This window comes from Synechococcus sp. RS9909, from assembly GCF_014279595.1.
Lineage (GTDB): Bacteria > Cyanobacteriota > Cyanobacteriia > PCC-6307 > Cyanobiaceae > Synechococcus_C.
The window spans coordinates 1,748,974-1,801,937 of record NZ_CP047943.1; the positions used below are offsets into that span (position 1 = coordinate 1,748,974).

The window sequence follows — 52,964 nt, forward strand, 5'->3', positions numbered from 1 at the left end:
CAACCCGGGTTCGACCTCTGCGCTGCCCTCTCGGTCTGCCCCGCCGGTTCCGATGCTGTCGAACAGCTGAGCACCGGCGTGAGCCGGCGGCTGGGCGCCGCCGCCCTTGAGGCCCAGAACCAGCGGCTGGAACTGCAAGCCCTGGAAGCGGAGCTCCAGCCCGGCGATCGCCTGCGCCTCTCCCTGGCCGGAGCCGCCTGGCCGGCGATCGCCATCAACCCTGGCCACACCGAGCATCCCTGCGGCCCGCCGAGCAGCCACTGCCGGATCATCACCATCACGATCCGCAGCGACAGCGCGCGCCTGCGCTTCCTGCCCCTGATCCCTGCCCCAAGCCGCTGAACCTCCGGCAAACTGGGCGCCAGCTTCGCCTCAGTCACCCGTGAACACCGCCGCCCGTCTGCTTGCCGTTGCCCTGAGTGCCCCGCTCGGAGCGCTGCTTCCCGGCACCACAGGCGTGGCCCTGGGCACACCAGCCCTCGCCCAGGCTCCGGCGATGCCATCGACGGCCCCCAGCACCAGCCTGACGGCCGCCCAGGCCAATGAGGCTGCCCGCACGCTCCTGGAAGCCATCAAGGGGAAGAACGGCGCCACGATCTACAACGGCCTCTCCGATCCCCTGCGCAACAGCACCAGCATCGAGGCCGTGCAGCAGCGCCTGAACAGCAATCCCCGGGTGAGCTCCTATCGGATCAGCGAGATCTCCCGCGGCATGGATGACACCACCGTCGAGGCCTTCGCCGTGGTGGAGACGCGCAAAGGCGAGGTGCCGCTGCTGCTGGTGCTCGACGACAGCGGCAAGTTGGTGGCCTGGAAATGGGTGGGCACCACCCTGCCGATCGAGGAAACGGCGCTGAAGTTCGTGAACGATCTGAATGCCGGTCGCTGGATTGCCGCCCGCTACTACCTCGATCTGGAGTTCCAGCAGGAACTGACCCCCCAGGATCTGAAGCGGAAGTGGACCAAGCTGAAACGCACCCTGGGTGGCGTCAAGCGGGTGAAGAGTGCGCTGGTGGCCAGTCAGGGCGGCGAGCAGCAACTGGTGCTGGTCACGATCGAATTCGGCAAGGTGACCGACAACCTGTTCGTGATCTTCAACCGTGAGGGCCGGATCATCAACGTGGATTTCTCAGCTGATCTGGTCTGAGCCCGATCTGGGCCGCCACGGTGGTTGGCTGCCAGGTTTTTCCGCTTAAGCTCCCGGCCAATCAAGCATTGGCCGGCATGACCAGCACCGTTCTCGACTGGATGGTTCAGGACGGTCAGCGTCTGGCGGAATGCCGCCATGACCACCCCTTTGCCGTTCTGGGACCCCAGCCGTTGGAGGGTAACCGCTGGGTGGTGCGGGCCTGGATGCCCGAAGCCGATCGGGTCGAGCTCCTGCTCGACGGTCAACGCCTGCCGATGCAGACGCTCCACCACCCCTGGCTGTTCGAGGCGGAATGTGCCCACAACCCCGGCAACGCCTACCAACTGCAGGTGAGCCGGGGTGGCATCGAGCATGTGCAGCACGACCCCTGGGCCTTCCGCGACGAGTGGATGGGGGAGATGGATCGCCATCTCTTCGCCGAGGGCAACCATCACCACATCTGGCGGCGGATGGGAGCCCACCGCACCCAGATCAACGGGGTGGACGGGGTGATGTTCTGCCTCTGGGCCCCGCACGCCCGCAGCGTGAGCGTGATCGCTGACCTCAACAGCTGGGACGGGCGCCACCACCCCATGCAGCAACGTCTGGGTGGCATCTGGGAACTGTTTGTTCCCGGTCTGGCCGAAGGCCAGCTCTACAAATACGAAATCCGCACCCAGGACGGCCACTGCTATCAGAAGGCCGACCCCTACGGCTTCCAGCACGAGGTGCGCCCCGCCACCAGCTCGGTTGTGAACCACCTGGATGGGTTCGACTGGAGCGATGCGCGCTGGATGCAGGAGCGGGACAGCCGCAATCCCCTCGACCAGCCGATTGCGGTGTATGAGATGCACCTGGGCAGCTGGATCCATGCCTCAGCCGAGGAGCCCTTCATCGAGGCCGATGGCACGGCCCGACCCCCCGTGCCCGCCGCCGACCTCAAACCGGGCGCCCGTCTGCTCACCTACCCGGAGCTGGCGGATCGCCTGATCCCCTACGTGAAGGAACGGGGCTTCACCCACATCGAACTGATGCCGATCACGGAGCATCCCTTCGATGGCTCCTGGGGTTACCAAGTCACCGGCTGGTATGCGCCCACCAGCCGCTATGGCACCCCGGATGAATTCCGTGCCTTCGTGGATCGCTGCCATGCGGAAGGCATTGGCGTGATCATCGACTGGGTGCCGGGTCACTTCCCGCGCGACAGCCACGGCCTCGCCTTCTTTGACGGCTGCCATCTCTACGAACACGCTGATCCCCGTATCGGTGAGCACAAGGAGTGGGGCACCCTGATCTTCAACTACAGCCGCAACGAAGTGCGCAACTTCCTTGTGGCCAACCTGGTGTTCTGGTTTGACCAGTTCCACATCGATGGCATTCGGGTGGATGCGGTGGCCTCCATGCTTTACCGCGACTATCTGCGGCCCGATGGTGAATGGCTGCCGAACGAACATGGCGGCAGGGAAAACACCGAAGCGGTCCGCTTCCTGCAACAGGCCAATCACGTGCTGTTCCAGCACTTCCCGGGTGCCCTCTCCATCGCTGAAGAATCCACCACCTGGCCGATGGTGACCCAACCCACCGACATTGGCGGTCTGGGATTCAACCTGAAATGGAACATGGGCTGGATGCACGACATGCTCGATTACTTCGAGCTCGATCCCTGGTTCCGCCAGTTCCACCAGAACAACATCACCTTCTCGATCTGGTACAACTACACCGAGAACTTCATGCTGGCCCTCAGCCACGATGAAGTGGTGCACGGCAAGAGTCATCTTCTCCACAAGATGCCGGGGGATGACTGGCAGAAATACGCCAACACCCGTGCCCTTCTGGCCTACATGTGGACCCATCCCGGCAAGAAGACCATCTTCATGGGCATGGAATTCGGCCAGCGCGCCGAATGGAACGTGTGGGGTGATCTGCAGTGGGATCTGCTCCAGTTCGAACCCCATCAAGGCCTGCAGCGGCTGGTGGGTGACCTCAATGCGCTTTACAAAGCCGAACCCGCCCTCTGGCGGGACGACTTTGATCAATACGGTTTCCAGTGGATTGACTGCAACGACAATCGCCACTCGGTGATCAGTTTCATGCGTCGCGAAAGCGCCGGTGGCAGCTGGCTGGTGGTGGTGGCCAACTTCACGCCCCAAAGCCATTCCCACTACCGGGTGGGAGTGCCGGTTGCCGGCTTCTACGAGGAGATCTTCAACACTGATGCGGCGCAATACGGCGGCAGCAACCTCGGCAACATGGGCGGCAAACCCACCGATGAGTGGAGCATCCATGGCTATGAGCACTCGCTCGACCTCTGCCTGCCCCCCCTCAGCGTGATGGTGTTCCGTCACGACCCGAAGCGAAGTTTGCTGGCCGGCGAGAGCGATGTGACGAACCCACCGGCTTCGGCCTGACCACGCCGGGAGTGGCGGGTTCTCTCAGGTAGGTTGCCCGCTTGATCCGACCGCATTCATGAGCGACGTCCTCCCCCTGCTGCTCCGTGCCGCCCGAGGTGAAGTCGTCGAGCGGCCGCCGGTGTGGATGATGCGCCAGGCGGGCCGCTACATGAAGATCTACCGCGACCTGCGCGATCGCTATCCCAGCTTCCGCGAACGTTCGGAAAATCCCGATCTCTCCTACGAGATCTCGATGCAACCGTTCCACGCCTTCAAGCCCGACGGCGTGATCCTGTTCTCCGACATCCTCACGCCCCTGCCAGGCATGGGGATCGATTTCGACATCATCGAGAGCAAGGGTCCCCAGATCAACGCGCCGATCCGCACGATCGAGCAGGTGAAGGCGCTGCAACCGCTGGAGCCCGCAGAGTCGCTGCCCTTTGTGGGTGAGGTGCTGGGTCGCCTGCGGCAAAGCGTGGGCAATCAAGCCACCGTGCTCGGTTTCGTGGGTGCGCCCTGGACGCTGGCCGCCTACGTGGTGGAAGGCAAGAGCAGCAAGAATTATGCGGTGATCAAGGCGATGGCCTTCCGCAAACCCGAACTGCTGCATCAACTGCTCGATCACTTCGCTGAGTCGATCGCCACTTATCTCTGTTACCAGATCGATGCCGGTGCCCAGGTGGTGCAGATGTTCGATTCCTGGGCCGGCCAGCTCAGTCCAACCGATTACGACACCTTCGCCGCTCCCTATCAGAAGAAAGTGGTGGATCGGGTCAAGCAGACCCACCCCGACACCCCCTTCATCCTCTACATCTCCGGCAGTGCCGGGGTGATCGAGCGCATGGGCCGCACCGGTGTGGACATCGTGTCGCTCGATTGGACCGTGGACATGGCCGATGGCTGTGCTCGCTTGCCCGAACACCTCGGTGTGCAAGGCAACGTGGATCCCGGCCTGCTGTTCGGAACGCCGGAAGCGATCCGCGATCGGATCGATGACTGCGTGCGCAAGGCGCACGGCCGGCGCCACATCCTCAACCTCGGCCACGGCATTCTTCCTGGCACCCCGGAGGAGAACGGGGCCGCCTTCTTTGAGGCGGGCAAATCGGTGATGGAGCGGCTCGGAGCTCTGGCTTGAGCGGCGACCCTCAACACTCCAGCGTGCCTTCGCGCATCCTGATCACCGGCGCCAGCGGCTGCGTGGGCCAATACACAGCGGCCTGGCTGCTCGAACACAGTGATGCCGAACTGCTGCTCTGGTTGCGGGATCCTGCCAAGCTCACGGCGATCGCGGCCGATCACCCCCGGGTGCGCCTGCTGGTGGGTGACCTGCGGGACACCGATCGCTTCGCCGCCGATCTCGCCGGGGTGAACCGCGTCATCCACACCGCCACCGCCTGGGGGGATCCGGAACGGGCGGAGCAGGTGAATGTGGTGGCGGTGAAACGTCTCCTGGCCCTGCTCAGTCCGGCACAGATCGAACAGATCACCTACTTCTCCACGGCCAGCATCCTCGATCGCCACCTCCAGCCGCTGCCCGAGGCGCTTGCCTACGGCACCGAATACATCCAGACCAAGGCCCGATGCCTGCGCGATCTTGAGCAGCATCCCCTGGCCGAGAAGATCGTGGCCGTGTTTCCCACCCTGGTATTCGGGGGTCGGGTGGATGGCAGCAGTCCGTTTCCCACCAGCTACCTCACCGAAGGACTGACCGAAGCGAGCAAGTGGTTGTGGCTGGCCCGCTGGCTCCGGGCTGATGCCAGCTTCCACTTCATCCACGCAGCCGACATCGCCGCGATCTGTGGCCATCTCGCCACCACACCGCACCAGCCCAATCCGGAGCCGGGGCAAGGCCCGGTGCGGCGCATCGTGATGGGGCAGGCCGCCCTCGGGGTCAACGAGGCGGTGGCCAGCCTCTGCCGCTGGCGCGGCGTGGCCCGCACCCCCGGCATTCCCCTCTGGCCCTGGCTGATCGAGACCCTGATCCGCATCCTGCCGATCGAAGTGAACGCCTGGGATCGCTTTTCGATCCGCCAACGCCATTTCATTCACGATCCGGTCAGCCAGCCGGAGCGCTTCGGTGGCCGCAGCCATGCCCCCGACCTTGACGCCGTGCTTCAGGATTCGGGCCTGCCTCGGCGTGGACGCCTCTGATCAGCGTTAAGATTGCGTCCAGTTTTGATCACGCGTTGATGTCCCGTCTCCGCTCTCTGATTTCCGCCTGCTTCGCCCTGATCCTCGTGTTCGGCCTCGGCATCGCCTCGGCCAATGCAGCCACCGTGGAAGTGAAGCTGGGCAGTGATTCCGGCATGCTCGCCTTCGAACCCAGCACCGTCACGATCAAAGCCGGTGACACCGTCAAGTTCGTGAACAACAAGATGGCTCCCCACAATGCCGTCTTCGAGGGACATGACGACCTGAGCCACTCCGATCTCGCCTTCGCCCCCGGCGAATCCTGGGAAGAAACCTTTACGACCGCCGGCACTTACGACTACTACTGCGAGCCCCATCGTGGTGCTGGCATGGTTGGCAAAGTCATCGTGGAGTGATCGGCCAGCCGATCCGTTCAAAGTTCCAGACCCGGTGGTGATGATCGAATCACCACCGGGCTTTTTTTTGGCGAGGGTCTGGATAGGGTTGGTTCAGCCGCGACGCAACGCCTTGCCCCTGCCCGGCCTGACTCTTGCTGTGCTGCTGTTCCTGTGTTGGAGCTTGCTAGGCGGCAGCCCAGCCCAGGCCCTCAGGCCGACAGACCCGGTGCCGGCCAATCTCGAGAACGGCAGTCAGGTCTTCTCAGCCCAGTGCGCCGCCTGCCACATGGGCGGCGGCAACGTGATTCGGGCCAGCCGCACCCTGTGCCAGAGCGACCTGCAAGCCCACCTTGCGGCTTACCGCAGCGATCACCTCGAAGCGATCGAAGACCAGGTCGAACACGGCAAAAATGCGATGCCGGCCTTTGCCAGCAAGCTGAGTGAGCGAGACATCGCGGACGTGGCGGCCTTCGTGGAGGAGCAAGCGGAGCGGGGCTGGGGCCGATGAGTCGTGAGTCGCTGCGAGAGTTTGTTCATGCCGTGGAGCACAGCGCCGCGCTGCGGCGCGACTGCCATCAGGTTCAGGATGCGGAGGGGTTGATCGCCCTGGCCCTGCGCTACGGCTTCGCGATCAATCACCAAGACCTTGAGGACGATGCCCGCTGCGAGGCGATCGACGCATGGTTCGCCACCAGCAGGATTCAGCGGAAGCGAGCCAACACCGCCAGGTAGAGCGCTTCATCCACCTCCCTGATGTCGTATTCCGTCGGCATGGCGCCATGGTGATGTTCGTGCACCACCATCCAGCACATGCGCTCCGGGTCCTGGGGTGAGGAGCCATAACGCTCCCTGACCTGCTCCACCAGCGCCGACACCACAGCAGGATCCACCGCATCCGTCTCAGCCATGGCTGCTCCCCTGCCTCCCTGAAGATTCGGCTGACCCTACCGAGCGAGACCGGTTAGCCGCAGGCTGTCGCAGAGACCGAACGGAATGGATTCGGTTCTCCGCTCCCCAGGGCACCTCGCCGTTCATACGGTTTGGTGAGCACAACACAGATCCATGCAACCCACGGCCGAACAGTTCACCGAAAAGGCCTGGGCCGCGATCCTGTCGGCCCAGCAGCTGGCCCAGAGCCGGCGCCATCAGCAACTGGAAACCGAACACCTACTGCTTGCGCTGCTGGAGCAGAACGGGCTGGCCTCGCGCATCCTCGAGAAGGCCGGTGTCTCACCTCCAGCGCTCACCAGCGCAGTGGACACCCACCTGAATCAACAAGCGGCGCTGCAAAGTCCACCCGAATCGGTGTATCTCGGCAAAGGCCTGAGCGATCTATTCGACCGGGCCGACGGGCTCAAGCAGACCTACGGCGACAGCTATCTCTCCATCGAGCATCTCCTGCTGGCCCTGGCCGAGGATCCACGCTGCGGCAAACGGCTCCTCAGCCAGGCCGGGGTGGATGCTCAAGGTCTGAAAACCGCCGTTGACGCTGTGCGCGGCAGCCAGAAAGTGACCGATCAGAACCCCGAAGGCACCTACGAATCTCTGGAAAAATATGGTCGGGATCTCACGGCTGCAGCCCGCGATGGCAAGCTTGATCCGGTGATCGGCCGGGATGAGGAAATCCGGCGCACGATCCAGATCCTCAGCCGCCGCACCAAGAACAATCCGGTGCTGATCGGCGAACCCGGCGTGGGGAAAACGGCGATCGTGGAAGGGCTCGCTCAGCGGATCGTCAATGGCGATGTGCCCCAGGCCCTGCAGAACCGCCAGCTCATCGCCCTCGACATGGGCGCCCTGATCGCCGGTGCCAAATATCGCGGTGAGTTCGAAGAGCGACTCAAGGCCGTGCTCAAGGAGGTGACCGCCTCTGAAGGGCGGATCGTGCTGTTCATCGACGAAATCCACACCGTGGTGGGCGCCGGTGCCACCGGTGGCGCCATGGATGCGAGCAACCTGCTCAAGCCTATGCTCGCCCGCGGTGAACTGCGCTGCATCGGTGCCACCACCCTGGATGAGCATCGCCAGCACATCGAAAAGGATCCCGCCCTCGAGCGGCGCTTCCAGCAGGTGCTGGTGGATCAACCCACGGTGGAAGACACGATCTCGATTCTGCGCGGTCTCAAGGAGCGCTATGAGGTGCACCACGGCGTGCGCATCGCCGACAGCGCCCTGGTGGCCGCCGCCGTTCTCAGCAGCCGCTACATCGCCGATCGTTTCCTCCCCGACAAGGCGATCGATCTGGTGGATGAATCCGCCGCCCGCCTGAAGATGGAGATCACCTCCAAACCGGAGGAGATCGACGAGATCGATCGCAAAATCCTGCAGTTGGAGATGGAAAAACTCTCCCTGGGCCGCGAGTCGGATGCAGCCAGCCAGGAACGGCTGGAGCGCCTGGAGCGGGAACTCGCCGAACTGGCTGAACAACAGAGCAGCCTCAATGCCCAGTGGCAGCAGGAGAAAGGGGCCATCGATGAACTCTCGGCCCTCAAGGAGGAGATCGAGAAAGTGCAGCTGCAGGTGGAGCAAGCGAAGCGGAATTACGACCTCAACAAGGCCGCCGAGCTGGAATACGGCACCCTGGCCACCCTGCAGAAGCAGTTAAGTGCCAAGGAGGCGGCCCTCGCCGGCGACGATGGCGGCAGCAACGGTGAGAAATCGCTGTTGCGGGAGGAAGTCACCGAAGACGACATCGCCGAGGTGATCGCCAAGTGGACCGGCATCCCCGTGGCGAAGCTGGTGCAGAGTGAGATGGAGAAACTGCTCGGTCTCGAAGACCAGCTGCACGAACGGGTCGTTGGCCAACAGCAGGCCGTGACGGCCGTCGCCGATGCGATCCAGCGCTCCCGCGCCGGCCTCAGCGACCCGCATCGGCCGATCGCCAGCTTCCTCTTCCTCGGCCCCACCGGCGTCGGCAAAACCGAACTCTCCAAGGCGCTGGCCGCCCAGCTGTTCGACAGCGAAGACGCCATGGTGCGCATCGACATGTCGGAGTACATGGAGAAGCACAGCGTCAGCCGCCTGATCGGGGCGCCTCCGGGTTATGTCGGCTACGAAGCCGGTGGCCAGCTCACCGAAGCCGTGCGACGACGCCCCTATGCGGTGATCCTGTTCGACGAGGTGGAGAAGGCGCACCCCGACGTGTTCAACGTGATGCTCCAGATCCTCGATGACGGGCGCGTCACCGATGGTCAGGGCCGCACCGTGGATTTCACCAACGCGGTGCTCATCCTCACCAGCAACATCGGCAGCCAGTCGATCCTTGATCTCGGCGGTGATGACAGCCAGCACAGCGAGATGGAGCGGCGCGTGAATGACGCCCTCAGGGCCCACTTCCGGCCCGAGTTCCTCAACCGGCTCGATGAAACGATCATCTTCCACAGCCTGCGCCGCGAGGAGCTGCACCGGATCGTGAACCTCCAGGTGGAGCGACTGCGGCAGCGCCTCAGCGATCGGAAACTCGGCCTCAGCATCAGCGCTGGGGCCACCGACTGGCTCGCCAATGCCGGCTACGACCCGGTGTATGGCGCTCGGCCCCTGAAGCGGGCGATCCAGCGTGAACTGGAAACACCGATCGCCAAGGCAATCCTGGCCGGACGCTTCAGCGATGGCACCACGGTGCAGGTAGAGGTGGATCAGGAGCGGCTGGTGCTGCGCTGAGCACCGCTGGCGAACCACTCCGGTTGCGCCTCATAACAGGCGGCATTGGCCCGGTTCTCCCGGGCCTCCACCTTCCAGCAGCAGGTGCGACCGCCATCCCGGTCCTGCAGCAGCTCATTCGCCCAGCCCCAGAGCAGTTCAGCGCTGGCCTCCATCCCCACATTGCGCATCACGCGCAGGTTCAGGGCTCCCTGATCGTGAAGGCGTTGCCAATCAGTCAGCAGTGGATCATCCGCATTCACCAGAAAGGTGTGATCAAACTGATCGCGCAGACGCGCTTCCAAGGAGCGAAGACTGGAGAAATCCACCACAAAGCCATAGGCATCCAGCTCGCTGGCCGCGAACCAAAACGTGAAACTTCGGCTGTAGCCGTGCACGAAATGGCAGTGGCCCGGATGACGCCACTGGCGATGGCAGCAGGGATAGCCCTCGAAATGCTTGCTGCAGGTATAACCGGCGGGAGGTAACGACATCGGAGACGGCATCACAACGGGACAGGGCGCACGCTGCGGGAGGATCGTCCTGTCTACATCTGCATCACTCTGGCCGATCCGATGCCGCCCCTGCCCCCATCCTTCATCGACCAGCTCCGCTTCAACGCAGCCGGCCTGATCCCTGCCATCGCCCAGGACTGGTTGGACGGGGCTGTGCTGATGCAGGCCTGGATGAACAGGGAGGCGCTGGAGCGCAGCCTCGCCAGCGGCGAGGTGCATTATTGGAGCCGCTCCCGCCAGGAGCTGTGGCACAAGGGCGCCACCAGCGGGCATCGTCAGACCCTGCGGGGGATCCGCTACGACTGCGACGCTGATGTGTTGCTGCTCACGATTGAGCAGGTCGGCGATGTGGCGTGCCACACGGGCGCCCGCAGTTGCTTCTACGACGACGGCCCGCTGCCCAGTGCCGGAGGCGCCGACGCCGCGCCCCCCCCCGCGGATGTGTGCACCGAGCTGATGCGGGTGATCGAAGGCCGGCGTGATCACCCCGAAGCCGGGAGCTACACCAACACATTGCTCGAGGGTGGCGACAACCGCATCCTCAAGAAAATCGGCGAAGAGAGCGCCGAATTCGTGATGGCCTGCAAAGACGACAACGGCGCCGAGATCGCTGGCGAAGCCGCCGACCTGATCTTCCATCTGCAGGTGGCCCTCGCCCACCACGGCGTCAGCTGGCGCCAGGTGCAGCAGGTGCTGGCTGATCGTCGCGGCGCCCCCCGGCGGGACGCGGCAGGCCAAAGCGAGTCGGCTGCTGATGCAACCACTGCAGGGTGAGGCGGTCTCGCTCGCTCAACTGCAACAGGGGCTCTCGCCCCTGATGAACCGCCATCACATCACCCGCATCGGAGCTGTGGCCCCAGAGCCCGAAGGCATGGCCCAGTTCATGCAGGGCCGTGGCCTGGAGCACGGGACCGCGCAACTCCGGAGACACGAGCACGGTGACCTGCGGCTCAAGGCGCCAGCGATCCAACCGTTGCACCTCCACCACCTTGAGCAGACTGCGGCCATTGCTGGCCCGCCACCCCGCCGCAAGTTGACGCAAGGGCGGCCGGCGGCGCTCGAGGCGCACCTGGGCTCGATCGGGATCATCCACACGGACAATCGGCACGACCTCTCCCCAGGTGGCCAGAGCCGCACCGACTGCCTGAAGCCAACGCGTCTCCCAGCGATCGGGCCTGACGCCGCGGGCCGGCTCCAACCAGACACACCAGCGGGGGAGGACGGGAGGTCCCTTCACCGTGCTGGCCAGGGCGTCGCCGTAGCCCGGAGCACCTCGACGCTCCGGTGGCTGAACGGCCAAAGCAAGACCTCGCACCTCCTGGGCCGGAGGGCATGGATCGGCAATCACGCCGCCGGCAGCCCCACCCCGCGGGCCATCAGCGTGGCCAGGAGGGGAACGAAGGCGAATCCCACCAGCTCCACGTTGATGATCCAGCCCAGACGCGTGGCCAGGGCGTCGCTGACCTTCGGCAGCTCCCCCTTGCGCAGGGGGATGGCCCAGAGGATGTAGGTGATGGTGGGGTAGAGCGACAGGGCACCAACCGAGAGATAGAGCCCCACCTTCCACCAGAACAGGGGATTGCTGGTGTAGAAGGCGCTTCCCTGGCCGAAGTAGAGCACCCGGAGAATGCCGCTCACGAGCAGGGCCAGGGCTGCCAGGCCGTAAATGATGTCGGTGATCACCATTGCGGTGGCGGCACGCCGATCGGGATCAGGACGGAGCAGGCGTCGCTCGACCACGAGGGCGGCGAAGCAGAGCATGAAGCTCAGGTAATGCACATACGCCACGCCGGCGCTTTTGGCGACCGCGGGGGTCAACAGGGTGGCCAGAGGCATGGGAGCAGATCAGAGGCGCTGAGGGTAGCGAGGGCGCGGGGTTGTCGCGGTCACACCACGCAGGAGCGCCAACAGGAAAACAAAAGCAAACCTGAATAATGCAGCAATCTGGAACTTCGTACAAAGTATAAATTCCGCAGTCTTTCTTACACTCGCAAAGACAAAAGGTTTTCGTTCTAGGTTCAAAAAAGACAAGCGTCAACCCGGAGTCAGCAATGGTGAGTTCCCTCAGTGCCTTTCTCGGCGAAATCGGTCGCCATCAACTGCTCACTCCGGAGCAGGAACTCACCATGGGCCGCAAGGTGCAGGCGATGGTGGCGATCACCGACCGCTGCATGCTTGCGGGAGGAGAAGGCCCGGCCTGCGACTACAGCGAGGATGAAAAACGCGTGATCAAGCGCGGCGAGAAAGCAAAAAATCAGATGATCACCGCCAATCTAAGGCTGGTGGTGAATCTGGCCAAGCGCTATCAGGGCAAGGGCCTCGATCTGCTCGATCTGATCCAGGAAGGAACGCTCGGCCTCACCCGAGCCGTCGAGAAATACGACCCCACCCGTGGCCACCGCTTTTCCACTTATGCCTACTGGTGGATCCGCCAGGGCCTGAACCGAGCCCTCTCCACCCAGAGCCGCACCATCCGCATTCCCGTGAATGTGAACGAAAAGCTCACCAAACTGCGGGCCGCCAAAGCGCGCTTGATGCAGCAGCATGGCCAGCCAGCCAACCCGGAACAACTGGCGGAGGCAATGAAAATCCCCCTCAGTGAAGTGGAAGATCTGCTCGCCTGTGAACTCCGTAGCGTCACGGTGAGTCTGCAGGGAATTGTCAAGTCCAAAGCCGATCCATCTGAGCTGGTGGATGTGCTTCCCAGTGATGAATTGCCGCCGATGGAGCGGGCGGAAATCGCCGAGCGCACCGCCTCCGCCTGGACGCTGCTGGAGAAGGCCAATCTCACTCCCAAGGAGCGCACGGTGGTGATGCTGCGCTTCGGATTGGATGGCAGTCATGAATGGCGAACCCTGGCTGAAGTCGCCCGTCACATGAGCTGCAGCCGTGAATACTGCCGCCAGGTGGTGCAACGGGCTCTGCGCAAGCTGCGCAAGACCGGCATCCAGCAGGGCCTCGTGAGCAGCGCAGTCTGACCAGAGAGCTCCAAGGGGAGGGTTCGGTTCGGGGCGGTTCCCCTCCCTCGCCGGCCACGGGCCTTCGCCTCAGAGTGAATGGGTTCCATCGCCCTTCCGCCATGGCCAAGGTCCGTTCCGGCAACGACGTCATCGAGGCGGAAGTGATCGACAGCGAGGTGATTGATCAAGGGCTGCTGCGACGCCTGCTGCGCCGGGCCGGCCGCGCCCTGGCGCGCCCGGCTCTCGAGGCGATGGAACTGGTGCTGGATCCGGGCACACCGCCCCAGGTGCGACTCACCATGGTCGCGGCCCTCACCTATGTGCTGCTGCCCACCGATCTGATCCCTGATCTGCTGCCGGTGGCTGGCTTCAGTGATGACCTGGTGGCCCTCACGGCCCTGATCGGTCTGCACCGCAATCACGTCACCGACAGCATCCGCCAGCGAGCCCAACGCAAACTGGATCAATGGTTTCCCAGGGATCGGCCATGACGGGCTGGAACACAACGTTCGAAACGGAGCTGAGCCTCCTGCTCAAAGATTGGCTGAAGCAGCAGGGACGCACCCAGGCCGATCTCCGGCGCAGCCTCCGTGCCACATCCACACGAATGCCAGCGTTGCTGGAAGTGCTTGAGCGCGACCATCGCCATGGCGGTCTTTCGCGTCTGGCCGGCCGTCTGTGCGCAATCGAGGCGGAATGGGCTGCCAACCCCCAGAACAGAGGCACTGGGGTGGAAGGCCTCGACGACCTCAACCCGGAAGCCGATCCCTTCGGCCAGCTGGATCTCCTCCTGCAGGAGATCCGCGACGATCGTGTCAGCTGAGGGGGATCAACGGCAGGATGGGCGCAATCGCTCCTTTGCCCGTGTCCGGTTCCCCGACGCTGCTGGTTTTCCGAGGTCTGATGCTCAGCCTGGTCACCGGCCTACAGCTGTTGGCCCCCACTCCCCTGATGGCCCAGACCGAGGGTTGGCTGCTCGGGCCCAACAGCCGCACGGGCAAAGAGAGCACGGTGGTGCCCACCGATTGCGTCGAAGGGCCGGATGGCTCCATCAGCTGCAACACCAAGATCGTGAATCCCCCCGGTGATACACCGGCTCGCCCGTACTACGACCCCTTCAGCAACTGAACCCTTCCGTGCCCCGTTCCAGACGGTCTCTCCCCACCTTTCTGCACAGCGTTGACACGATTGAACGGTTGGTCGCCAAGGTGCTCGCCGTGGTCACCTGTGTGGTGATCGCCGCCTCCCTGATCCAGCTGATCCAACAGGTGCTGATCTCACTGATCAACCCCGGCGGCACCTCCTGGTTGGGCGATGGCCTGATCAAGGTGCTCGGCGACCTCCTCACCGTGCTGATCGCCCTCGAGGTGCTGCAGAACGTCACCAGCTACCTGCGCCGCCATGTGGTGCAGCTGGAGCTCGTTCTGGTCACTGCCCTCACCGCAGTCGCCCGGAAAGTGATCGTGCTACCGGCAGGCTCGGAAGACAAACCCCAGTTGCTGATGGGGCTGGGGATTGCCTCGATCTCCCTTGCCGGCGCTTACTGGCTGGTCATGCGAGCCGCGATTCGGCACCTTCCGGCGACGGATCCCTCCAAAACAGCGTCAGCCACAGCGTTCCAGGCTCAGGATCCGTCCGCTCCACACGATGGCGGCGATGGGGCGGCAGAACCAGCACATCCCCCACGCTGAGATCACGCTCCTCCTCGGGCTCGCGGAAGCGGAGTCGGGCACTGCCCCGCAGCACCAGGAGCCATTCATGCTCGTCCTGGTCGTACCAGAAGCCATCGGGGCTCGCGTAGTCGCAGGAGTGAATCAACTGCAGCCGCCACCCCTCTCCCCGTTGCAGATCGAGCACGGCTTCGGCACCCGCGCAGGGAATGGGGTGCGCCAGGAGGTTGTCCGAGGGACACCCTGGGAGTTCCGCTCTCTCACCCCAGCGGCGGCCGATCTCAAATCCCCAATCGCGGGCCAACTGCACCACCTGATTGTGATCTGTGCAGGCCGCGAAGCGTTGACGCCGATCAGGCTGCGCCTCCAGGGACGCCACCAGGGCATTCAACTGAGCGACCTTGTCGAGAAATCGCTGCAGATCCGCTTCCGCCAACGCCTGAGTTGTGCACTCTCGTGATCCTGGCAACAGACGGATCGCAGGCGTTGCCCTGAAAGTCACAGGGTGCTCACAGGATCACCATGACAACCTCCAGCAGATCTCTGACCATCGGTGAACTGGAGGCTGGATTCTCAAGCTATTGCCAGGCCCTGCGCCGCCTGGTGTCGGAGGGGAGAGAGCTGGAGGCGATCCAACGCACCATCTGCTGGGACTACCTGGAGCGTTTGCACACCTGTCTGCCCCAGAGCTATCGCTCCCCCAAGGATCTCGTGCTGCGCTACCAGCGCTCCCAGCTCACCGCTGGCGCACAATGAAGGATCCCCTTGGAATGGATCGACCTTGATGGCACGCATCAACCGGATCGGCGCCCTGATTCTTGCCGTCGCCATCTGGTTGCTGAGTCCTGCTCTGCCGGCGAGCGCTGCCGATGGAGAGCAACTGTTCAACAATCACTGCGCCGGTTGCCACCCCCATGGCGGCAACATCATTCGGCGTGGGCGCACGCTGAAACTCCGCGCCCTGGAGCAACGCCAGCTGAATAATCCCGATGCGATCGCCCGCATCGCCCGGGAAGGGATCGGCCAGATGGGAGGTTATGCCGAAGTGCTGGGCCCCAATGGTGATCAACGCGTGGCCGAGTGGATCTGGGACCAGGCTCAGAAGGCCTGGGTCCAGGGATAAACCTCCAGAGCCGTCCAGATTCCTTGACGCCAATACACATCCTCTTCCAGCAGGTTGCGCACCTGCTCGGACGTCGACGCTTCAAACACTCCAAACACGTGCGTGCTGCCCTCCGTGGGGCCCAGGGTGATCAACACCCCGGCATCCTTCAATGACGCCAACCTGGCCAGGTGCTCCTCACGAAATGGCGCACGCTTCTCCAGTGCATTCTCGCAATACGTGCCCCAAAGAACAAATCGAGCCATCAGTGCAGTGCAATCCAGCATCCACAGAATAAATCAGGAGGATTGGCACAACCTCAAGAGTGAACGCTATGTTTGGTCCGTTGATCTCTTCACACACGATCATGCTCACTGGGAGCGACCTTCTCAACAAAGTCAAAGAGCTCGGCGATGTCAGCAAGTCCGACCTTGTGCGCGCCTGTGGCTACGTCTCGGACAAGAAGGATGGTGGCGAGCGTCTCAACTTCACGGCGTTCTATGAAGCCCTGCTCGAAGCCAAGGGCGTCAACCTGGGCATCGGTGCTGGTGCCGGCGTGGGCAAAGGTGGCCGCAAGCTTTCTTACATCGCCACGGTTCAAGGCAATGGCAATCTCTTGATCGGCAAGGCCTACACCCAGCTGCTCGACTTGAAGCCGGGCGATGAGTTTGAGATCAAACTGGGTCGCAAACAGATCCGCCTCGTGCCCGTCGGTGGCAGCGACGAAGACGAGGAGTGATCCTCAACCGGCAGCGGTTCGCAACTGCCGGCAGAACGCACCCGCTTCAGCGGCGGCGGAGCTTCGCTCCACCGCCGCCATTCTTTTCACCAACGCGCTGCCAACAATCGCTCCGTCGGCACCCCATTCACGCACCTGCCTCACCTGCTCAGGGCCGGAAATCCCAAACCCCACCGCCACGGGAATCGGACAACATCCCCGCAGGGTCGTCACCAACGACGCCACCCGCTGTTCAAGATTGCTGCGTTCACCGGTCACACCAGTGACGCTCACCAGATAGGTGAAGCCGCGACTGGCTTCGGCGATGCGGCGCATGCGCTCAGCCGGCGTGGTGGGTGCCACCAGCAACACCAGATCCAGTTGGTGCTGGGCCGCCAGAGGCGAAAGTCGCTCCGCTTCCTCCAAGGGCAGATCGGGAATCACCAAGCCAGCCGCGCCGGCGGCAGCGGCATCAGCAAAGAAGCGTTCAGGGCCGCGATTGAGCAACGGATTGCTGTAGGTGAAAAGGATCACCGGAAGGGTCAGCCGCCCCCTCAGGCGCTGCAACATGTCCAGGACCCGATCGGGCGTGGTGCCGGCCGCCAGGGCCCGATGGGCCGAGGCCTGGATGACGGGGCCATCCGCCAGGGGATCGCTGTAGGGAATGCCGAGCTCCACCATGTCGGCACCGCTCTCCTGAAGACTGAGCAGCACCTCGGCGGTGACCTCCAGATCCGGGTCTCCGGCCATCAGAAATGGCATCAGGGCCATGCGCCCCTCGTGCTTCAGCGCCTGGAAGCGGGATGCGATCGCAGATGGGGTCATGGTGGGGTGGATGGCGGGACGCCACGCCTGAAGCTCTGCGGGAGCCTACGGTTCAATGAGCATCCTCAGAACCTGACGCGGATTCCGCCTCAAGCTGCGCCAACAACGCCTGCTGCTCCGCTTCACTAAGGGCATCGAAACGCGCTTGCAGCTCTGCGTCGGTCACCTGGTCATAGGCTTGGCGGTAGCGACGACGCTGCTCCATGAAGGTCATGCGGCCGGTGACCACGCGCAACAAATAAGAGCCAGTCCAGACGACCACCACCACGATCAGAACAGCCTCAGCGGCAATGCCTGCCGAGGCTCCTTCGAAACCCGCAGCGCTGAATGCGCCATAGCCGAGGGCGCCCAGGCCGAGAACAAGGCCACCCAGCAACAGAACCTTGAAACGTGTCAACCGTTCAGACCTCGCCCTGACCCTGCAGACGGAAATTCAGGAAGGGTGCAAACAGGATCATCCCCGGGAAGAACAGGAACACCAGTCCATACACCACCAGGCGCTCGATCTTGCCCATGCGGGTCCAGCGCCGCTGCATCCAGAACAACAGCCCCAGAGGCACCACGACGAGATAAGCACCGGCCAATGCGCCGTAGAGCACAAGCACGGCCAGCCATTGGAGGTCGATCAGACTGGTGATTGCGTCCACCACGGCACGGTCCTTCGCTTCAGTCGAAATCTAGGATGCCGATCAGGGCGCCGGCATGGGCACCTGCGGGGGCGTGGCGGAATCGGTAGACGCACGCGACTTAAAATCGCTCGGGATGTAAATCCTGTGGGGGTTCAAGTCCCCCCGCCCCCATGTCGCCCCCCTGATCCCCAGCGGAAGGTCTGGGCAATCCAGACTCCTCTCCCTAGGTTGTGGGCAACGAGAATTCGATGCTCCATGGAGCCCGCTGAACTGCTGCGCTGTCGACAGCGAGATGCGGGAGAGGAGGCCTGGGATCGCTGGGGGACCTACCTGAGCGACCGGCAATGGGGAACGGTGCGGGAGGACTACTCGGCCGACGGCAACGCCTGGGCCTCCTTCCCCTTTGACCACAGCCATCTGCGCACCTACCGCTGGGGGGAGGACGGACTGCTCGGCCTCTGCGACGAGCGAGGCCTGCTCTGCCTGGCACCCGTGCTCTGGAACGGCGAGGATCCGATCCTCAAGGAGCGTCTGTTCGGCCTCGGCAATCCGGAGGGCAATCACGGCGAAGACATCAAGGAGGCGATGTATCACCTCGCCGGCACTCCCACAGGCAGTTACGCCAAAGCGCTGTATCGCTACCCCCAGACGCGCTTCCCCTACGAGCAACTGCGCGATGAGAATCGACGCCGCGGCAGAGATCAGCCCGAATTCGAACTGGTGGACACCGGCGTCTTTGACGCCGGACGCTTTTTCGATCTGGAGGTGGAAATCGCCAAAGCCACTCCGGAGGATCTGCTGATCCGTTACACGGTCACCAATCAGGGGCCCGACGCGGCGACCCTGCACCTGCTGCCCAGCCTGTGGTTCCGCAACACCTGGGGATGGGGTGATGGCAATGCCGTCCGCAGCTGCATCGAACGCACAGACGGCGGAGTGAAAACCTCTGGTCAGCCGGGCCTGCCGGCGATGGAGCTGCGCTGCAACGCGCCGGGCACCTGGTTGTTCACCGAAAACGAAACCAACACCGAAAGCCTCTACGGACAGCCCCTAACGCAGCCCTATGTCAAGGATGCGTTCCATCGCTATCTGATCCATCAGGAATCAACGGCGGTCAATCCGGCCCAGAAGGGCAGCCGCTGCGCCCTGCTGCTGCAGCGCCAGCTGGCGGCAGGTGAGGTGTGGTGCGTTGACCTGCGGCTCTGCCGGCACGACCGCAACCATGCCAGCGAGAACGATTGGCTCCAGCCCGATCAGGCCTCCAGCCTGTTGCAACAACGCCGGTCCGAATGGGACGACCATCTGACGAGCGTCACTGGGGCGATGGCTGCGGATGACCGCGCCATCCATGCGGCCGCCGCCGCGGGCCTGTTCTGGTGCCGCAAGTTCTACAACTGGAATGTCTCCCGCTGGCTGCGGGGCGACCGAACCGGACCGACGCCACCGGAAGCGCGCTGGCACACCGAGAACGCCTACTGGAAAACGTTGCGCTCCCGCGATGTGATCTCCATGCCCGATTGCTGGGAGTACCCCTATTTCTGCCAGTGGGATCTGATGTTCCATGCCGTGGCTTTCGCTGAACTCGATCCAGGTGAGGCGAAACGCCAATGCCGCATGCTGCGCCAGGCCTCCTACACCGCCAACAACGGCCAGTCACCGGCCTACGAGTGGGCCCTCTCCGATGCCAACCCGCCGATCGGCGCCTGGGCGGCGCTGCGCATCGCCCAGATTGAAAAACGCTCCGGTCACCCGCTCGACTACGCCTTTCTGCGCAGTGCCCTGCGCCAATTGATGCTCGAATACGGCTGGTGGGCCAATCGCACCGATCGCAACGGCGACAGCCTGTTTGAGGGTGGCTTTCTCGGCCTCGACAACATCGCCATCTTCGATCGGCGCTACCCCCTCAAGGACGGCAGTCGCATCGAGCAATCCGACGGCACCGCCTGGATGGGCATGCTCAGCCTCAACATGCTCGAGATCGCCGTCACCTTGCATCAAGACCGGCCGGAGTATGCCGAACTCACCGAGCGTTTCATCGATGACTTCAGCGTCCTCTGCTTTGCGCTCAACAGCCCGGGCGTGCGCGGCTTCGTGAACTGGGATGAACAGGACGGGTTCTATTACGACGTGCTCAAGCGCCCCGATGGTTCCACTGACTATCTGCGCACCCGCTCCCTCTCCGGCCTCATCCCCTTGCTCGGCATCGCCAGCTTCGACGCCGACGAAGTGAAAGCCATTCCCAACCTGGATGTGCGCCGCACCCTCTCGGAGGTGGCCAAGGAACGGGGCGCACCGTTTGAACACATCAGCCATCTGGGTAGCTGGCACCGCAACCGCGTGCTCTACTCCCTCGTGCCGCCATCCCGACTGCGTCGCATCCTGACGCGGGTCTTCGATGAGAACGAATTCCTCTCGCCCTATGGCATTCGAAGCCTATCCAAGGTGTACGCAACGTCTCCCTACACCTACGTGGAGGGCAGCGATGTGGCCAGCATCAGCTACAGCCCCGCCGACAGTCCGGTGGCCATGTTCGGCGGCAACTCCAACTGGCGCGGACCAATCTGGATGCCGATCAACTTCCTGCTGATCGAAGCGCTGCAGAAGTACGGCTTCTTCTTCGGGGATGACTTCCTGATCGAATTCCCCACCGGTTCAGGCCAGCAGATGAACCTGTGGCAGATCTCTCTGGAGCTGCAGAAACGCCTGGTCGGCATCTTCCGTCGCGATGCCTCCGGCAGGCGCGCCTTCAATGGCGAGGTGAACCTGTTCCAGCAGGATCCGCTCTGGCGCGATCTGTTCCTGTTCAACGAATACTTCCACGGCTGCAATGGCAGCGGTGTGGGGGCCAGCCATCAAACGGGCTGGACCGCTGTGGTGGCCAAGATGATCACCCAACTGAATCGATGGCAACGGTCTGATTCACCGAGCCATCCTTCATGACGGCTCGGTGCGGGCTCCCTAGCGTTGGGCCACATTGCCAAGCCCGTGATTGCCATGGACTGCTCCACCCGTGCGGCTCATCGCAACAACCCGATCGAACCGCAGAGCGAACAGTTCGATGTGGTGATCATCGGCAGCGGCGCCGGTGGCGGCAGCCTGGCCCGTGCCCTCGCCGGCCGCGGCCATTCGATCCTGATCCTGGAGCGGGGCGGCTGGCTGCCCCGGGAACCCCAGAACTGGGACCCGGTGGAGGTGTTCCAGAACAACCGCTATGTGAGCACCGACCTCTGGGAGGACAAGCACGGCACAGCCTTCCAACCCGGTAGCCATTACTTCGTGGGAGGTGCCTCGAAGATGTATGGCGCCGCCCACTTCCGCCTGCGGGAGCGCGATTTCGAATCGGTGCTGCACGTGGATGGCGAATCACCGGAATGGCCTCTGAAATACGACGTGTTCGAGCCCTACTACCGCCAGGCGGAGGAGTGGTACCACGTGCACGGAGCACGGGGTGAAGACCCCACCGAACCACCGGCTTCCTCGCCCTACCCCTACGCGCCGATCAGCCACGAACCGCGCATGCAGAAGCTGGTTGACGATCTGCGTTCCGCCGGTCTCCATCCCTTCCATGCCCCCACGGGCGTGGCGCTCAATGAGGCCGATCCCGCCTTCAGCGCCTGCGTGCGCTGCAATCGCTGTGATGGCTTCCCCTGTCTGGTGCACGCCAAGGGAGACGCCGAGGTGATGGGTGTGCGCCCAGCCCTGGATCACGACAATGTGTTTCTGCTCACCGAAGCGGAGGTCCTGAAGCTCCACACCGATGACAAAGGGCGCCAGGTCACCGATGTGGTGGTGAACCATCGGGGCGTGGAACGGCGCTTCAGGGGCCACGTGGTGGTGGTGTCGGCCGGTGCGGCCAACAGCGCCCGCCTGCTGCTGATGTCAGCCAACGATGCCCACCCCCGCGGCCTCGCCAACAGCTCCGACCAGGTTGGCCGCCATTACATGTATCACAACTGCAAAGCCGTGGTGGCCCTGGCCCATGAACCCAACACCACGGTGTTCCAGAAAACGGTGGCCGTGAACGATTGGTATTTCGGTGATGACGCCTTCGACTATCCGATGGGCAATGTGCAGATGACCGGAAAAACCAATGGGGCGATGATGAAGGGCTACAAACCCCGCCTCACGGCCTTAGCTCCCACCTGGACGATGGATCGGATCGCCCAGCACTCGCTCGATTTCTGGTTGCAGACGGAAGATCTACCGCTGGCGGACAATCGGGTCACCGTGAATCGAGACGGACGCATCCGACTCAGCTACACCCCCACCAACAACCGGGCATCACAGGAGCTGACCAACCGGCTGGAACAGCTGCTCGACAAGCTCTACCTGCAGAACCATCTGGCGGAACGCCAGATCTACTTCGCCTCAGCGATGGAGATTGCTGCGGTGGGCCACCAGGCCGGCACCTGCCGGTTTGGAACCGATCCGACCCAGTCGGTGCTGGATCTCAACTGCAAGGCGCATGATCTCGACAATCTCTACGTCGTCGACACCAGCTTCATGCCCAGCATCGCCGCCGTGAATCCCTCCCTGACGGCGATTGCCAATGCCATCCGCGTGGCCGAACACCTGGCGGAGCGGCTGGGTTGAGATCAACCCAGCCAGAGCTGGAGACGCGGCGCCAACACAAGCAGATCGACGCTGATCGGACCGCCACCTGATCCGATCAGCACGGCGCACATCACCACATACATCGCCGCTTTCTCCCAGCTGGGGGGTTCACCCACCCCCATCGGGCCGGCGTAATCGCCTTCAGGAATCTGAAACGGATCCGGTGCAATGAAGGGGAAGCCACTGCGGATTTCCAGCACCACGGCATAGAGCATCGACACCGCGATTGCGGCAGCCGCCAGAGGCGTCAACACGCCCAGGATCAGGGCAATCCCCCCGGCCCACATCGAAAAAGCGGAGAGAAAACAGAGCCAGGCGGGTGTCTTCATCGCCGTGGCCCAGGTGTTGAGATGGCGCAGCTTCGGCCAGCCATGTCGGATGAACACCAGGCCCGTGAACAGACGCAGAATCAACACAGTGGCTCCGGCCAGGCCAGAGGGAGCGGCGGGCACCAACAGAGCGACGGGATCCATACCTCGAGGCCGACGGATGCGACGACATTAAGGACTATCGCCTGACGCGTCGTTAAGGCTGCAGCCAGAGGCGATGGCCATCGGGGTCGTGCAGAAGACAACTCTGCGCCAGCCCGGGATCTCGCACCAGGATCTGGGCATAGAGCGCATCCTCAGGCTGCAGATCCGTGGCCATCGGCCCCGGGGACGCAGGCTGGATGTAGCGAAGGAATTCCACACCGCAACCCTGGGCCGGACCGATGCCGTGAATGGCCACCTGGGCCTGATTCAGAGCGTCGAGCCGATCCTGCTCCAGCCCCATGTTGTAGGTGGCATAGCGGAGCTGGAAGCGCAGCTCACCCACATAGAAGGCCAGGCTGCGATCACTGTCTGACACAGCGATCGCCGTATGGTCGAATCCCATGAACAACGGCCTCTGCGGCCCATGCCAGCGGCGGTCTCCCTGCCCCTCGGGGAAGCAGAGCAACTCCATCGCATGGCCGCAGGCATTGCGGAATTTCCAGGCGCCCACGCCATTCGGCAACCACTGGGGCGCCAAGGAGATCGGGGTGACCAGGGGCCTGAGGCGGGCCGCAGCCTGCTCCAGATCGCTCACAACGATCGCCACATGCTGGAACCAGAGGGCGTTGGACGGCCCAGGCTCCAGGGGCGGCCGGGGCGGCCGATCCGGGAAGGCGACCAACTCCAGCCGCTCCTGCCCCAGCTGATAGGGGTGCAGCACGGCATGGCCATCACGCAGGCCGAAACGACGTTGCAACCTCTCCCCTGCCAAGGCCTCGCATGGCAGGGGTCGGGCCTCCAGCGCCGCCATCAGGGGCGCCAGGCGCTGGGGATCGGGTGTGGACACAGCCAGACCCTCGATCCGGCACTCGGATCGATCAACAGACACGGCCATGGCAGGACAAACGCACGTCTGGCAGACAGGGTGACAGGAACACAGCAGAATCGGCGAATCCCGGCTATCCATAAGGAGCTTTCCTTTCCCTCCATGACTCAGGTCCCCCAGGCGATGACCTCCCTGTGCCTGCAGGACAAGGTGATCGTCGTGACCGGTGGCAATTCCGGCATCGGCAAAGCGATCGTGGAAACGGTCGGCGGCCTGGGCGCCAAAGTGGTGATCGACTACCGCTCCCATCCCGAGCGCACCGAGGAACTGATCGAGGAGGTCGGTGAACTCGGCGGCCAGGCGATCGGTGTGCAGGCCGACGTGAGCAAGCTGGAGGATCTGCAACGCCTGATCGACACCGCCGTATCAACCTTCGGCCGGGTTGATGTGATGGTGAACAACGCTGGCATCGAGACGCGCACCTCGATTCTCGACACCACACCTGAGGACTTCGACAAGGTGATGAACGTGAACCTTCGGGGCGTGTTTTTCGCCACTCAGTATGCCGCCAAGCAGATGATCAAGCAGGGCACGGGTGGGCGCATCATCAACATCTCCTCGGTGCATGAAGACTGGCCGATGCCCAACAACACCCCTTACTGCGTGGCCAAAGGTGGGGTGCGCATGCTGACCCGCACCGCCGGTGTGGAGCTGGCTGGCAAGGGCGTGACGATCGTCAACGTTGGCCCTGGTGCCGTTGCCACGCCCATCAACGACTCCACCATGAACAATCCGGAGCTCCTCGCCAAGCTCAATGCCGCCATTCCGATGGGGCGCATGGCCCAGCCGGAGGAGATCGCGTCGGTGGTGGCCTTCCTCGCCAGCAACGGTGCCAGCTACATGACCGCCACCAGCCTCTTCGCCGACGGCGGCATCATGATGAGCAGCCCCGGGCTCTGAGCGCGAACGCCTCCACACCGGCACGAGCGACCGCTGCATCCACATCCGGCGTCATGCCGGACACTCCGATCGCCCCCACCAGCGCTTGATCGCAGCGCAGCACCAGCCCACCGGCCATCAGGGCACAGGGCTGGTGCATCACCCCCTGCAAGGAGAGCAGCGCCACCCGCCCGCCGGCGATCGCCTGCTCGGCTGCAGCGCTGTCAGCACCCGTCAGGGCGGCGGTGCGCGCCTTGGCCATGGCCGTTTCCACACTGGCAGGCGAGGCGCCATCGCGACGGCGGAAACAGACCAACTGGCCCGCCCCATCCACCACCGCAATCGAGACCCGAGCCGCAGCCTGCTCGGCGGCGGCAAAGGCTGACGCCAGCACAGCGTCCGCATCGGCGAGATCCATCCAGAGGCGCTGATGCATCAGCTCAGCTCCACTGAATCGCCATTGTCCAGAGGTGACCCTCCAGCTCCACGCCGGCGGCCAGAGCCTCGAGGGATTCCGCCGGCAAGCGGAGGGTGGCTTCAGCCTGATGCACGAGGATGTCGACACCCGTGAAATGGAAGCCCATCGCCTCACCCTGGGCGGCGATGTCATTGAGACAGGTGGCGGTGTGAAAGCGCTCCAGAAGCGCCGGATCGGCTTTCACGGTGCGGAGGAAGGCCTCCAGTTGGGGATTGCTGGTCATGGCAAAGGATGGCGATTCAGTCTTTGATGGCGATGCAGGAGATTTCGATCCGGGCTCCCACCACCAGCTTGCTGATGCCGATCACGGCACGGGAGCAGTAGTTGTCGGCATTGGGGAAGAACTCCTGCCACACCGCATCCATCTCTTCAATTTCATCGATGTTGGTCATGTACACCACCGCCTGCCCCACATCGCGATAGGTGCATCCGGCCGCTTCCAGCACACCGAACACATTCTTCAAGCATTGGCGCGTGTGCTCGGCCGTGCCTCCCGCCACGGTCTGATTCGTGACCGGATCCACAGGCATCTGGCCGGACACAAACACAAACTGACCGATGCGATACCCCTGGCTGTAGCTGGCAACCGGTTGGTTGGCATGCTCTGTGCGAATCGGATGGCGCTCAAGCGGCATGACGCTGATGCGTGCTGGCGATCCCTTGATAGCGGCGGTCAGGGCATGGCGGGGTGTTGAACGCCACGGGTGTTGAGGTGAATGGCGTACACCGCATCCCAGCTGCAAAGGAACAAACGGTTGCCGAACTCACCACCGAAACAGAGATTGCCCACCAGTTTCGGGGTGAGAATCTTGCCGAGCAGGCTGCCATCGGCGGCGATGCAGTGCACGCCATCCCCGGCGCTGCTCCAGAGATGGCCCTGCTCATCCACCCGAATGCCGTCGGCATTGCCCGGGGCGACGCGATGAAAACTGCGACCGTTGGCCAGGGTCCGGCCGCCATCGCGCAGATCGAACACCCGGATCTGTCGATCGGGGTCGGGGTCATCGGGGGCACCGGTGTCAGCGACATACAGCAGCGACTCATCCGGCGAGAACGCCAGACCATTGGGGCCTTGCACCTCCTCCAGCGTGGTCATCGCCTGCAGGGAGCCATCGGCGGGATCAAAGCGATACACGGATGGAGCCTGCCAGGAGGCACGGCGCCCACCCTCGTAGTCGTTCACCAGACCGTAGAGGGGATCGCTGAACCAGATCGTGCCATCACTCTTCACCACCACATCGTTGGGCGTGTTGAGGGGTTGGCCGGCATGGGAATCCACCAGAGTCACCACGCGCCCGTTGTGCTCCGTGCGCAACAGGGCGCGATGGCCATGGCTGCAGGTGAGCAAGCGCCCTTGCCGATCCCGGGTCTGACCGTTGGGGAAACCGGCACGGTGGCGGTACACCGTGAGGCCCAGCGCGTCATCCCAAGCGAGGATCCGATCGTTGGGGATGTCGGACACCAGCAGCCGCTGCTGATCACCGAACCACACCGGGCCCTCCAGCCAACGACAGCCATCGAACAGGCGCTCCAGCTGGGCGTTGAACAACACCAGCTGCTGAAAGCGGGGATCGACAATTTCGAACCGTGTCTCCACGAACTGACTGCAAGGCACGCTCATGGCCACCGCCTCAGTGAAAGGAGCCGGGTGGGAGGTTGCGCCAGGCCTGGTCATGGCGCTGGATGATCAGCTGCACGCAGGGCTCGTCCCCCACCTGGGCGGAGAGATGGCCCTGCTTGCCGTCGGCAGTGGCCACGCAGCCCTGATCGCCGCCATAGGAATACTCCCCAGCGTGCATCACCACCCTGGTGCCATCCATGCTCTCCACCGACCAGGCCCCTCGCAATACGTAGATCCATTTCGGGACGTGGTTTTCATGCCAGTCGGCGGTCCAGCCCACCGGCAGATAGGTGACGAAGGCATGCCCGTTGTCGAACAACTCACGGGAGAACTGGGGCGAATCCCCCGGCCCGAGTTGGCCGAGCTGAAAGTCACTGATCGTGCACTGCTCCTGGCGACTGACCCCTTGCGCATCGGTCCAGAGATGCCAGTAACGCTCGGGCTGGGGAGCCTGGCTGAAGGGATCGCTCATGCCATTGCAGATGCCTGCGCGCACCCTATTCAGAACGTTCCCCTCTGCCCAGCCTTCTCCACACTCCAATCCAACACCTCGCCGGCATGGAACAGCCGTGGCGCTTCAGCAACGTCGAGAGGTTGCCTCATCGCCGCATCCAGCTCCAACCGCTTGGGCACGATTTGGGGCTGGCGCACCAGGGTGACCGTTTCGCTGTTCAGAGGCAGGCGGTAGAAGCGCGGTCCATGCTCACTGGCAAAGCCTTCCAGTCGATCCAACGCCCCTTCCCGATCAAAAATCGCGGCGTAGCTCTCCAGGGCGTGGGCCGCATTGAAGATGCCCGCGCAGCCACAGCTGGTTTCCTTGCCGGAGCGGGCGTGGGGAGCGGAATCGGTGCCGAGGAAAAAGCAGGGTTCACCACCAGTGGCTGCCGCCACCAGCGCCCGGCGATGCCGCTCCCGCTTCAACACCGGCAGGCAGTAGGCATCGCTGCGCAAGCCACCGGCAAACATCGCATTGCGATTGAGATGGAGGTGGTGGGGGGTGATCGTCGCCGCCAGGGTGGTCTCACCGGCGCGGTGGCAGGCACGCACGTAGTGGGCGGCCTGCTCGGTGGTGATGTGCTCCAGCACCACGCGCAGGGCGGGGAAGCGTTGGCGCAACGGCACCAGATGCCGTTCGATGAACACCGCCTCCCGATCAAACACATCCACCTCGGGATCGGTGACCTCGCCATGGATCAGCAGGGGCCGATCAATCGCCTGCAGCATCTCCAGCACGGGCGTGATCGCCTCCAGATCACTGACCCCCGCAGCGGAGTTGGTGGTGGCATTGGCGGGATAGAGCTTGACCGCCGTGAACACCCCGGTCTCAAATCCCTGCTTCAGATCCTGCGGATCGGTGGAATCGGTGAGATAGGCCGTCATCAGCGGCGTGAACGACAGGCCGGGCGGCAAGGCCGCCAGGATCCGTTCGCGGTAGGCGACGGCAGCGGCCGCGGTCGTGACCGGAGGCCTGAGGTTGGGCATCACGATGGCCCTGGCGAAAAGGCGCGCTGTTGACGGCAGCACCGCCGCCAACATGGCCCCATCCCTCAGATGCAGATGCCAGTCGTCGGGGCGACGCAGGACGAGGCGAGAGGGAGAGGCCATGGGCTGCAGACGATCAGGCGGGAAGGCCTGCCACGGCGGAGCGCAGGGCCTCCAACCGATCTTCGCTGATCTGCTCCTGGGGGATCCGCTCAAGCAGCTTCAGCTTCTCCAGCCGGTTGCGGGCACCACCGGGCAGAAGCACAAGGTGCACCCGACGGCCCACCTCAAGCGCTTCCTTGATGGCATTCTCCAGGGCCAGGGAGGCTGTGACGCCGAGATGGGTGACCTCACTGAGGTCAAACACCACGGCATTGCAGTTGCTGATCGCGTTGTGCTCCCGGGCGATGGTCTTGGCCACGCCGAAGATCATCGGGCCGGCCAACTGGAACAGCAGCACCTTGCCGCCAGCCTGGTCAAGCAGTTGCTGCTCCTCGCCAGACAGCTCCACGTCATCGTCAGCGGTGCTGATCGTTTTCACCCGTTTCGACTGCAGCGCGCTCATGCGATCGATGGTGAGCACGTTGGCCACGAACACGCCGATGCCCACGGCCGCGATCAGATCCACCAGCACGGTGAGGGCGATGACGCCATAGGTGATCAAGGCGGCCTTCAACGACAGGTGATGGGCCCGGCGCAGGAAGTCCCAGTCGATGATGTCAATACCGACCTTGAGCGCGATCCCGGCCAGCACCGCCAGAGGAATGGTGGAGACCAGGGGCGCCGCCAGCAGGATCACGAGCATCAGAATCACGGCCCGCACCACGCCGGACAGGGCGGAGCGTCCACCGGCCTGAATGTTCACCACCGTTCCCATGGTGGCGCCGGCACCGGGCAGTCCTCCGAACAAGCCGGAGGCGATGTTGGCCAGGCCCTGCCCCACCAGCTCCTTGTTGGAGTTGTGTTCTGTACGAGTGAGGCTGTCGGCCACCACCGATGTGAGCAGGGCATCGATGCAGCCGAGCATGCCGAGCACGGCACCATCGATCACCATCAGCCGCCACTGATCGGCGGCGAAGATAGGCATGCGCAGGCTGGGAAATTCCGCCTGAAAGTCGGGAATCGTGCGCAGACCTGCGGCACTGAAGAGGGTGAGGGAGAGAAGCGTGCCGATCACCAGCGCCAGCAGCTGGGGCGGGCAGACTTTTTTCAGCCTGGCGGGGGTGAACCAGAGGATGGCCACGGTGATCAGGGCCAGGATCAATTCATAGGGCCGCACGCCCGAGAGCAACTGGGGCAGCTGCGACAGGGTGCCGATCACACCGCCTTTGGGGCTGGCCTGCCCCAGAAAGGGAGCCAGCTGCAGGATCACCAGGATGATGCCGATCCCCGACATGAAGCCGGAAATCACCGTGTAGGGCATCTGGGTCACATACCGGCCCAGGCGGAACACCCCAAAGAGGATCTGGAACAGTCCGGCCAGGATCACCACGGTGAAAGCCATCGCCAGGGCCGTTTCCCTGTCGGGGGCCGTGGCGGTGAAACTGAGGATCACCGAGGTGAACACCACGGTCATGGGACCGGTGGGCTCGGAGATCAGGGTGGGGGTTCCACCGAACAAGGCAGCCACCAGGCCGATGATCACGGCAGCCCAGAGACCAGCGGCAGCACCGGCTCCGGAAGCCACACCGAAGGCCAGGGCCATCGGCAGGGCGATCACGGCGGCGGTGACGCCACCGAAGGCATCACCACGCAGGTTTCTAGTTCTGATGTGGTTAAAGAGCACCGAAGACGAAGAATCAAGAGCGGCGAAATGCTAGGTGGCTCCTGAGAATGGAAGCCCCGGTTCCGATCAGCGTTCGTGATCAGACTGGACAGGACAATGAATCCCCTGGCCCTGCGGAGCGATGTCGCCGTTCCTGATCTCCGTTCTTGACGTTGTGGTGGGGATCGGCCTGCTCTTCGGTGGTGGCGAGCTGTTTGTGCAGGGGGCCGTGAGTCTGGCCCTGATCCTGGGCATTCCCCAGCTGGTGATCGGCCTCACCGTGGTGGCCCTCGGCACCAGCGCCCCGGAACTGTTCGTGAGCGTGGGCTCGGCGCTGGCTGGCTCCGCCGATCTGGCCGTGAGCAACGTGGTGGGCAGCAACATCTTCAATGTGATGGTGGTGCTGGGCAGCAGCGCCCTGGTCATGCCACTGCACGTGGAAAGTCGATTGGTGCGCCGCGATGTGCCCCTGTTGCTGGCGGTCTCGGCGGCCGTGTGGGGGATGGCATCGGCGGGTCGGGTCACCTGGCAGGCGGGCGTCGCCTTGCTGATCGCTCTGGTGATCAACACCCTCTGGGAGATCCAAACCGCCAAGCAGGAACCGGAGGGGATCGAGGAGGCCGAGCCGGAGGTGGATGCGACAAGCGCCAACCGCGGCTGGGCTGGCTCCCTGATCCGCCTGGCGATCGGCATCGTGCTGCTTGGCTTCGGTTCCAATGTTCTGGTGAGGGGAGCGAGCGCAGCAGCGGCCATGCTCGGCGTGAGTGAAGCGGTGATCGGCCTCACGATCGTGTCGGCGGGAACCTCGATGCCGGAACTGATCACCTCCCTGATGGCGGCGATGCGGGGGCGCACCGATCTGGCGATCGGCAACGTGGTGGGCAGCAATCTGCTCAACCAGTTGCTGGTGCTCAGCGGCTCCGCCCTCGCTTCAGGCGCCTATGGCCTGCACGTGGATCCGATCCTGATTCAGCGGGACCTGCCGGTGATGCTGCTCACCACCCTGGCCTGCATGCCCATTTTCTGGAGTGATGGCCGGATCACCAGGGTCGAGGGCGGCGTCCTGCTTGGTCTTTACGTATTTTATGTCATCGATCAGGTGCTGCCCCGCACCCTGCCCAGCTGGCAGGACGAGTTCCGCCTGGCCCTGCTCTGCCTGGTGCTGCCGGTCGTATTGGTGTTGATCAGCGTGCAGGTGATCAGCCACTGGCGCCAACTTCGCTACAGCCGCCGGCGGGGCGACGACGACCTGGCGTGATCGACAGCCTCGCGTGATCGACAGCCTGGCGTGATCGACAGCACAGGGGAGCAGTCGGCATGGGCACACCCACATTTGCAATCCGACAAGAGGGGATGACTCCTGGGGCAAAGCTGACCATCCTTGAGAGGCCAAGTGCGGCTTGCCGATGCTGGAGCTGCTGCCTCCCCTTAACGACAAGAATCTTCCCTGGCTCGATGTGATCCACCCGATCGTGGTTCATTTCGTGATCGCGATGGCTCTGATCACGGTCGTCTTCGACTTCCTGGGCGTGCTGACCAAACGGCGCAACCTGTTTGAAGTCAGCTTCTGGAATCTGGTGGTGGCCACGGTGGCCATCTTCGTGGCGATCATCTTCGGGCAGATCGAAGCCGGGCTCGCCAACCCCTATGGCGCATCCCGCGACATCCTCAATTACCACAGCACCCTCGGCTGGTCCTTGGCCGGCGTGCTCGGCCTGCTGACCGGCTGGCGCTATGTGGTGCGGCAGAAAGACCCCACCAGCCTGCCTTCAGGCTTCCTGGTGATTGATGCGGTTCTGGCGGTGCTGGTGTTCTGCCAGGTCTATCTGGGCGACAAGCTGGTGTGGGTCTATGGGCTGCACACCGTGCCTGTGGTGGAAGCGGTGCGTAGCGGGGCACTCTCATGACCACCGTTTCGATGGATCTCCTGATCGAGATTGCGTCGCCGATCAATGACATCGTCGACCAACTCGGGGCCAACGATCTCCCCTATGCCATCCCCCTGCACCCCAACCTGGTGCACTTCACGATCGGCTTGTTCGCCATCGGCATCGCCTTCGACTTCGCTGGCGCCTTCTATCCCCTCGAGAAGCGGGTGTTTCGGTTTCTGGCGCTGCCGGTGACCCGCACCGGCTTCCACGACGTGGGCTGGTACAACGTGCTCGCCTGCGCCGTGATCACCTTCTTCACGGTGGCTGCGGGGTTCTACGAAATGCTCCTGGCGGTGCCGCTGCCGGGGATCCGCAGTGTGATCGGCCAGAACGCGATCGACACCATGCTCTGGCATGCGATCGGCGGCGTTGCCCTGCTCCTGATCATCGTCGCCATGACGATCTGGCGGGGCTATCAACGCTTTGTGTGGCGCAAGGACCTCGGCCGTCAGGTTACCTGGCTGTATCTGGGCTGCGGAGCGCTGATCCTGGTGATCATGGGCGTTCACGGCAGCCTCGGCGCCTGGCTTGCCAGCGAATTCGGCGTGCACATCACAGCGGATCAACTCCTCGCAGCCGGAGCCGATCTCCAAGAGGTTCTGCCATGACATCGACAACCCCCAAAGGCAAGAGCGGTTGGCCGATCCGCCTCATCGCCGTCATCCTCCTGGCCACGGCCAGCGATGCCCTGCTGAGCTATCAGGTCTCGCAATGGGCCTATGGATGGCTGCCGGTGCCGGCTTCCACCGCAGCTCCCTATGTCGATGATCTCTTCAGCCTTGAAGTGGGAATCGGCGCCTTCATCTTCTTCGGTTGCACCGGTTTCATTCTTTGGTCGGTGCTGTTCAATCGGGCCGAGAAATACGACGAAAGCGATGGCCTGCCGATCGAAGGCAACAACAAACTGGAGGTCACCTGGACGGTGATTCCTTTCATCATCGTGATGATTCTGGCCTATCAGGCCATCCACGTGAGTGAAACCCTCTCAGCCCTCGGCCCCAAGGTGAAATACGACGTGGAAGGGGGCCTGAGCCCAGACACGGCCATTGTGACGGGAGTGCGGGATGACATTGGCCCCATCGATGTGATCGCAAGGCAGTGGAGCTGGGAGTTCATCTATCCCAACGGCGTGCACAGCTCAGAACTCCATCTCCCCCTCGATCAGCGGGCCAATTTCCGCATGAGCAGCGAGGATGTGATCCATGGTTTCTTTGTGCCCGCCTTCCGCCTGAAGCAGGACATCGTTCCCGGCAGCGTGATTTCCTACAGCATCACACCCACCCGAGAAGGGCGTTATCGCCTTCGGGATTCCCAGTTCAGCGGTGCTTATTTCTCCCAGAATCAAACCGATGTGGTGGTGGAGAGCGAAGATATGTTCAACGCCTGGTTGAAACAAAGTGCTGCCAATCCCCTGGTTCCCGGATTGAGCCCGGGAACGGCCCTCTACAACGAGCGCCTCGCCAAGGGCAATAAGGGCTGGGCCACGGTGCCACCGGCACCGCCTCCGATGGTGAATGATCCCGGCAATCCCGACGCTCCTCACGACGCCTGACCCCGATGACGACCACCAAGTACGACCCGAGAGTTCTCAAGGCGCCCCATCCGGTGCCCGGTGCGCCCGACAACTGGAAGCGGTTCTTCACCTTCAACACCGACGCCAAGGTGATCGGCATCCAGTACATGGGCCTGTCCCTGTTCTTCCTGCTGGTGGGAGGACTGCTGGCCATGGTGATGCGCGGTGAACTGATCACACCGCCATCGGATCTGGTGGATCCCACCGTTTACAACGGTCTTTACACCATGCATGGAACAGTGATGCTGTTCCTGTTTCTGTTCCCGATTCTCAACGGCTTCAACAACCTGCTGATCCCCACCATGATCGGCGCCCCCGACATGGCCTTCCCGAAAGTGAACGCCGCCGCCTTCTGGCTGGTTCCGGTGTTCTCGGTGGTGCTGCTCTCCAGCTTTTTCGTGCCAGGAGGTCCGGCCTCAGCCGGTTGGTGGTCCTATCCACCGGTGAGCATCCAGAACCCGCTCGGCCACTTCCTCAACGGTGAATTTCTTTGGATTCTCGCCGTGGCCCTCTCGGGGATCTCTTCGATCTTGGGCGCGCTGAATTTCGTGACCACAATCATTCGCATGCGGGCCCCTGGCATGGGCTTTTTCCGGATGCCCGTGTTCGTCTGGACCGCCTGGGCAGCCCAGACCCTGCAGTTGGTGGGCCTGCCCGCCCTGACCGGTGGGGCGATCATGCTGCTCTTTGACCTGAGCTTCGGCACCAGCTTTTTCCGGCCCGAAGGTGGCGGCGATCCGGTGCTCTATCAACACTTTTTCTGGTTCTATTCGCACCCGGCGGTGTATGTGATGGTGCTGCCGGTGTTCGGCATCTTCTCCGAGCTGATCACCGTGTATTCGCGCAAGCCTCTGTTTGGCTACAAGTTTGTGGCGATCGCCTCCTTCATCATCACCTTCCTGGGCTTGATCGTGTGGGTGCACCACATGTTCTATTCAGGTACGCCCCAGTGGATGCGCAACATCTTCATCGTCACCACGATGCTGATCGCCGTGCCCACCGGCGTGAAGGTGTTCGCCTGGCTCGGCACGCTTTGGGGAGGAAAGATCCGACTCACCACGCCGATGCTGTTCGTGCTTGGTGGTGTGGTGAATTTCATTCTGGGTGGTGTTACTGGAATCATGCTCGGCACCGCACCGATCGACATCCATGTGGGCAACACCTATTTTGTGGTGGCTCACTTCCACTACATCATCTTCAACACGATCGGCTTCGGAATCTTTGCCGGCATCTACCACTGGTTCCCCAAGTTCACCGGCCGCATGTATTACGAAGGCCTCGGCAAAATTCATTTTGTGCTCACCTTCATCGGTGCCACCCTCAACTGGCTGCCGATGCACTGGGCTGGCCTTTACGGCATGCCCCGTCGCGTTGCCTCCTACGACCCTGAATTCGCCATCTGGAACGTGATTGCCAGCATCGGCGCCTTCATGCTCGGCGTCGCTTCGATCCCCTTCATCCTCAACATCGTCAGCTCCTGGGCCCGCGGCGCCAAGGCCTCCGCCAACCCCTGGAACGCGATCGGCCTCGAATGGCTGCTTCCCTCACCGCCACCGGCTGAGAACTTCGAGGATGACGTTCCCACCGTGATCAGCGAGCCCTATGGCTATGGCCTGGGCAAGCCCCTCGTAAAGGACGAGGAGTATTACATCCGCCGTTCCATGGAGGCGTGAAACCAATGACTTCAGCGAGCCAAGACCTCAACCTCAATCACGAGCCAGGCCACATCAAGCACGATGGCCACAACCTCACTGGCTTCATCATCTTTCTCTGCTCAGAGAGCATCATCTTTCTGGCTTTCTTCAGCGGCTTTGCCCTGCTAAAGCTCACCAGCCCCGAATGGCTTCCGGAAGGGGTGGAAGGCTTGGAGACCAAGCTGCCCCTGATCAACACGATTGTGCTGGTGAGCTCCAGCTTTGTGGCCTACTTCGCAGAGCGTTATCTCCACAAGGAAAACCTCTGGGGATTTCGGGCTCTCTGGCTGCTCACCATGGCGATGGGCACCTATTTCGTGTATGGGCAATACGTGGAATGGTCGGAGCTTCCCTTCAGTCTCTCCAATGGTGTGTTCGGGGGCACGTTCTATCTGCTCACCGGATTTCATGGCCTGCATGTGATCACGGGCATCCTCTTGATGGCCCTGATGCTGTTCCGTTCCTTCCGTCCCAACAATTACGCCAAGGGCGACATGGGGGTCACCTCCGTGAGCCTGTTCTGGCACTTTGTGGATGTGATCTGGATCATTCTCTACATCCTGATCTACGTGTGGCAGCGCCACACCTGAGTCGTTCCCTACCTGAATCGAGCCATGATCATCGATGATTGCCACTACGACGTCATCATCATCGGCAGCGGTGCCGGTGGTGGAACCCTGGCCGGTGCCCTGAGCCGCAAGGGGCACAAGGTGCTGCTGTTGGAGCGGGGCGGCGCCATGGCTCTGGAGGATCAGAACGTGGCCGATGTGGATCTGTTCAGGAAAGATCGCTACCACCCCAAAAATGAGCGCTGGTTCGGTCCTGACGGTGATCCCTTCGCTCCCCAGACCACCTATGCCCTGGGGGGCAACACCAAAATCTGGGGAGCTGCCCTGGAACGGATGCGCGAGAAAGATTTCGGCGAAATCCCACTCCAGGACGGCGTGTCACCAAGCTGGCCTTTCGATTACGCCAGCCTGGCGCCTTACTACGACGCCGCCGAAGCGCTCTATCAGGTGCATGGCCAAGCGGGTGTGGACCCCACGGAGCCGTCACGGTCGACACCTTTTCCCCACGCCCCGAAGCCGCTGCTTCCTTTCCTGGAACCATTGCGCGATGGCCTGCAGCGTCAGGGGTGTCAGCCCTATGACCTCCCCCTGAGCTGGTCGACCGATCCCGAGGATCCTTCCGGCGACGCCCAGATTTTCGGCCTGAACCAGGCCGACCCCAACACGCTGGAGACGCGAGCCCTGGCGCGGGTGACCCGCCTGCACACCAGCCCCGATGGACGGGAGGTGAAAGGGGTGGAGGCCGAAGTGGCCGGGGACCTGTGGTTGTTCAGCGCTGATCTGGTGGTGCTGGCCGCCGGCGCGATCAACAGCGCAGCCATCCTGCTGCGCTCCAGCTCCGATCGGCATCCACGCGGCCTGAGCAACGGCTCCGACCAGGTGGGCCGCAACCTGATGAATCTGCAGCTCACCTCAATCCTGCAGCTGGCGGCAGAGCCGAATAGCGGACGTTACGCCCGCTCTCTCGGCATCAACGACTACTACTGGGGAGACAAGAACGTCAGCTTTCCGCTCGGTCATCTCCAGAGTGCCGGCGGCGTCTTGCAGGACGCCCTGTTTGCGGAGTCGCCGCCAGTGCTCTCCCTGGTGAGCAAGCTGATCCCCGATTTCGGTCTCGAACGACTCGCCTCCCGTTCGGTGGCCTGGTGGGCGATGACCGAAGTGCGACCCGATCCCCACAACAAAGTGTGGCTTCACAACGACCAGATCAGGATCAACTACCTCCACAACAATCGAGAGGCTCACGATCGCCTGGTGTATCGCTGGATCGACACCCTCAAAGCGGTGGAGGCTGATCCGGTGACCCGGGTCGTGACCTCAGCGCCCACCCACCCGCGCGGCGAAGCTCCCCTGAGCGTGGTGGGTTATGCCTGCGGAACCTGCCGGATGGGACAGGATGCGGCCGCCTCAGTGGTGGATGCCACCGGCAAGTGCCATGAACTCAACAACCTCTACCTGGCCGACGCCAGCGTGTTCCCCAGCTGCCCGAGCGTTGGCCCTGGTCTCACCGTGATTGCCCTGGCCCTCAGGCTCGCCGATCAGCTCGATCAGCGCCTTCAGGGCTGAGCCTGAGGCGCACGGCATCACAGCGGGCCTCCATCACGACCGACGCCATTCACTCACCGAGGAGGAAGGCGCGCAGAGAACCGATCGCACCAGCCTGAGACGGTTCCGATACCAGCGCTCCCAGCACCAGACCACCGGCAAGAACACCATTGGGCAGAAAACGGGAGGCCAGCCGGGCCTCCAGTTCGGCATTGATGTCGTCGTTGGGGTAGAGGCTGAGCACAGCCATCACTTCCCGATCATCCATGAACTCTCGCACCAGGGGGGTGAGGAGAACATCGGGAAGAAATCCCTGTTCACGGCCGAACTGATGCTGGAGGCCATGAAACAGTTCGTGGCGGGCCACCTCCGCCATGCTGCGTCGCTTGCGACGCGCCACCTCGGGGCAAAGGCTCACCCTCTGCTGCGCGGGATCAAAACTGCCGACAAGGTTGCTGATCGCGTAACAGCCGCTTCCTCCCTCCACCACGTGAATGCCCGCCAACGACGACACCAGAAAAAGCAGAAACAGGGGCATCGAGGGTTAACGCATTCTTAACCCTTCCATCATGAAAGGTCTCACCGGATTCCCACAGTCCGTTTGAATACCTATTCGAAGGGTCGACGTCCGATCCAGACCCCCTGATCGTCAGCCCGCACCAGAAACTGATCGGCGTCGGATGTGAGGCTCAAACGGTTCAACTGCTTCACGTTGACGCCAGGAAAGGCCGTGAGGGGCAAGCGCCGGAGCTGAATCCCCTCAGGCAGTGGGCCGAAACGCTCCGGCCAGCTCCCCGCCACCGTTCCCTCCTCCCAACGGGCCCGGATCATCTCCACCGACAGCCCTGAAGCCACAGCGACAGGCTTGCCCCTGTCGACAGCTTTGTCCTTCGCAACAGCCTTATCCTCCAAAGCACTCGGAGGACAGGCCGGGGGCTTTTCGGCACCGGGCTTGGCAGCCGCATCCTTGGCCTCGACCAGCTCCGGTGGCGGCGGCAACTTGGCACTGAGGGTGAGCAGGGAGGAGGGCACCAGCGGCTCCTGTCCGCCCAGGCGCCGGCTCAGCCTCACGAGCTGGCGCGTGTTGTCCACCACCGTGGCCGCAGCGGCGGGAGGCGCGGCTCGGCTGCGCCAGCTGGAGGCACCGATCACCACCGCATGGATCACGATGGCCACGGCAACAGGAAGGGCCAGGGGCCACGCCTCAGGGGCGCGCCGGAGGAGGGAGTTCAAGGTCCACATGGAGCGTGCTGGAGTCAAGTCGGGGGAGCAGGTCTTGAACCACACCCCAGGGAACCTGGGGTGCCACCACCAAGCGAACGCGCGTGCTGGAATCCAGGCGTTCGGCGCGCCGCAGCAGAGCGGGCAGGGCGGTGGCGGCAATCGGGCGGTTCCAGAGTCGGAGCGAGCCATCGGCGGTCAGATGGAGACTGACCAGTCCCTGCCGTGCCGGCAACTGCCGCTGCCACTGGGGCATCACCACCGCTGCGGTGGCGAGGAGCGCAACGCAGACACTGGAAGCAGCGAAGGCCAGCGCCCAGGGCGCTGAAGGCGTCTCGTTCATGGCTGCGCCAATCCCTCCGGCCGCTCCAGATGAATCGGCACGTTGCTCTGGCGCCTCAGCCAGCTGAGATCGGCCGCAACCGCAGCGCTGGTGCGTGCACTGGAGGGCAGAAGCAACACCGCAGAGGGCCTGGGCCTGGCCTGACGCAAGGAGCGAGCCAACACCGCGGACGACACGGCATCACCATTGAGATACCAGCTGCCGCTGCTGGAGCGGACCAGCAGCCATTGGCCCGCCGTCCGGGTCTTGGCTGCCGCCTCGACGACGGCAAGGTCCGGCGAACTCAGCAATGCGGGCACCAGAGCCAGAAAGCCGGTCAGGCTGACCACAACAACCGCAGTGGCAAGCACGAAAGGCATCAACCCAGGGCCGCTCGGCGGTGGAAACAAGCGTCGGCGAAGGTGCTGATCACCGCCTGGCGTTGCATCCGGCAGAGACGCTGCACCACCAAGGCGATGGTGGCAATCAACAGACCCAGCACGGTGCCCACCAGCACCTGGCCATAGCCCACCACCAGGGCAGCACTCTGCGCCGGGAGCACCAGATCAGGGCCCAGATCCCTGAGCAAACGCATGAGGCCCACCACGCTGGCGAGCAGACCGAGCAGGGGGCCGAGCACCATGGCGAGCTCCAGGCAGCCATCCCAGCGAGACAGCGATCGCTCCAGTCGGCGGCAAAGCCGCTCCTGATGCAACGCCGCCTGGGCGGCGGTTCGATCACTGACTTCACTGAGCAGGGCCTCGAGCTGGGCGGCACCGACCTGACGCCACCGCCACCAGAACCGCAGGCGATCGATGGCCACCGCAACGACAGCCACCGACAGAAGCAGCAGAGGCACGATCAGTACGCCACCGTGGCGCAGGGCCTCAGCAGTGAGCACGATTCCGCCACCACGCGATCAGGTCGACGTTAGGGACCCCTGGACGACACCCATGTGCTGCACCTGCTTGACAGGAGCACGTTGACGCCGCAATCCCTCCCATCCTGTGAGCAAGGCCGCAGACACCAGCAGGACAGAGAAGCCGATGCGGAGCTGGCGATCCTTGAAATGGGGCGCAAGGGCCTGGCCGACCAGTCCACCCACCCCACCGCCGATCAACAGGGGAAGTACCAGGGGCAACCGTTCGGCAGGCCAGTGCCCCAGGGCACCGAGGGCCACCAGGCTGTTCAGGGCAATCAGCACCAGGCTGGTGCCGCTCGCCAACTGCATCGGCAGGCCGGCCAGAAGCACGAGGGCTGGCACGAGCGCAAAGCCGCCACCGACGCCGGCAATGCCCGTCAGCAAGCCCACCAACACCCCCTGCAGCATCAGGGCCGGTGCTCGCACCGTGGCAGCGGCAACAGCGGGCTCGTCATGCGCGCGATCCGTTCGCTTCTGACGGCTGAGCATCAACCAGGCCGCCAGCAGGGCCGCGATGGCAAACACAGCCAGCTGCACCGGCTCGGCGATCCAGCCAGCCTTCACCATCGTGCCTCCGATCCAGGCCCCCATCAGGGCCGGAACCCCCAGCAGCAGGGCCGGACGGGGCGCGACGAGGCGACGGCGCAGATAGGGAATCATGTTGGCGATCGCCAGCAGGGTCACCACCACCAGCGAAAGGGGCACCGCATCGCGGGTGGAGAGGCCAGCTCCCGTCACGAGGATGGGAAGCAGCAGGATCGATCCACCGGCACCGAGCACCGCCAACAGGAAACCGATCACACCACCACCGAGAAGCAGCAACGCAATCACGGGCGCACCTGATTCCAGGGCATGGCAGCCAGCAGGCGAGCCATCCCGCAGAAACCACTGATGCCGGCGAACATCAAGCCGGCACCGACAAAGCCACTGAGCCAGATCCAGCCCGGGGCCACCAGCACCGACAGAAGCACGCCAGCGAGCACCAGGCCGCCGGCCACGATCTGCACCTGACGCATCAGGGGCAACGGGGCCCCCTTGCGCTTCTCCACAGGAAGACCGGCCTGCTGCCAGGCCAACATGCCGCCCTCCAGATCCGCGAGGCCTTCGCCGAAGCCCTTGGCGCGCAGAGCCGCCATCCCCCGCTCACTGCGGGCACCGCTCTGGCACACCAGCACCAGAGGCGCGGAAGGGAGTGGCGCTTCGGTGAGCTGACCGAGGGGCACATTGCGACTGCCGGCGATATGGCCGCCGACGTATTCCATCGGTTCACGCACGTCGATCACGCTGACGCGACCCTGGCGTAAACGGTCCTGCAATTCGTGGGGACTGAGACGCAATGGAGTGATGCTGGTCATGGCGAAGGGATGGGGTGAATGGGAATGGGAAGGGGAAGGGGAAGGAAGGCGGTGAATCAACCCTGGGAAACAGGTCCGGTGCCGCTCAGACGCTGAGGGGTTCGGGCATGGGCAGCCCTTTGCGATACCAGTCCTGAAGTCCGCCGCGCAGGTTGGCGACCTTCTTGAAACCGGCCTTGACCAACTGCTGGGTCGCGAGGGCGGAACGGCTACCGGCATGGCAGAACACCACGGTGGCAACCTCCGGATCGAGTCGATCGAGATGCTCCGCCAGTTCGGGCAGAGGGATGTTGCGGCTGCCGGGCAGCGCGCCATCGGGCCCCCGGGCTTCATCGGCGTTGCGAACGTCGAGAATCGTGAGCTCGGCGAGATGGTCGGCGACCCACTCGGGCTCCAGCTCCGGCAGGCCGGAGTAGCTGCGCTTCAACGGTGCCCACGCGGGTTGGTCCGGCCCATCGATCCGGGGGCGCCCACTGCGCAGATTCGCCGGCAGGGCCTGGGCGATGCGATGCGGGTGGGGAAGTTTGAGCGATTCCATATGAATCACGAAATCCCGCTCATCGGCCCCACCACCCAGACGGGCGTTGAGGGCACGCTCCTCGGCAACGCTGGTCACCTGACGACCGCTGTAGTCGTGGCCGGGATAGAGAAGGCACTGGTCGGGCAGGGAGAGGATCTGCTCGGTGATCGAGCGATAGAGGGTGTGAGCGTTGCCCTGCTGGAAATCGGAGCGGCCGCAACCCCTGATCAACAAGGCATCGCCGGTGAAGGCCGCACTGGCGTCATCCAACACGAAGGTGAGACAGCCATCGGTGTGCCCTGGAGTGGCACGCACCTCCAGGGCACGGGCTCCGAAACCGACCCGATCGCCGTGTTGCAGGGGCTGGGTGACATTCTCGGCGCGAGCGGCGGCGGCGAGGCCGATGGCGGCACCGGTGGCCTCATGCATCAGCCAGCTGCCGGTGACATGGTCGGCATGGGCGTGGGTGTCGAGGCAGGCCACCAGATCGACCCCTAACTCACGCACCAGGGCGAGATCCCGCTCATGACGCTCGAAGACCGGATCGATCAGCACACCCTTGGCCGAGGGCACATCCACCAGGAGGTAGCTGAAGGTACCGGTCTCAGCATCGAACAACTGGCGCAGAAGCAGGGAATGGCCTCCTGCGGCGGCCTGGAGAAGCGAAGAGCTAGCCATGGGTCCTCAGATCACTTTATGAGTGTACACGCATATCAACATCGCTCATGGTTTTCGGCCCAGGACCTGCACCACGGCGCTGTCTCCCTGGTGGTAGCGCCCTTCCGCGATCGGGCGGGCATCCATGGCCGCATCGCATCACGACGGCATAATGCCTGTATCGGCATAGGGGAGGCCATGGCGAGACAACCAGAACACGCCGAAGGGTGTTCCATGCATCAGCTCTCCCCCGAAATGATCGAGGAGCTGAGCGGCTTTTTCCGACTGCTGGGCGAACCGGCACGCCTGCGCCTGATGTGCGAAATCCGCAACGGCAGCAGCGATGTGGCCACTCTGATGGACCGCACCGGCTTCAGTCAGTCCCATCTCAGCCGCCAGCTCGGCCAACTGCAGAAAGCCGGGCTGGTGCAGGTGGAACGGGATGGGAACCGCTCTCGGTATACGGCCACCGATCCGGTGGTGGAGGCCATCTGCCAGCTGGCGCAGGAGCGGCTGATGAACCACCTGCGGCAACGGCTCGACAGCCTCAATGTCGCCTGAGCCGCCCCAGCTCAGGCCATCGTGACGAATTCCTCCGAGATCGTGGGGTGCAGCGCCATGGTGCGATCGAAATCGGCCTTGGTGGCCCCCATGCCAACGGCGATCGCCGCCATCTGAATGATCTCGGCCGCATGCTCTCCCACCATGTGGCAGCCGAGCACGCGATCGCTCTCCTTGTTCACCACCAGCTTGAGCAGGCAGCGCGGCCCACTCTTCGGCAAGGCCTGGGCCATGGAGCGGAACCGGGCGCGATGCACCACGATCGCCTCGGCCCCATAACGCTCCAACGCCAGCTCTTCGCTCAGCCCTACGGTGGCCAGCTCCGGCTGGCTGAACACAGCGCTGGCGACCAGATCATGATCCACCCGACGGGGGGATCGGCCGAACACGGTGTCGGCGTAGGCGCGTCCCTCATCCACAGCCACGGGGGTCAGGCAGATCCGATCGGTCACATCACCGACGGCATGAATGTGGGGCACGTTCGTGGCCTGGTCAGCATCGACGGCAATGTGATGCCCTTCCACCGCCACCCCGGCGGCCTCCAGGTTGAGACCCTCCAGAAAAGGGCGACGACCGGTGGCGAGCAATACGCCACCGCACGCAAGCCGCTCTCCCGCCTGGGTGATCACGGTGCAATCCCCTGGCGCCCCCTCGATCGCCGCTGGACTGTGGCAGAAGCGCAAGGCGATGCCTTTCTCCTCCATGCCCTCCTGCACCACCGCCGACAGCTCACGATCGAACCCCCGGAGGAGGTGATCGCCTCGCACCAACTGGGTGACCTGCACCCCGAGGCCGCTGAGGATGCAGGCGAATTCACAGGCAATGAAGCCGGCACCCACGATCACCACCCGCTCCGGAAATTGATCCTGGAGGAACATGTCATCGCTGACCCAACCGAGCTCGGCACCGGGAATCTGGGGCCGATGGGGGCGGCCACCGACGGCGATCAGGGTGCGCCCGGCCTGCAACACCTGCTCCGCCTCTCCTCCGGGACGCGACGACACGGCAATCCGATGGGGATCCTGAAAGCGACCCCAGCCACTCACCAGGGTGACGCCAGCCTTCTCCAACAGGCTGATGTGGAGGGCATTGAGACGATCCACCTCCTGGCGGACATTGGCCAGCAAGCGGGAGGTGTGGAACTGGGCGGAGGCGATCTCCACGCCATAGGCAGGGGCTTCCTGGAGTTGCTCACTCACCCTGGAGCCATACACCAGCAGTTTTTTGGGCACGCAGCCCCGGATCACACAGGTGCCGCCAACCCGATCCCCTTCCACGATGGCGACTCTGGCGCCATAACGCGCCGCCCGTTTGGCAGCGGCCAGACCACCGGAACCGGCCCCCAGCACCACCAGATCAAATGACGTTTCCATCGGCGCAGCCAACAGGCGACCCACACATCACAGCATTGTGATGACGAACGGAGGACGACACAAGCCCTGACCTGTTCTGTGGCCAAAGGCAATCATCACCTCGGGGGTGTGCTGGGACACCTGACCGCAGGTAAAGAGATCGTTATCGTGCGGGAAAGAGCTGGAACACCCCATGAAAAACAAGCGACGCCCCCAGCCACCTGATGGCCGCATCAGCGCTCCGATGCGCCGGGAACTGACCATGCTGATCACCTGCGACGACATGGCAGCCCGCTTAAAAAGCCTCGCTCAGGAAGGACGACGCGACGATTGCCTGGCCCTGATGCAGGAGCTGGGGGAGTGGCAGAGCCGCAGCGCCAAAGCCAAAACCAGCGTGCTCTGGATCCCCTTGGTGACTCAGGCGCCCGAGTAGGGCGCCTGAGCGCAGAATGGAGCCGGATCAGGCGACAGCAGCGGCAGCGCGGTCGAAGTAGGTGCCGATTTCAGACATCAGAGCGGAGCAGTCACCAGCGGTGATGCCGTTCTTGTCGTTGGCGATGGCGATAGCCGCATCCTTCATCTTGCGAACGCCTTCAGCGACGGAAGCGCCGGGGACGCCCAGGGCCAGGTAGGTCTCACGCAGGCCGTTGAGGCAACGGTCTTCCAGCACGGAAGCATCGCCGGTGAAGGCGGCGTAGGTGACGTAGCGGAGGATGATCTCCATGTCGCGCAGGCAGGCAGCCATGCGGCGGTGGGTGTAAGCGTTCCCCCCGGGGGCGATCAGGGCGGGCTGCTGGGCGAAGAGTTCGCGAGCGGCGTTGGTGACGATGGAAGAAGCGTTGGAGGTGATGCGGTTCACAGCATCCATGCGCTTGTTGCTGTCAGCAACCATGGCAGCCAGAGCATCGATCTGGCCGGCGTTGATGAATTCGCCACGGGCGTCAGCCTGGGCAACAACCTTGGTGAAGGCGTCGAACATGGGAAAAGGGAGAAGGGGCAAGCGTTCCAGGCCAAAAGCTAGAGAGCCCGAAGCCCGAAACGCGATTCAGAATCACGGCATTGCCAACCCTTCCAGCATGGGGACGATTCAGCGCAGGTTCAAGGCGGCCATCAGCACCGCCATCAGCATCGCCATGACCGGGTTATGGGTGCCGCCACCGGCGCTTCAGGCGATCGAGATCAACGGTCAGACCAGCTTTGTGGCCGTGCCCACCAAAGCGAAGCTGATCAATTACCGCTGGTATGCCTTCGAGGGAGGCGCAGAACTCTTCTTCGTGCTTGAGCTGCCCGCCGGCGCCGAAGCCGGCCTCGGCGGCATCAGCCTGGAACAGATTCGCGGCGTGCAACCCGCCTTCTATTACGGAGCGATCCAACCCACCGCATTTCTGGGCACACCCCGCCGCGAAGGCGCCGCCGTGCCGGTGACCGCCAGCTTCAGCAATGAGGCCCGCTCGATCGCGATCCGATTTCCGAAACCCGTACCCGCCGGCTCCACCGTCACCGTGGCCTTTCGCATCGGCACCAACCCTCCGGCCGACATCTATACCTTTGCCGTTTCAGCCACGCCCTGGGGACCGAAGCCGATCCCTCAGAGCGTTGGCGTGGTGCAGATGAGCATCCTCGAGGCGGGAATTTGAGACTCCATAGTGGGTGAGCCACCGCCCCATGCAGATCCTGCACCTGTCTCACTACGAGCCCATTCCCAAAGCCGAGGGCGTTGAACTCTTCGAGGTGGCGGTCGCTGCGCTCCAACCCACCCAACTCTGCATCGGGCTGGCCGAAATCCGGAGCCGACAACACGACTTTGCCCGCGACACACTCGAGCAACAGCGGCGCTACCTGCGCAGCAAACCCGTGCCCCTGGTGCGCAACCAAACGGGAGATCTGTGGATGATCGATCGCCATCACAGGCTGCGCGCCCTGCTTGAGCTGAATGCTTCGGTCACCACCTTCGGCTATCTGGTTGCCGAGGTCGCGTCCAGCAGCCGAGCCGAGACCCTGCGGGAACTGCAAAGCCGGGGCTGGCTCTACCTGCACGACGGCCGGGGACAGGGCCCCTGGCCACCAGAGCAACTCCCCACCAGCCTGCTCGACCTTCAGGACGATCCCTATCGCAGCCTGGTGTGGAAGCTGAAGAAAGAGGGAGTCCTGCGCCCCCAGCCCCTGATTCCATATCACGAATTCCGTTGGGGCGCCTGGCTGCGCCGGCGCCCCCTGCCGCCCTTCCACTCCGGCTGCCTGGAGCCTGCACTGCCGACGGCGCGGCGGCTGGCCCGCTCACCGGCGGCCTCCCACCTGGCCGGCTGGAAAGGGGAGGCTTAACGCTTGCGGCGTGAATCGATCTGCAGCAGATCCCGAACCCGTTGCACCTGACTGGCGAGCTGGGGGTCACTGGCGAGTTTCTTCTCCACCTGCTCGATCGCATACATCACGGTGGTGTGGTCTTTGCCCCCGAAGGTCTCACCGATCCGGGGCAGGCTCAGCCCGGTTCCCTGACGCATGAGGAACATCCCCACCTGCCGCGCCTGGCTCACGGCACGACGTCGGCTGCTGCTGAGCATGTCATCGGCCGACACATCAAACACCTCTGACACCTTCTCAATCACCTGCTGGGGCGTCACCTCCACCCCCTGACCGCTGGGATCGAGCATCGGCGCCACCGATTCCACCGTCATCGGCAGACCGGTGATCGACGCGAAAGCCACCGCCCGGGTGAGAGCACCCTCGAGTTCGCGGATGTTCGATGTGAAACGCCCGGAGATGTACTGGATGAGGTCCCGCGGCAAGGTGACCCGTTCCTGTTCCGCTTTTTTCTGCAGAATCGCCATCCGCGTCTCCAGATCGGGCGCCTGAATATCGGCGATCAATCCCATCGAAAATCGGGAAATCAGGCGCTCCTGCAAACGGGGAATCTGGCTGGGCGGTCGATCACTGGCGATCACGATCTGCCGGCCAGCCTCGTGCAGGGCATTGAAGGTGTGAAAGAACTCCTCCTGGGTGTATTCCTTCCCTTCAATGAACTGAATATCATCCACAAGAATCAGATCCGTGGCGCGATAGCGGTCGCGAAACGCCTGCATCCCGTCCTTACGGATCGCCTGAATCAGATCGTTGGTGAAGGTTTCGGTCGACACGTAGGACACGCGGGCGTCGGGATCGATCTCCAAGCGGTAATGCCCGATCGCCTGCATCAGGTGGGTCTTGCCCAGACCCACGCCACCGCAGATAAACAGAGGGTTGAATTCCCGCCCGGGTGATTCCGCCACCGCGAGGGCGGCGGCATGGGCCATGCGGCTGTTGGGGCCCACCACAAACCGGTTGAACACGTAGCGCATGTTCAAACCGGGCAGCCGCCGCGGTGCTGCGCCAGAGGCTGCGGCTGTGGTGGTGGTTGTGGGGTTGGCGGTCGCCGCCGGAGCCACCCCAGCGGCCTGGGACTGGGCGGCTTGGGGCGGATCGGCCGCCGCCTCCTCCCGGGCCAGCACGGTCACCGTGACCGGAGCACCATGCAGGTCACTGGCCACCTCGGCGATGGTGGCCACGTAGTTCTTGCGCAGCCAGTTGCTCGCGAAGCTGTTGGGGGCCTGAAGCGTGAGTTCGCCATCGGCGAAGGCGCTGCAGCGGGCCGGCCGGATCCAGGTTTCAAACGTGGGCTTGCTGAGGCTCGACTGGAGGGCGTGCTGCACCTTGTTCCACAGCTCGCTGCCGGTCAGCACCACACCCTCAAGTTTCCTGGAGAGCCGAATCTACGCACCCCAAGCCGGTTGGTCCGTCTTTAATGAGACCCTCGTCTCCGATCGCAGCAACGCCATGGCCCCCGCCGCGCACCCCTCCAGGCAGCGCCTTCTCCGCTGGTTGGGACTCAGCGTCATGGGCCTGGGGTTGACGGGTTGTGATCCCTCCTGGCGTCAGCGCCTCGGCCTCGATTCCAAACCCGACACCAGCAGCCCCGCCCCCGTCGTCAGCGATGGGCCGCGCTCGGCGCCGCTACAACCGGGCAGAAACGTGATCGTGTCGGCGGTGGAACGGGTCGGCCCGGCCGTGGTGCGGATCGACACCGTGAAACGAATCAGCAACCCGCTGGGGAACCTGTTCGGCGCGGGGCCCTCGATTCAGCAACAGGCGGGGCAGGGATCAGGCTTCATCACCCGATCCGACGGCCTGATCTTCACCAACGCCCATGTGGTGGAAGGGGCCGACCAGGTGTCGGTGACCCTCCCCGATGGCCGCAGCTACAACGGCAAGGTGCTGGGGGGAGATCCACTCACGGATGTGGCCGTGGTGAAAGTGGTGGCCGAGAAGCTGCCGGTGGCCCCCCTGGGAAATTCCGATGACCTCAAACCCGGGGAATGGGCGATTGCCATCGGCAACCCGCTGGGGCTGAACAACACCGTCACCGCCGGCATCATCAGCGCCGTGGAACGCACCAACGCGGTGGGGGCAGGCCAGCGGGTGCCCTACATCCAGACCGATGCGGCCGTGAATCCAGGCAACAGCGGCGGGCCGCTGATCAACGCATCCGGACAGGTGATCGGGATCAACACCGCCATCCGCCAGGCCCCGGGGGCCGGCCTCAGCTTCGCGATTCCGATCAACCTGGCCAAGCGGATCGCCCAGCAGATCATCAGCACAGGCCAGGCCTCCCACCCCTTCATCGGCGTGCGACTCCAGAGTCTCACCCCCCAGCTGGCCCGTGAGATCAACGCCACCAGCCAATCCTGCCGCGTCCCGGAAGTGAATGGAGTGCTGGTGATTGAAGTGGTGGAGGACAGCCCCGCGTCCCGGGCCGGAATCCGGCCCTGCGATCTCATCCGCAGCGTCAACGGTGAAGCGGTGAAGGACCCCTCCCAGGTGCAGCTGGCCGTGGATCGGGGCCGGGTCGGCCAGCCGATGCCCCTCAGCGTGGAACGGGATGGCAACACCCAAACGCTGACGGTGCGTCCTGCGGAACTGCCCCGGGAGGGATGAACGGCACCGACTGCAGCGCCGCCCACCGGCCCGTGGTGGTGATCATGGGGCGCTGGCCGGCCGAGGGGCGCTGCAAGCGTCGGCTGTCGCACGGCGTGGGAGCCCAGAGGGCGGCGGCGATCCAGCGGCGTCTCAGCCATCACAGCCTGGCCGTGGCCTGTGCCCTCGATCAGGCGGGGCATGTGCACCTGCGCGTCGCCCTCTCCGGCTGCGGCAGCAAAGCGGCCCGTCGCTGGCTGGGGCGACGCGCAGGCACCCCAACGCTCCAGGGAGCCGGCGGGCTGGGGGAGCGCATGCGCCGCCAGCTGCTGCAGGCCCAGCGGCGCCACCGCGGCAGCGCCATCCTCCTGATCGGCAGCGACCTTCCGGGCCTGGAGGGCCGCGACCTGATGGCAGCCCTGGACGCACTGCAGCACCACCCCCTGGTGCTGGGTCCGGCGGCGGATGGGGGCTACTGGCTGTTGGGCCTCCAAACGCACCTGCTGCAGCCGGTGGTGAGCTGGCCCTTCAGCGCCATGCCCTGGGGCAGCGAGCGGGTGCTGGCGATCACCCGGCAACGGGCCAGGGCCCAGGGGCTGGATCCCTGGCTGCTCTCCACCCGCAACGACCTGGATCGGATCGATGACCTGAGCCCGTGGCTGGCCTCCGGCGTCCATGGCTGACGACCGCGCCCTGCCAGCACCACCTCCCCTGAGCGTGGTGATCCCCTGCCTGAATGAGGCGGAGCGGCTGTCCTTGCTGCTGGCGGATCTGCAACGCTGGCCGGCCGGATACGAACTGTTGCTGGTGGATGGGGGAAGCACCGATCGCAGTGCCGCCAATGCCGCCCTGGCGGGGGCCCGGGTGCTGAGCAGCACGCCCCCCTGCCGCGGCAGGCAATTGGCCACCGGGGCGCATCGGGCCCAGCACTCCTGGCTCCTGTTTCTTCACGCCGACAGCCGCCTGCCGCCCGACTGGGCGGAGTGCGTGAGCCGGGCGATCAGCCGGGCGGCCCACCACGCCGATGCCGAGATGGGCACCGCCTGGTTCTTCCGCCTGAGGATTGCCCCCAGCACCGCCGCCCGACGTCTGCTGGAATGGGCCGTGCAGCTGCGGAGCCAGCTGGGCCAGACCCCCTACGGCGACCAGGGCCTGCTGATTCACCGGCGTCTCTACGACGCCTGCGGGGGCTTTGCGCCGATCTCCCTGATGGAAGACCTGGATCTGGTGTTGCGCATCGGCCGGCGAGCTCACCTGCAGAGCCTGCCCTGCCCGATCAGCACCGATGGTCGACGCTGGGACCGCTGCGGCGTCATCCGACGCAGCTGGCAGAACGCGCGGCTGCGACGACGCTGGCGCCAGGGAGAGCCACCCGAACGCCTGGCCGTTCTCTACGCCCGCTGAAACGGGGCTCAGCTGGCATACCAGAAGCCGCAACGATGCCCATTCGGCTCCAGTTCCCAACCGAGGCGCTCATAGAACGGCAGCACGCCGGGGTCGGCGAACAGGGTGACCCGTTCGGTTCCCATCGCACGCAGGGCATCGAGCAGATAATCCATCAACTGCCGGCCCAGGCCGGCCCCTTGATAGAGCGGATGGATGGCCACATCCCAGATCGTGGCCTCAAGCACCCCATCCCCGGTGCAACGGGCAAACCCGATCAGCCGGGGCACCCGGGGGTCATGACGCCAGAGCCCAACGGTGATCAGGCTGTTCTCCAGGGCGCGTCGGACCCGGCGCACGGGCCGCCGGCTCCAGCCCACCGCCTCAAGCAGACGCTCCAGCTCGACGAGATCCAGGGGTCTGGAGCGGCTGAACACCAGGCTCACCTGGGGATTCGGAGACGCGCAGAGACGGGCGTTCTCGCCGTAGGCCTGCACCATCGACTGCGACGTGAGCGGTGGTGCGCTGATCACCCAAGCCTTGCGAATCGGTTCCGATCCTGACGCATCACCCCGTTCTCCGGTCAGCATGGAATCCCCGCTGCGGCCGATGCCTGTCCAGCCTTCCCCGGTTCCGCTGCTGGTCGGCATCCACGGCTGGATGCTCAGCCGCAAGGTCTGGGCAGCGTTTGAACCGGTCTGGGCGGACATGTCGCCCACCGCTGGAGGCGAGGCGACCATGCCCCTGTGGTGTCCGGATCTGCCGGGGTTCGGGGAACGGCATCGCCCCACGGCCCTGCTGCCCACCCTGGCGGCCTATGGCCGCTGGCTCGCGGATCAGGCCCTCGCAAAGGCTGGTCCTCGCCCGATCGTCTTGATGGGCCATTCCCTTGGGGCGAGTGTGGCCCTGCATGCGGCCCGGGTGCTCGAGCACCACACGCCGGGGCGTCTCCATGCCCTGGTGCTGATTGCTGCCGGTGGCGGCATCTACCAGCCGCGGCCGTTCCAGCGCCTGCGCCGCGGCGGCCGCCTGGTGGTGCGGCTGCGCCCCCGGCTCCCCCTGGCACTCGGTCCGTTTCAGGCGGAGGAACGCGCTGCCCTCGGCCTGTTGATGAACAGCACCTGCCGGGGGGCGATCCGACAAATTCCCAACCTGGTGGCCGACCTGCCGGTAGCCAATCTCTGGATCAGCGGCAGTGACGACCGCGTCATGGAGCCGGGCTACGTGCGCCATCTCGCCAGCTACAGCCCGCGGCATGCGCTGATCCATCTGGAGGGTTGCGGCCATCTGCCGATGCAATCCCACGCCAGCGAGCTGGCCGGGGCGATCCATGGCTGGCTTCAGAGCTTGGCCAGCCCGCGCTCCTGCAGCTCGGCCAGCTCGGCATAAAGACCGCCGAGCGCACGCAACTCCCGATGGGTGCCTTGCTCGATCAGGCGACCACGCCGCAACACCAAGATCCGATCCGCCGCTTCCACGGTCGCCAGGCGGTGGGCGATCACCACAGCCGTGCGGCGTTCAAGCAGGCGATCGAGATCACGCTGCAGGGTGGCCTCGGTGGAGGGATCCATGAAGGCGGTGGCCTCATCCATCACCAGCACCGTGGGATTGCGGATCGCCACCCGGGCCACCGCGAGAAGCTGACGCTCACCAGACGACAGGTTGCCGCCCCGTTCCCGCAACGGGGAGTTCAAGCCTTCAGGCAACCGGGCCAACAGGGGTTCGAGGCCGAGATCCCGGCAAATCTGCTGGAGGCGCTCATCATCGATCGGCACATCCAGGCGCAGGTTATCGGCCACATTGCCGCTGAAAAGAAAGGTGTCCTGCAACACCACCCCCAGCTGCCGGCGCAACTCCGGCACGGACCAATCACGAATGTCCTGGCCGTCGAGCAAGATCCTGCCCTGCTGGGGTTCATACAACCGGCAGAGCAGACGGATCACCGTGCTTTTGCCGGATCCCGTCGGCCCCACCAGGGCCACATGCTCGCCGGCGGCAATCCGGAAACTGAGATCGCGAAGGATCGGCTCATCGGGGCGATAGGCAAAACTCACGTTCTCAAAAACCACCTCGCCGCGACGGGCCGGCAGGGCCACGAGGTGGGCTGGC

General features: G+C 64.0%; 66 protein-coding genes, 1 tRNA gene and 1 pseudogene (2 of these 68 only partly in view). 37 read left to right on the forward strand and 31 right to left on the reverse strand.

Features of this window, described 5'->3' with window-relative positions; all coding sequences use genetic code 11:
• The 8 genes from SynRS9909_RS09050 to SynRS9909_RS09085 form a co-directional block, all read left to right on the forward strand.
• Positions 1-342, forward strand: the end of a protein-coding gene (locus SynRS9909_RS09050; RefSeq protein WP_186593713.1) for a CocE/NonD family hydrolase. The gene continues 1,281 nt to the left of window position 1, outside the view; only the last 342 of its 1,623 coding nucleotides appear in the window; its start codon lies off the left edge, out of view; the stop codon is at positions 340-342.
• A gap of 40 nt (positions 343-382) precedes the next feature.
• Positions 383-1,147, forward strand: coding sequence for a DUF3887 domain-containing protein (locus tag SynRS9909_RS09055; protein WP_007102053.1), 765 nt, complete (start codon positions 383-385; stop codon positions 1,145-1,147).
• A gap of 77 nt (positions 1,148-1,224) precedes the next feature.
• Complete coding sequence (gene glgB, locus SynRS9909_RS09060; protein WP_007102052.1) at positions 1,225-3,537, forward strand: 1,4-alpha-glucan branching protein GlgB; 2,313 nt, start codon at positions 1,225-1,227, stop codon at positions 3,535-3,537.
• 58 nt (positions 3,538-3,595) lie between these two features.
• Positions 3,596-4,654: a uroporphyrinogen decarboxylase gene (gene hemE, locus SynRS9909_RS09065; protein WP_007102051.1), complete on the forward strand. Its 1,059-nt coding sequence runs from the start codon at positions 3,596-3,598 to the stop codon at positions 4,652-4,654.
• A 23-nt stretch (positions 4,655-4,677) separates the two neighbouring features.
• Complete coding sequence (locus SynRS9909_RS09070; protein ID WP_007102050.1) at positions 4,678-5,670, forward strand: NAD(P)-dependent oxidoreductase; 993 nt, start codon at positions 4,678-4,680, stop codon at positions 5,668-5,670.
• 38 nt (positions 5,671-5,708) lie between these two features.
• Complete coding sequence (gene petE, locus SynRS9909_RS09075; RefSeq protein ID WP_007102049.1) at positions 5,709-6,065, forward strand: plastocyanin; 357 nt, start codon at positions 5,709-5,711, stop codon at positions 6,063-6,065.
• A gap of 88 nt (positions 6,066-6,153) precedes the next feature.
• Positions 6,154-6,555, forward strand: coding sequence for a c-type cytochrome (locus SynRS9909_RS09080; RefSeq protein WP_007102048.1), 402 nt, complete (start codon positions 6,154-6,156; stop codon positions 6,553-6,555).
• Positions 6,552-6,779 carry a Nif11-like leader peptide family natural product precursor gene (locus SynRS9909_RS09085; protein ID WP_007102047.1) on the forward strand — a complete coding sequence of 76 codons (228 nt, stop codon included), beginning with the start codon at positions 6,552-6,554 and terminating at the stop codon, positions 6,777-6,779. Before SynRS9909_RS09080 ends, SynRS9909_RS09085 begins: the two co-directional genes overlap by 4 nt.
• Here the strand turns inward: SynRS9909_RS09085 and SynRS9909_RS09090 are convergent.
• Entirely contained in the window at positions 6,749-6,955 is a 207-nt protein-coding gene (locus SynRS9909_RS09090; RefSeq protein ID WP_007102046.1) for a hypothetical protein, read from the reverse strand. The two genes, SynRS9909_RS09085 and SynRS9909_RS09090, sit on opposite strands and share 31 nt — an antisense overlap.
• A gap of 154 nt (positions 6,956-7,109) precedes the next feature.
• Here SynRS9909_RS09090 and clpB point away from each other — a divergent pair, with 154 nt between their 5' ends.
• Positions 7,110-9,707 (forward strand): ATP-dependent chaperone ClpB, encoded by a 2,598-nt coding sequence (gene clpB / locus SynRS9909_RS09095; RefSeq protein WP_007102045.1) that lies wholly within the window; start codon positions 7,110-7,112, stop codon positions 9,705-9,707.
• On the opposite strand, the gene SynRS9909_RS09100 is transcribed toward clpB, so the two are convergent.
• The gene (locus SynRS9909_RS09100; RefSeq protein WP_007102044.1) at positions 9,683-10,180 is read right to left on the reverse strand and encodes a 6-carboxytetrahydropterin synthase; all 498 of its coding nucleotides are present in this window, start codon (positions 10,178-10,180) and stop codon (positions 9,683-9,685) included. The two genes, clpB and SynRS9909_RS09100, sit on opposite strands and share 25 nt — an antisense overlap.
• Before the next feature lie 81 nt (positions 10,181-10,261).
• On the opposite strand from SynRS9909_RS09100, the gene hisIE reads away from it, so the two are divergent.
• On the forward strand, positions 10,262-10,975 hold the full coding sequence (hisIE, locus tag SynRS9909_RS09105) for a bifunctional phosphoribosyl-AMP cyclohydrolase/phosphoribosyl-ATP diphosphatase HisIE (RefSeq protein WP_007102043.1): 714 nt from the start codon (positions 10,262-10,264) through the stop codon (positions 10,973-10,975).
• Here hisIE and SynRS9909_RS09110 read toward each other — a convergent pair.
• On the reverse strand, positions 10,869-11,549 hold the full coding sequence (locus SynRS9909_RS09110; RefSeq protein WP_038001222.1) for a matrixin family metalloprotease: 681 nt from the start codon (positions 11,547-11,549) through the stop codon (positions 10,869-10,871). The genes hisIE and SynRS9909_RS09110 overlap by 107 nt on opposite strands.
• Positions 11,546-12,037, reverse strand: coding sequence for a DUF2214 family protein (locus SynRS9909_RS09115; RefSeq protein ID WP_007102041.1), 492 nt, complete (start codon positions 12,035-12,037; stop codon positions 11,546-11,548). Before SynRS9909_RS09115 ends, SynRS9909_RS09110 begins: the two co-directional genes overlap by 4 nt.
• 215 nt (positions 12,038-12,252) lie before the next feature.
• Here SynRS9909_RS09115 and SynRS9909_RS09120 point away from each other — a divergent pair, with 215 nt between their 5' ends.
• The 5 genes from SynRS9909_RS09120 (at position 12,253) to SynRS9909_RS09140 (ending at position 14,852) form a co-directional block, all read left to right on the forward strand.
• Positions 12,253-13,179 (forward strand): sigma-70 family RNA polymerase sigma factor, encoded by a 927-nt coding sequence (locus SynRS9909_RS09120; protein WP_007102040.1) that lies wholly within the window; start codon positions 12,253-12,255, stop codon positions 13,177-13,179.
• A gap of 101 nt (positions 13,180-13,280) precedes the next feature.
• Positions 13,281-13,652: a YkvA family protein gene (locus SynRS9909_RS09125; RefSeq protein WP_007102039.1), complete on the forward strand. Its 372-nt coding sequence runs from the start codon at positions 13,281-13,283 to the stop codon at positions 13,650-13,652.
• Entirely contained in the window at positions 13,649-13,984 is a 336-nt protein-coding gene (locus SynRS9909_RS09130; protein ID WP_007102038.1) for a hypothetical protein, read from the forward strand. Before SynRS9909_RS09125 ends, SynRS9909_RS09130 begins: the two co-directional genes overlap by 4 nt.
• Positions 13,985-14,064: 80 nt before the next feature.
• Positions 14,065-14,289 carry a hypothetical protein gene (locus tag SynRS9909_RS09135; RefSeq protein ID WP_240307827.1) on the forward strand — a complete coding sequence of 75 codons (225 nt, stop codon included), beginning with the start codon at positions 14,065-14,067 and terminating at the stop codon, positions 14,287-14,289.
• 8 nt (positions 14,290-14,297) lie between these two features.
• Positions 14,298-14,852 (forward strand): phosphate-starvation-inducible PsiE family protein, encoded by a 555-nt coding sequence (locus SynRS9909_RS09140; protein ID WP_038001217.1) that lies wholly within the window; start codon positions 14,298-14,300, stop codon positions 14,850-14,852.
• Here SynRS9909_RS09140 and SynRS9909_RS09145 read toward each other — a convergent pair.
• A pseudogene (locus SynRS9909_RS09145) lies at positions 14,815-15,333 on the reverse strand (Nif11 domain/cupin domain-containing protein); the annotation flags it as partial. The gene SynRS9909_RS09140 and the pseudogene SynRS9909_RS09145 sit on opposite strands and share 38 nt — an antisense overlap.
• A gap of 20 nt (positions 15,334-15,353) precedes the next feature.
• Here SynRS9909_RS09145 and SynRS9909_RS09150 point away from each other — a divergent pair.
• A complete protein-coding gene (locus SynRS9909_RS09150; protein WP_007102033.1) occupies positions 15,354-15,587 on the forward strand; it encodes a DUF3136 domain-containing protein in 234 nt (77 codons plus the stop codon).
• A 28-nt stretch (positions 15,588-15,615) separates the two neighbouring features.
• A complete protein-coding gene (locus tag SynRS9909_RS09155; RefSeq protein ID WP_007102032.1) occupies positions 15,616-15,954 on the forward strand; it encodes a c-type cytochrome in 339 nt (112 codons plus the stop codon).
• Here the strand turns inward: SynRS9909_RS09155 and SynRS9909_RS09160 are convergent.
• A complete protein-coding gene (locus SynRS9909_RS09160; protein ID WP_038001920.1) occupies positions 15,930-16,199 on the reverse strand; it encodes a YciI family protein in 270 nt (89 codons plus the stop codon). The two genes, SynRS9909_RS09155 and SynRS9909_RS09160, sit on opposite strands and share 25 nt — an antisense overlap.
• 101 nt (positions 16,200-16,300) lie before the next feature.
• Here SynRS9909_RS09160 and SynRS9909_RS09165 point away from each other — a divergent pair, with 101 nt between their 5' ends.
• Positions 16,301-16,672, forward strand: coding sequence for an AbrB family transcriptional regulator (locus SynRS9909_RS09165; RefSeq protein ID WP_038001919.1), 372 nt, complete (start codon positions 16,301-16,303; stop codon positions 16,670-16,672).
• A 3-nt stretch (positions 16,673-16,675) separates the two neighbouring features.
• On the opposite strand, the gene trpA is transcribed toward SynRS9909_RS09165, so the two are convergent.
• From trpA to SynRS9909_RS09180, 3 genes are read right to left on the reverse strand one after another with little or no spacing between them, the layout of a single operon-like run.
• On the reverse strand, positions 16,676-17,476 hold the full coding sequence (trpA, locus tag SynRS9909_RS09170; protein WP_038001214.1) for a tryptophan synthase subunit alpha: 801 nt from the start codon (positions 17,474-17,476) through the stop codon (positions 16,676-16,678).
• A gap of 52 nt (positions 17,477-17,528) precedes the next feature.
• Complete coding sequence (locus tag SynRS9909_RS09175) at positions 17,529-17,873, reverse strand: DUF3007 family protein (protein WP_007102028.1); 345 nt, start codon at positions 17,871-17,873, stop codon at positions 17,529-17,531.
• 4 nt (positions 17,874-17,877) lie between these two features.
• Positions 17,878-18,123 carry an NAD(P)H-quinone oxidoreductase subunit L gene (locus SynRS9909_RS09180; RefSeq protein ID WP_116431407.1) on the reverse strand — a complete coding sequence of 82 codons (246 nt, stop codon included), beginning with the start codon at positions 18,121-18,123 and terminating at the stop codon, positions 17,878-17,880.
• Positions 18,124-18,190: 67 nt separating this feature from the next.
• Here SynRS9909_RS09180 and SynRS9909_RS09185 point away from each other — a divergent pair.
• From SynRS9909_RS09185 to SynRS9909_RS09195, 3 genes are all read left to right on the forward strand, one after another.
• Positions 18,191-18,276, forward strand: a tRNA-Leu gene (locus SynRS9909_RS09185).
• Positions 18,277-18,360: 84 nt separating this feature from the next.
• On the forward strand, positions 18,361-21,045 hold the full coding sequence (locus SynRS9909_RS09190; protein ID WP_186593714.1) for a glucosidase: 2,685 nt from the start codon (positions 18,361-18,363) through the stop codon (positions 21,043-21,045).
• A gap of 54 nt (positions 21,046-21,099) precedes the next feature.
• Positions 21,100-22,698: a GMC oxidoreductase gene (locus tag SynRS9909_RS09195; RefSeq protein ID WP_050752630.1), complete on the forward strand. Its 1,599-nt coding sequence runs from the start codon at positions 21,100-21,102 to the stop codon at positions 22,696-22,698.
• Between the two features lie 2 nt (positions 22,699-22,700).
• Here SynRS9909_RS09195 and SynRS9909_RS09200 read toward each other — a convergent pair whose 3' ends face one another.
• Positions 22,701-23,192, reverse strand: a complete 492-nt coding sequence (locus SynRS9909_RS09200) for a DoxX family protein (protein WP_007102023.1) — start codon at positions 23,190-23,192, stop codon at positions 22,701-22,703.
• A gap of 52 nt (positions 23,193-23,244) precedes the next feature.
• Positions 23,245-24,087 carry a hypothetical protein gene (locus tag SynRS9909_RS09205; RefSeq protein ID WP_007102022.1) on the reverse strand — a complete coding sequence of 281 codons (843 nt, stop codon included), beginning with the start codon at positions 24,085-24,087 and terminating at the stop codon, positions 23,245-23,247.
• A 114-nt stretch (positions 24,088-24,201) separates the two neighbouring features.
• On the opposite strand from SynRS9909_RS09205, the gene SynRS9909_RS09210 reads away from it, so the two are divergent.
• Positions 24,202-24,978: an SDR family NAD(P)-dependent oxidoreductase gene (locus tag SynRS9909_RS09210; RefSeq protein ID WP_007102021.1), complete on the forward strand. Its 777-nt coding sequence runs from the start codon at positions 24,202-24,204 to the stop codon at positions 24,976-24,978.
• Here the strand turns inward: SynRS9909_RS09210 and SynRS9909_RS09215 are convergent.
• The 7 genes from SynRS9909_RS09215 to SynRS9909_RS09245 are packed head-to-tail and all read right to left on the reverse strand — an operon-like array spanning position 24,953 to position 30,324.
• Entirely contained in the window at positions 24,953-25,393 is a 441-nt protein-coding gene (locus tag SynRS9909_RS09215) for a heme-binding protein (protein ID WP_007102020.1), read from the reverse strand. The two genes, SynRS9909_RS09210 and SynRS9909_RS09215, sit on opposite strands and share 26 nt — an antisense overlap.
• Before the next feature lie 4 nt (positions 25,394-25,397).
• Positions 25,398-25,658, reverse strand: a complete 261-nt coding sequence (locus SynRS9909_RS09220; RefSeq protein ID WP_007102019.1) for a Nif11-like leader peptide family RiPP precursor — start codon at positions 25,656-25,658, stop codon at positions 25,398-25,400.
• A gap of 16 nt (positions 25,659-25,674) precedes the next feature.
• Positions 25,675-26,070, reverse strand: coding sequence for a RidA family protein (locus tag SynRS9909_RS09225; RefSeq protein WP_007102018.1), 396 nt, complete (start codon positions 26,068-26,070; stop codon positions 25,675-25,677).
• Positions 26,071-26,108: 38 nt separating this feature from the next.
• Positions 26,109-27,056, reverse strand: a complete 948-nt coding sequence (locus SynRS9909_RS09230) for an SMP-30/gluconolactonase/LRE family protein (RefSeq protein ID WP_050752505.1) — start codon at positions 27,054-27,056, stop codon at positions 26,109-26,111.
• 10 nt (positions 27,057-27,066) lie between these two features.
• On the reverse strand, positions 27,067-27,528 hold the full coding sequence (locus SynRS9909_RS09235) for a hypothetical protein (RefSeq protein ID WP_007102016.1): 462 nt from the start codon (positions 27,526-27,528) through the stop codon (positions 27,067-27,069).
• A gap of 29 nt (positions 27,529-27,557) precedes the next feature.
• Positions 27,558-28,661, reverse strand: a complete 1,104-nt coding sequence (pyrC, locus tag SynRS9909_RS09240) for a dihydroorotase (RefSeq protein WP_007102015.1) — start codon at positions 28,659-28,661, stop codon at positions 27,558-27,560.
• A 13-nt stretch (positions 28,662-28,674) separates the two neighbouring features.
• Entirely contained in the window at positions 28,675-30,324 is a 1,650-nt protein-coding gene (locus SynRS9909_RS09245; protein ID WP_186593715.1) for a SulP family inorganic anion transporter, read from the reverse strand.
• A gap of 121 nt (positions 30,325-30,445) precedes the next feature.
• Here SynRS9909_RS09245 and SynRS9909_RS09250 point away from each other — a divergent pair, with 121 nt between their 5' ends.
• From SynRS9909_RS09250 to SynRS9909_RS09280, 7 genes are all read left to right on the forward strand, one after another.
• Positions 30,446-31,561 (forward strand): calcium/sodium antiporter, encoded by a 1,116-nt coding sequence (locus SynRS9909_RS09250; RefSeq protein WP_007102013.1) that lies wholly within the window; start codon positions 30,446-30,448, stop codon positions 31,559-31,561.
• 148 nt (positions 31,562-31,709) lie between these two features.
• A complete protein-coding gene (locus SynRS9909_RS09255; protein WP_038001206.1) occupies positions 31,710-32,210 on the forward strand; it encodes a DUF2231 domain-containing protein in 501 nt (166 codons plus the stop codon).
• 11 nt (positions 32,211-32,221) lie between these two features.
• The gene (locus tag SynRS9909_RS09260) at positions 32,222-32,842 is read left to right on the forward strand and encodes a DUF2231 domain-containing protein (RefSeq protein WP_007102011.1); all 621 of its coding nucleotides are present in this window, start codon (positions 32,222-32,224) and stop codon (positions 32,840-32,842) included.
• On the forward strand, positions 32,839-33,786 hold the full coding sequence (locus SynRS9909_RS09265) for a cytochrome c oxidase subunit II (protein WP_007102010.1): 948 nt from the start codon (positions 32,839-32,841) through the stop codon (positions 33,784-33,786). The genes SynRS9909_RS09260 and SynRS9909_RS09265 overlap by 4 nt, the downstream gene beginning before the upstream one ends.
• Positions 33,787-33,791: 5 nt before the next feature.
• Positions 33,792-35,480: a cbb3-type cytochrome c oxidase subunit I gene (locus tag SynRS9909_RS09270; protein WP_007102009.1), complete on the forward strand. Its 1,689-nt coding sequence runs from the start codon at positions 33,792-33,794 to the stop codon at positions 35,478-35,480.
• Positions 35,481-35,485: 5 nt separating this feature from the next.
• Positions 35,486-36,091 (forward strand): heme-copper oxidase subunit III, encoded by a 606-nt coding sequence (locus tag SynRS9909_RS09275; RefSeq protein WP_007102008.1) that lies wholly within the window; start codon positions 35,486-35,488, stop codon positions 36,089-36,091.
• Between the two features lie 24 nt (positions 36,092-36,115).
• The gene (locus SynRS9909_RS09280; protein ID WP_007102007.1) at positions 36,116-37,636 is read left to right on the forward strand and encodes a GMC oxidoreductase; all 1,521 of its coding nucleotides are present in this window, start codon (positions 36,116-36,118) and stop codon (positions 37,634-37,636) included.
• A gap of 49 nt (positions 37,637-37,685) precedes the next feature.
• On the opposite strand, the gene SynRS9909_RS09285 is transcribed toward SynRS9909_RS09280, so the two are convergent.
• From SynRS9909_RS09285 to SynRS9909_RS09320, 8 genes are all read right to left on the reverse strand, one after another.
• Positions 37,686-38,153: a hypothetical protein gene (locus tag SynRS9909_RS09285; RefSeq protein WP_007102006.1), complete on the reverse strand. Its 468-nt coding sequence runs from the start codon at positions 38,151-38,153 to the stop codon at positions 37,686-37,688.
• A gap of 71 nt (positions 38,154-38,224) precedes the next feature.
• Positions 38,225-38,848: a hypothetical protein gene (locus SynRS9909_RS09290; protein ID WP_007102005.1), complete on the reverse strand. Its 624-nt coding sequence runs from the start codon at positions 38,846-38,848 to the stop codon at positions 38,225-38,227.
• A complete protein-coding gene (locus tag SynRS9909_RS09295; protein ID WP_007102004.1) occupies positions 38,820-39,179 on the reverse strand; it encodes a hypothetical protein in 360 nt (119 codons plus the stop codon). The genes SynRS9909_RS09290 and SynRS9909_RS09295 overlap by 29 nt, the downstream gene beginning before the upstream one ends.
• Positions 39,176-39,538 (reverse strand): hypothetical protein, encoded by a 363-nt coding sequence (locus SynRS9909_RS09300; protein ID WP_007102003.1) that lies wholly within the window; start codon positions 39,536-39,538, stop codon positions 39,176-39,178. Before SynRS9909_RS09300 ends, SynRS9909_RS09295 begins: the two co-directional genes overlap by 4 nt.
• The gene (locus SynRS9909_RS09305) at positions 39,538-40,059 is read right to left on the reverse strand and encodes a MotA/TolQ/ExbB proton channel family protein (protein WP_007102002.1); all 522 of its coding nucleotides are present in this window, start codon (positions 40,057-40,059) and stop codon (positions 39,538-39,540) included. Before SynRS9909_RS09305 ends, SynRS9909_RS09300 begins: the two co-directional genes overlap by 1 nt.
• A gap of 18 nt (positions 40,060-40,077) precedes the next feature.
• A complete protein-coding gene (locus SynRS9909_RS09310) occupies positions 40,078-40,911 on the reverse strand; it encodes a sulfite exporter TauE/SafE family protein (protein ID WP_007102001.1) in 834 nt (277 codons plus the stop codon).
• A complete protein-coding gene (locus tag SynRS9909_RS09315; RefSeq protein WP_007102000.1) occupies positions 40,908-41,435 on the reverse strand; it encodes a rhodanese-like domain-containing protein in 528 nt (175 codons plus the stop codon). Before SynRS9909_RS09315 ends, SynRS9909_RS09310 begins: the two co-directional genes overlap by 4 nt.
• An 85-nt stretch (positions 41,436-41,520) precedes the next feature.
• Entirely contained in the window at positions 41,521-42,633 is a 1,113-nt protein-coding gene (locus SynRS9909_RS09320) for an MBL fold metallo-hydrolase (protein ID WP_007101999.1), read from the reverse strand.
• Positions 42,634-42,810: 177 nt separating this feature from the next.
• Between SynRS9909_RS09320 and SynRS9909_RS09325 the strand changes: the two genes are divergently transcribed.
• Entirely contained in the window at positions 42,811-43,173 is a 363-nt protein-coding gene (locus SynRS9909_RS09325) for a helix-turn-helix transcriptional regulator (RefSeq protein ID WP_240307763.1), read from the forward strand.
• An 11-nt stretch (positions 43,174-43,184) separates the two neighbouring features.
• Here SynRS9909_RS09325 and gorA read toward each other — a convergent pair whose 3' ends face one another.
• Positions 43,185-44,546, reverse strand: coding sequence for a glutathione-disulfide reductase (gene gorA, locus SynRS9909_RS09330; RefSeq protein ID WP_007101997.1), 1,362 nt, complete (start codon positions 44,544-44,546; stop codon positions 43,185-43,187).
• A 172-nt stretch (positions 44,547-44,718) separates the two neighbouring features.
• Here gorA and SynRS9909_RS09335 point away from each other — a divergent pair, with 172 nt between their 5' ends.
• Positions 44,719-44,958, forward strand: coding sequence for a hypothetical protein (locus tag SynRS9909_RS09335; RefSeq protein WP_007101996.1), 240 nt, complete (start codon positions 44,719-44,721; stop codon positions 44,956-44,958).
• A 27-nt stretch (positions 44,959-44,985) separates the two neighbouring features.
• On the opposite strand, the gene SynRS9909_RS09340 is transcribed toward SynRS9909_RS09335, so the two are convergent.
• Positions 44,986-45,504 carry a phycocyanin subunit beta gene (locus SynRS9909_RS09340; protein ID WP_007100570.1) on the reverse strand — a complete coding sequence of 173 codons (519 nt, stop codon included), beginning with the start codon at positions 45,502-45,504 and terminating at the stop codon, positions 44,986-44,988.
• A gap of 97 nt (positions 45,505-45,601) precedes the next feature.
• On the opposite strand from SynRS9909_RS09340, the gene SynRS9909_RS09345 reads away from it, so the two are divergent.
• Both SynRS9909_RS09345 and SynRS9909_RS09350 read left to right on the forward strand, forming a co-directional pair.
• Positions 45,602-46,162, forward strand: a complete 561-nt coding sequence (locus SynRS9909_RS09345) for a DUF2808 domain-containing protein (RefSeq protein WP_007101995.1) — start codon at positions 45,602-45,604, stop codon at positions 46,160-46,162.
• 28 nt (positions 46,163-46,190) lie between these two features.
• Positions 46,191-46,847 carry a ParB-like protein gene (locus tag SynRS9909_RS09350; RefSeq protein WP_186593716.1) on the forward strand — a complete coding sequence of 219 codons (657 nt, stop codon included), beginning with the start codon at positions 46,191-46,193 and terminating at the stop codon, positions 46,845-46,847.
• On the opposite strand, the gene dnaA is transcribed toward SynRS9909_RS09350, so the two are convergent.
• The gene (gene dnaA / locus SynRS9909_RS09355) at positions 46,844-48,244 is read right to left on the reverse strand and encodes a chromosomal replication initiator protein DnaA (protein WP_186593717.1); all 1,401 of its coding nucleotides are present in this window, start codon (positions 48,242-48,244) and stop codon (positions 46,844-46,846) included. The two genes, SynRS9909_RS09350 and dnaA, sit on opposite strands and share 4 nt — an antisense overlap.
• Positions 48,245-48,335: 91 nt before the next feature.
• Between dnaA and SynRS9909_RS09360 the strand changes: the two genes are divergently transcribed.
• From SynRS9909_RS09360 to SynRS9909_RS09370, 3 genes are read left to right on the forward strand one after another with little or no spacing between them, the layout of a single operon-like run.
• Positions 48,336-49,493: a trypsin-like peptidase domain-containing protein gene (locus SynRS9909_RS09360; RefSeq protein WP_007101992.1), complete on the forward strand. Its 1,158-nt coding sequence runs from the start codon at positions 48,336-48,338 to the stop codon at positions 49,491-49,493.
• Complete coding sequence (locus SynRS9909_RS09365) at positions 49,490-50,155, forward strand: TIGR04282 family arsenosugar biosynthesis glycosyltransferase (RefSeq protein ID WP_007101991.1); 666 nt, start codon at positions 49,490-49,492, stop codon at positions 50,153-50,155. Before SynRS9909_RS09360 ends, SynRS9909_RS09365 begins: the two co-directional genes overlap by 4 nt.
• Entirely contained in the window at positions 50,148-50,876 is a 729-nt protein-coding gene (locus tag SynRS9909_RS09370; protein WP_007101990.1) for a TIGR04283 family arsenosugar biosynthesis glycosyltransferase, read from the forward strand. Before SynRS9909_RS09365 ends, SynRS9909_RS09370 begins: the two co-directional genes overlap by 8 nt.
• Positions 50,877-50,884: 8 nt before the next feature.
• Here SynRS9909_RS09370 and SynRS9909_RS09375 read toward each other — a convergent pair whose 3' ends face one another.
• Positions 50,885-51,355 (reverse strand): GNAT family N-acetyltransferase, encoded by a 471-nt coding sequence (locus SynRS9909_RS09375; RefSeq protein WP_186593841.1) that lies wholly within the window; start codon positions 51,353-51,355, stop codon positions 50,885-50,887.
• Between the two features lie 109 nt (positions 51,356-51,464).
• Between SynRS9909_RS09375 and SynRS9909_RS09380 the strand changes: the two genes are divergently transcribed.
• Positions 51,465-52,244 carry an alpha/beta fold hydrolase gene (locus tag SynRS9909_RS09380; RefSeq protein WP_038001914.1) on the forward strand — a complete coding sequence of 260 codons (780 nt, stop codon included), beginning with the start codon at positions 51,465-51,467 and terminating at the stop codon, positions 52,242-52,244.
• Here the strand turns inward: SynRS9909_RS09380 and SynRS9909_RS09385 are convergent.
• Positions 52,196-52,964, reverse strand: partial view of an ABC transporter ATP-binding protein gene (locus SynRS9909_RS09385; RefSeq protein ID WP_007101987.1) — the final stretch only. It continues 1,088 nt past the right edge of the window; only the last 769 of its 1,857 coding nucleotides appear in the window; its start codon lies off the right edge, out of view; it ends in the stop codon at positions 52,196-52,198. The two genes, SynRS9909_RS09380 and SynRS9909_RS09385, sit on opposite strands and share 49 nt — an antisense overlap.

Bases quoted from the DNA above. Each gene is read 5' to 3' on its own strand.
- SynRS9909_RS09335 (WP_007101996.1), top strand. From the start codon at position 44,719: ATGAAAAACAAGCGACGCCCCCAGCCACCTGATGGCCGCATCAGCGCT.
- hemE (WP_007102051.1), top strand. From the start codon at position 3,596: ATGAGCGACGTCCTCCCCCTGCTGCTCCGTGCCGCCCGAGGTGAAGTC.
- clpB (WP_007102045.1), top strand. From the start codon at position 7,110: ATGCAACCCACGGCCGAACAGTTCACCGAAAAGGCCTGGGCCGCGATC.
- SynRS9909_RS09100 (WP_007102044.1), bottom strand. From the start codon at position 10,180: ATGTCGTTACCTCCCGCCGGTTATACCTGCAGCAAGCATTTCGAGGGC.
- SynRS9909_RS09200 (WP_007102023.1), bottom strand. From the start codon at position 23,192: ATGGATCCCGTCGCTCTGTTGGTGCCCGCCGCTCCCTCTGGCCTGGCC.
- SynRS9909_RS09375 (WP_186593841.1), bottom strand. From the start codon at position 51,355: ATGGTGCAGGCCTACGGCGAGAACGCCCGTCTCTGCGCGTCTCCGAAT.
- SynRS9909_RS09130 (WP_007102038.1), top strand. From the start codon at position 13,649: ATGACGGGCTGGAACACAACGTTCGAAACGGAGCTGAGCCTCCTGCTC.
- SynRS9909_RS09280 (WP_007102007.1), top strand. From the start codon at position 36,116: ATGATCATCGATGATTGCCACTACGACGTCATCATCATCGGCAGCGGT.
- SynRS9909_RS09350 (WP_186593716.1), top strand. From the start codon at position 46,191: ATGCAGATCCTGCACCTGTCTCACTACGAGCCCATTCCCAAAGCCGAG.
- petE (WP_007102049.1), top strand. From the start codon at position 5,709: ATGTCCCGTCTCCGCTCTCTGATTTCCGCCTGCTTCGCCCTGATCCTC.
- SynRS9909_RS09165 (WP_038001919.1), top strand. From the start codon at position 16,301: ATGCTCACTGGGAGCGACCTTCTCAACAAAGTCAAAGAGCTCGGCGAT.
- SynRS9909_RS09285 (WP_007102006.1), bottom strand. From the start codon at position 38,153: ATGCCCCTGTTTCTGCTTTTTCTGGTGTCGTCGTTGGCGGGCATTCAC.
- SynRS9909_RS09155 (WP_007102032.1), top strand. From the start codon at position 15,616: ATGGCACGCATCAACCGGATCGGCGCCCTGATTCTTGCCGTCGCCATC.
- gorA (WP_007101997.1), bottom strand. From the start codon at position 44,546: ATGGAAACGTCATTTGATCTGGTGGTGCTGGGGGCCGGTTCCGGTGGT.
- SynRS9909_RS09235 (WP_007102016.1), bottom strand. From the start codon at position 27,528: ATGAGCGATCCCTTCAGCCAGGCTCCCCAGCCCGAGCGTTACTGGCAT.
- SynRS9909_RS09225 (WP_007102018.1), bottom strand. From the start codon at position 26,070: ATGCCGCTTGAGCGCCATCCGATTCGCACAGAGCATGCCAACCAACCG.
- SynRS9909_RS09250 (WP_007102013.1), top strand. From the start codon at position 30,446: ATGTCGCCGTTCCTGATCTCCGTTCTTGACGTTGTGGTGGGGATCGGC.
- SynRS9909_RS09365 (WP_007101991.1), top strand. From the start codon at position 49,490: ATGAACGGCACCGACTGCAGCGCCGCCCACCGGCCCGTGGTGGTGATC.
- SynRS9909_RS09150 (WP_007102033.1), top strand. From the start codon at position 15,354: ATGACAACCTCCAGCAGATCTCTGACCATCGGTGAACTGGAGGCTGGA.
- glgB (WP_007102052.1), top strand. From the start codon at position 1,225: ATGACCAGCACCGTTCTCGACTGGATGGTTCAGGACGGTCAGCGTCTG.
- SynRS9909_RS09325 (WP_240307763.1), top strand. From the start codon at position 42,811: ATGGCGAGACAACCAGAACACGCCGAAGGGTGTTCCATGCATCAGCTC.
- SynRS9909_RS09090 (WP_007102046.1), bottom strand. From the start codon at position 6,955: ATGGCTGAGACGGATGCGGTGGATCCTGCTGTGGTGTCGGCGCTGGTG.
- SynRS9909_RS09160 (WP_038001920.1), bottom strand. From the start codon at position 16,199: ATGGCTCGATTTGTTCTTTGGGGCACGTATTGCGAGAATGCACTGGAG.
- SynRS9909_RS09205 (WP_007102022.1), bottom strand. From the start codon at position 24,087: ATGGCCGTGTCTGTTGATCGATCCGAGTGCCGGATCGAGGGTCTGGCT.
- SynRS9909_RS09300 (WP_007102003.1), bottom strand. From the start codon at position 39,538: ATGCCTTTCGTGCTTGCCACTGCGGTTGTTGTGGTCAGCCTGACCGGC.
- SynRS9909_RS09120 (WP_007102040.1), top strand. From the start codon at position 12,253: ATGGTGAGTTCCCTCAGTGCCTTTCTCGGCGAAATCGGTCGCCATCAA.
- SynRS9909_RS09210 (WP_007102021.1), top strand. From the start codon at position 24,202: ATGACCTCCCTGTGCCTGCAGGACAAGGTGATCGTCGTGACCGGTGGC.
- SynRS9909_RS09115 (WP_007102041.1), bottom strand. From the start codon at position 12,037: ATGCCTCTGGCCACCCTGTTGACCCCCGCGGTCGCCAAAAGCGCCGGC.
- SynRS9909_RS09230 (WP_050752505.1), bottom strand. From the start codon at position 27,056: ATGAGCGTGCCTTGCAGTCAGTTCGTGGAGACACGGTTCGAAATTGTC.
- SynRS9909_RS09340 (WP_007100570.1), bottom strand. From the start codon at position 45,504: ATGTTCGACGCCTTCACCAAGGTTGTTGCCCAGGCTGACGCCCGTGGC.
- SynRS9909_RS09265 (WP_007102010.1), top strand. From the start codon at position 32,839: ATGACATCGACAACCCCCAAAGGCAAGAGCGGTTGGCCGATCCGCCTC.
- SynRS9909_RS09255 (WP_038001206.1), top strand. From the start codon at position 31,710: ATGCTGGAGCTGCTGCCTCCCCTTAACGACAAGAATCTTCCCTGGCTC.
- pyrC (WP_007102015.1), bottom strand. From the start codon at position 28,661: ATGGCCTCTCCCTCTCGCCTCGTCCTGCGTCGCCCCGACGACTGGCAT.
- SynRS9909_RS09125 (WP_007102039.1), top strand. From the start codon at position 13,281: ATGGCCAAGGTCCGTTCCGGCAACGACGTCATCGAGGCGGAAGTGATC.
- hisIE (WP_007102043.1), top strand. From the start codon at position 10,262: ATGCCGCCCCTGCCCCCATCCTTCATCGACCAGCTCCGCTTCAACGCA.
- SynRS9909_RS09195 (WP_050752630.1), top strand. From the start codon at position 21,100: ATGGACTGCTCCACCCGTGCGGCTCATCGCAACAACCCGATCGAACCG.
- SynRS9909_RS09345 (WP_007101995.1), top strand. From the start codon at position 45,602: ATGGGGACGATTCAGCGCAGGTTCAAGGCGGCCATCAGCACCGCCATC.
- SynRS9909_RS09320 (WP_007101999.1), bottom strand. From the start codon at position 42,633: ATGGCTAGCTCTTCGCTTCTCCAGGCCGCCGCAGGAGGCCATTCCCTG.
- SynRS9909_RS09295 (WP_007102004.1), bottom strand. From the start codon at position 39,179: ATGAACGAGACGCCTTCAGCGCCCTGGGCGCTGGCCTTCGCTGCTTCC.
- trpA (WP_038001214.1), bottom strand. From the start codon at position 17,476: ATGACCCCATCTGCGATCGCATCCCGCTTCCAGGCGCTGAAGCACGAG.
- SynRS9909_RS09215 (WP_007102020.1), bottom strand. From the start codon at position 25,393: ATGCATCAGCGCCTCTGGATGGATCTCGCCGATGCGGACGCTGTGCTG.
- SynRS9909_RS09360 (WP_007101992.1), top strand. From the start codon at position 48,336: ATGGCCCCCGCCGCGCACCCCTCCAGGCAGCGCCTTCTCCGCTGGTTG.
- SynRS9909_RS09270 (WP_007102009.1), top strand. From the start codon at position 33,792: ATGACGACCACCAAGTACGACCCGAGAGTTCTCAAGGCGCCCCATCCG.
- SynRS9909_RS09135 (WP_240307827.1), top strand. From the start codon at position 14,065: ATGCTCAGCCTGGTCACCGGCCTACAGCTGTTGGCCCCCACTCCCCTG.
- SynRS9909_RS09315 (WP_007102000.1), bottom strand. From the start codon at position 41,435: ATGACCAGCATCACTCCATTGCGTCTCAGTCCCCACGAATTGCAGGAC.
- SynRS9909_RS09275 (WP_007102008.1), top strand. From the start codon at position 35,486: ATGACTTCAGCGAGCCAAGACCTCAACCTCAATCACGAGCCAGGCCAC.
- SynRS9909_RS09085 (WP_007102047.1), top strand. From the start codon at position 6,552: ATGAGTCGTGAGTCGCTGCGAGAGTTTGTTCATGCCGTGGAGCACAGC.
- SynRS9909_RS09220 (WP_007102019.1), bottom strand. From the start codon at position 25,658: ATGACCAGCAATCCCCAACTGGAGGCCTTCCTCCGCACCGTGAAAGCC.
- SynRS9909_RS09260 (WP_007102011.1), top strand. From the start codon at position 32,222: ATGGATCTCCTGATCGAGATTGCGTCGCCGATCAATGACATCGTCGAC.
- SynRS9909_RS09190 (WP_186593714.1), top strand. From the start codon at position 18,361: ATGGAGCCCGCTGAACTGCTGCGCTGTCGACAGCGAGATGCGGGAGAG.
- SynRS9909_RS09370 (WP_007101990.1), top strand. From the start codon at position 50,148: ATGGCTGACGACCGCGCCCTGCCAGCACCACCTCCCCTGAGCGTGGTG.
- SynRS9909_RS09380 (WP_038001914.1), top strand. From the start codon at position 51,465: ATGCCTGTCCAGCCTTCCCCGGTTCCGCTGCTGGTCGGCATCCACGGC.